56 protein-coding genes, 3 tRNA genes and 1 pseudogene (1 of these 60 cut by a window edge) are annotated in these 57,671 nt (G+C 45.1%); 6 read left to right on the forward strand and 54 right to left on the reverse strand.

Translation table 11 applies throughout. The features are described from left to right. Nucleotides 1–22 precede the first annotated feature (22 nt). From B6K08_RS01700 to B6K08_RS01785, 18 genes are all read right to left on the reverse strand, one after another. Nucleotides 23–1,426: an aminopeptidase gene (locus B6K08_RS01700; RefSeq protein ID WP_039208484.1), complete on the reverse strand. Its 1,404-nt coding sequence runs from the start codon at nucleotides 1,424–1,426 to the stop codon at nucleotides 23–25. A gap of 20 nt (nucleotides 1,427–1,446) precedes the next feature. Beyond that, nucleotides 1,447–2,403 (reverse strand): tRNA dihydrouridine synthase DusB, encoded by a 957-nt coding sequence (gene dusB / locus B6K08_RS01705; protein WP_039208483.1) that lies wholly within the window; start codon nucleotides 2,401–2,403, stop codon nucleotides 1,447–1,449. 3 nt (nucleotides 2,404–2,406) lie between these two features. Beyond that, on the reverse strand, nucleotides 2,407–3,171 hold the full coding sequence (locus tag B6K08_RS01710) for a type III pantothenate kinase (RefSeq protein WP_080325219.1): 765 nt from the start codon (nucleotides 3,169–3,171) through the stop codon (nucleotides 2,407–2,409). A gap of 29 nt (nucleotides 3,172–3,200) precedes the next feature. Then, nucleotides 3,201–4,172 (reverse strand): biotin--[acetyl-CoA-carboxylase] ligase, encoded by a 972-nt coding sequence (locus tag B6K08_RS01715; protein WP_039208478.1) that lies wholly within the window; start codon nucleotides 4,170–4,172, stop codon nucleotides 3,201–3,203. A gap of 91 nt (nucleotides 4,173–4,263) precedes the next feature. After that, the gene (gene ftsH / locus B6K08_RS01720; protein ID WP_039208475.1) at nucleotides 4,264–6,261 is read right to left on the reverse strand and encodes an ATP-dependent zinc metalloprotease FtsH; all 1,998 of its coding nucleotides are present in this window, start codon (nucleotides 6,259–6,261) and stop codon (nucleotides 4,264–4,266) included. Nucleotides 6,262–6,388: 127 nt separating this feature from the next. Continuing rightward, a complete protein-coding gene (gene hpt, locus B6K08_RS01725) occupies nucleotides 6,389–6,925 on the reverse strand; it encodes a hypoxanthine phosphoribosyltransferase (RefSeq protein ID WP_039208472.1) in 537 nt (178 codons plus the stop codon). Nucleotide 6,926: 1 nt separating this feature from the next. Continuing rightward, a complete protein-coding gene (gene tilS, locus B6K08_RS01730) occupies nucleotides 6,927–8,342 on the reverse strand; it encodes a tRNA lysidine(34) synthetase TilS (RefSeq protein WP_039208469.1) in 1,416 nt (471 codons plus the stop codon). Between the two features lie 59 nt (nucleotides 8,343–8,401). Continuing rightward, nucleotides 8,402–8,887, reverse strand: a complete 486-nt coding sequence (locus tag B6K08_RS01735) for a S1 domain-containing RNA-binding protein (RefSeq protein WP_027397465.1) — start codon at nucleotides 8,885–8,887, stop codon at nucleotides 8,402–8,404. Between the two features lie 91 nt (nucleotides 8,888–8,978). After that, nucleotides 8,979–9,284 (reverse strand): FtsB family cell division protein, encoded by a 306-nt coding sequence (locus tag B6K08_RS01740; RefSeq protein ID WP_052212157.1) that lies wholly within the window; start codon nucleotides 9,282–9,284, stop codon nucleotides 8,979–8,981. A gap of 32 nt (nucleotides 9,285–9,316) precedes the next feature. Further along, nucleotides 9,317–10,351 (reverse strand): hypothetical protein, encoded by a 1,035-nt coding sequence (locus B6K08_RS01745; protein WP_052212155.1) that lies wholly within the window; start codon nucleotides 10,349–10,351, stop codon nucleotides 9,317–9,319. A 147-nt stretch (nucleotides 10,352–10,498) separates the two neighbouring features. Next, on the reverse strand, nucleotides 10,499–11,614 hold the full coding sequence (locus B6K08_RS01750; protein WP_039208465.1) for an MGDG synthase family glycosyltransferase: 1,116 nt from the start codon (nucleotides 11,612–11,614) through the stop codon (nucleotides 10,499–10,501). Between the two features lie 119 nt (nucleotides 11,615–11,733). Further along, nucleotides 11,734–12,492 carry an SDR family NAD(P)-dependent oxidoreductase gene (locus tag B6K08_RS01755; protein WP_039208462.1) on the reverse strand — a complete coding sequence of 253 codons (759 nt, stop codon included), beginning with the start codon at nucleotides 12,490–12,492 and terminating at the stop codon, nucleotides 11,734–11,736. 101 nt (nucleotides 12,493–12,593) lie between these two features. Continuing rightward, nucleotides 12,594–12,926 (reverse strand): HU family DNA-binding protein, encoded by a 333-nt coding sequence (locus tag B6K08_RS01760; protein WP_052212153.1) that lies wholly within the window; start codon nucleotides 12,924–12,926, stop codon nucleotides 12,594–12,596. Between the two features lie 143 nt (nucleotides 12,927–13,069). Continuing rightward, complete coding sequence (yabN, locus tag B6K08_RS01765; protein ID WP_039208460.1) at nucleotides 13,070–14,506, reverse strand: bifunctional methyltransferase/pyrophosphohydrolase YabN; 1,437 nt, start codon at nucleotides 14,504–14,506, stop codon at nucleotides 13,070–13,072. Between the two features lie 47 nt (nucleotides 14,507–14,553). Further along, a complete protein-coding gene (gene mfd / locus B6K08_RS01770) occupies nucleotides 14,554–17,856 on the reverse strand; it encodes a transcription-repair coupling factor (RefSeq protein WP_080325220.1) in 3,303 nt (1,100 codons plus the stop codon). A 125-nt stretch (nucleotides 17,857–17,981) separates the two neighbouring features. Next, nucleotides 17,982–19,235: an ATP-binding protein gene (locus B6K08_RS01775; protein ID WP_039206257.1), complete on the reverse strand. Its 1,254-nt coding sequence runs from the start codon at nucleotides 19,233–19,235 to the stop codon at nucleotides 17,982–17,984. A 473-nt stretch (nucleotides 19,236–19,708) separates the two neighbouring features. After that, complete coding sequence (locus tag B6K08_RS01780; protein ID WP_039206259.1) at nucleotides 19,709–19,981, reverse strand: hypothetical protein; 273 nt, start codon at nucleotides 19,979–19,981, stop codon at nucleotides 19,709–19,711. Nucleotides 19,982–20,108: 127 nt separating this feature from the next. Beyond that, nucleotides 20,109–20,531: a YbjN domain-containing protein gene (locus tag B6K08_RS01785; protein ID WP_039206261.1), complete on the reverse strand. Its 423-nt coding sequence runs from the start codon at nucleotides 20,529–20,531 to the stop codon at nucleotides 20,109–20,111. Between the two features lie 647 nt (nucleotides 20,532–21,178). Here B6K08_RS01785 and B6K08_RS14030 point away from each other — a divergent pair. After that, nucleotides 21,179–21,307, forward strand: coding sequence for a DUF6290 family protein (locus B6K08_RS14030; protein ID WP_039206275.1), 129 nt, complete (start codon nucleotides 21,179–21,181; stop codon nucleotides 21,305–21,307). Nucleotides 21,308–21,389: 82 nt separating this feature from the next. Here B6K08_RS14030 and B6K08_RS01790 read toward each other — a convergent pair whose 3' ends face one another. Next, the gene (locus B6K08_RS01790; RefSeq protein ID WP_039206263.1) at nucleotides 21,390–22,052 is read right to left on the reverse strand and encodes a hypothetical protein; all 663 of its coding nucleotides are present in this window, start codon (nucleotides 22,050–22,052) and stop codon (nucleotides 21,390–21,392) included. A 206-nt stretch (nucleotides 22,053–22,258) separates the two neighbouring features. On the opposite strand from B6K08_RS01790, the gene B6K08_RS01795 reads away from it, so the two are divergent. Then, complete coding sequence (locus B6K08_RS01795) at nucleotides 22,259–22,912, forward strand: hypothetical protein (protein WP_052211839.1); 654 nt, start codon at nucleotides 22,259–22,261, stop codon at nucleotides 22,910–22,912. 66 nt (nucleotides 22,913–22,978) lie between these two features. On the opposite strand, the gene B6K08_RS01800 is transcribed toward B6K08_RS01795, so the two are convergent. From B6K08_RS01800 to B6K08_RS01825, 6 genes are all read right to left on the reverse strand, one after another. Next, nucleotides 22,979–24,586, reverse strand: coding sequence for a CTP synthase (locus tag B6K08_RS01800; protein ID WP_039206264.1), 1,608 nt, complete (start codon nucleotides 24,584–24,586; stop codon nucleotides 22,979–22,981). 27 nt (nucleotides 24,587–24,613) lie between these two features. Further along, nucleotides 24,614–24,991, reverse strand: a complete 378-nt coding sequence (rpoE, locus tag B6K08_RS01805; protein WP_039206266.1) for a DNA-directed RNA polymerase subunit delta — start codon at nucleotides 24,989–24,991, stop codon at nucleotides 24,614–24,616. Between the two features lie 45 nt (nucleotides 24,992–25,036). Continuing rightward, nucleotides 25,037–26,698 carry an arginine--tRNA ligase gene (gene argS / locus B6K08_RS01810; RefSeq protein WP_039206279.1) on the reverse strand — a complete coding sequence of 554 codons (1,662 nt, stop codon included), beginning with the start codon at nucleotides 26,696–26,698 and terminating at the stop codon, nucleotides 25,037–25,039. A gap of 48 nt (nucleotides 26,699–26,746) precedes the next feature. Continuing rightward, a complete protein-coding gene (locus tag B6K08_RS01815) occupies nucleotides 26,747–27,178 on the reverse strand; it encodes a YwiB family protein (RefSeq protein ID WP_039206268.1) in 432 nt (143 codons plus the stop codon). A gap of 166 nt (nucleotides 27,179–27,344) precedes the next feature. Next, a complete protein-coding gene (locus B6K08_RS01820; RefSeq protein ID WP_039206269.1) occupies nucleotides 27,345–27,806 on the reverse strand; it encodes a chemotaxis protein CheX in 462 nt (153 codons plus the stop codon). A gap of 3 nt (nucleotides 27,807–27,809) precedes the next feature. Beyond that, on the reverse strand, nucleotides 27,810–28,673 hold the full coding sequence (locus B6K08_RS01825) for a response regulator (protein ID WP_039206272.1): 864 nt from the start codon (nucleotides 28,671–28,673) through the stop codon (nucleotides 27,810–27,812). Between the two features lie 363 nt (nucleotides 28,674–29,036). Between B6K08_RS01825 and putP the strand changes: the two genes are divergently transcribed. Beyond that, nucleotides 29,037–30,464 (forward strand): sodium/proline symporter PutP, encoded by a 1,428-nt coding sequence (putP, locus tag B6K08_RS01830; RefSeq protein ID WP_080325255.1) that lies wholly within the window; start codon nucleotides 29,037–29,039, stop codon nucleotides 30,462–30,464. 359 nt (nucleotides 30,465–30,823) lie between these two features. Here the strand turns inward: putP and B6K08_RS01835 are convergent, their stop codons facing one another. After that, complete coding sequence (locus B6K08_RS01835; RefSeq protein ID WP_080325221.1) at nucleotides 30,824–31,768, reverse strand: glycosyltransferase family 2 protein; 945 nt, start codon at nucleotides 31,766–31,768, stop codon at nucleotides 30,824–30,826. A gap of 99 nt (nucleotides 31,769–31,867) precedes the next feature. On the opposite strand from B6K08_RS01835, the gene B6K08_RS01840 reads away from it, so the two are divergent. After that, nucleotides 31,868–32,269, forward strand: a complete 402-nt coding sequence (locus tag B6K08_RS01840) for a GtrA family protein (protein WP_027397356.1) — start codon at nucleotides 31,868–31,870, stop codon at nucleotides 32,267–32,269. A 57-nt stretch (nucleotides 32,270–32,326) separates the two neighbouring features. Here the strand turns inward: B6K08_RS01840 and B6K08_RS01845 are convergent, their stop codons facing one another. From B6K08_RS01845 to B6K08_RS01900, 12 genes and pseudogenes are all read right to left on the reverse strand, one after another. After that, nucleotides 32,327–32,695, reverse strand: a complete 369-nt coding sequence (locus tag B6K08_RS01845; RefSeq protein WP_039206292.1) for a hypothetical protein — start codon at nucleotides 32,693–32,695, stop codon at nucleotides 32,327–32,329. Nucleotides 32,696–32,710: 15 nt separating this feature from the next. After that, the gene (gene floA / locus B6K08_RS01850) at nucleotides 32,711–33,697 is read right to left on the reverse strand and encodes a flotillin-like protein FloA (RefSeq protein ID WP_027397358.1); all 987 of its coding nucleotides are present in this window, start codon (nucleotides 33,695–33,697) and stop codon (nucleotides 32,711–32,713) included. A gap of 47 nt (nucleotides 33,698–33,744) precedes the next feature. After that, entirely contained in the window at nucleotides 33,745–33,999 is a 255-nt protein-coding gene (locus tag B6K08_RS01855; protein ID WP_027397359.1) for an NfeD family protein, read from the reverse strand. An 80-nt stretch (nucleotides 34,000–34,079) separates the two neighbouring features. After that, a complete protein-coding gene (locus B6K08_RS01860; RefSeq protein WP_039206294.1) occupies nucleotides 34,080–34,616 on the reverse strand; it encodes a transcription repressor NadR in 537 nt (178 codons plus the stop codon). A gap of 102 nt (nucleotides 34,617–34,718) precedes the next feature. Next, nucleotides 34,719–34,794 (reverse strand) — tRNA-Val (locus B6K08_RS01865). Between the two features lie 38 nt (nucleotides 34,795–34,832). Continuing rightward, nucleotides 34,833–34,907: transfer RNA gene (locus B6K08_RS01870), tRNA-Glu, on the reverse strand. A 2-nt stretch (nucleotides 34,908–34,909) separates the two neighbouring features. Beyond that, nucleotides 34,910–34,985: transfer RNA gene (locus B6K08_RS01875), tRNA-Asn, on the reverse strand. A gap of 77 nt (nucleotides 34,986–35,062) precedes the next feature. Next, nucleotides 35,063–35,146: pseudogene (locus tag B6K08_RS14365) on the reverse strand (SEC-C metal-binding domain-containing protein); the annotation flags it as partial. Between the two features lie 1,143 nt (nucleotides 35,147–36,289). Next, nucleotides 36,290–37,504 (reverse strand): N-acetylmuramoyl-L-alanine amidase, encoded by a 1,215-nt coding sequence (locus tag B6K08_RS01885; RefSeq protein ID WP_080325222.1) that lies wholly within the window; start codon nucleotides 37,502–37,504, stop codon nucleotides 36,290–36,292. Between the two features lie 123 nt (nucleotides 37,505–37,627). After that, complete coding sequence (locus tag B6K08_RS01890; protein WP_039206298.1) at nucleotides 37,628–38,407, reverse strand: amino acid ABC transporter ATP-binding protein; 780 nt, start codon at nucleotides 38,405–38,407, stop codon at nucleotides 37,628–37,630. Then, a complete protein-coding gene (locus tag B6K08_RS01895) occupies nucleotides 38,388–39,032 on the reverse strand; it encodes an amino acid ABC transporter permease (RefSeq protein ID WP_027397363.1) in 645 nt (214 codons plus the stop codon). Before B6K08_RS01895 ends, B6K08_RS01890 begins: the two co-directional genes overlap by 20 nt. A gap of 324 nt (nucleotides 39,033–39,356) precedes the next feature. Beyond that, a complete protein-coding gene (locus B6K08_RS01900; RefSeq protein ID WP_052211849.1) occupies nucleotides 39,357–40,151 on the reverse strand; it encodes an amino acid ABC transporter substrate-binding protein in 795 nt (264 codons plus the stop codon). A gap of 232 nt (nucleotides 40,152–40,383) precedes the next feature. On the opposite strand from B6K08_RS01900, the gene B6K08_RS01905 reads away from it, so the two are divergent. Further along, nucleotides 40,384–41,448: an HD-GYP domain-containing protein gene (locus B6K08_RS01905; protein WP_027397365.1), complete on the forward strand. Its 1,065-nt coding sequence runs from the start codon at nucleotides 40,384–40,386 to the stop codon at nucleotides 41,446–41,448. 89 nt (nucleotides 41,449–41,537) lie between these two features. On the opposite strand, the gene B6K08_RS01910 is transcribed toward B6K08_RS01905, so the two are convergent. The 11 genes from B6K08_RS01910 to B6K08_RS01960 all read right to left on the reverse strand — a co-directional run bounded on the left by B6K08_RS01910 (nucleotide 41,538) and on the right by B6K08_RS01960 (nucleotide 53,150). After that, entirely contained in the window at nucleotides 41,538–42,755 is a 1,218-nt protein-coding gene (locus B6K08_RS01910) for an ABC transporter permease (RefSeq protein WP_039206301.1), read from the reverse strand. Beyond that, nucleotides 42,745–43,461 (reverse strand): ABC transporter ATP-binding protein, encoded by a 717-nt coding sequence (locus B6K08_RS01915; protein WP_039206303.1) that lies wholly within the window; start codon nucleotides 43,459–43,461, stop codon nucleotides 42,745–42,747. The genes B6K08_RS01910 and B6K08_RS01915 overlap by 11 nt, the downstream gene beginning before the upstream one ends. Before the next feature lie 19 nt (nucleotides 43,462–43,480). Further along, the gene (locus B6K08_RS01920) at nucleotides 43,481–44,569 is read right to left on the reverse strand and encodes an efflux RND transporter periplasmic adaptor subunit (RefSeq protein WP_407639831.1); all 1,089 of its coding nucleotides are present in this window, start codon (nucleotides 44,567–44,569) and stop codon (nucleotides 43,481–43,483) included. An 81-nt stretch (nucleotides 44,570–44,650) separates the two neighbouring features. Beyond that, nucleotides 44,651–45,958 (reverse strand): TolC family protein, encoded by a 1,308-nt coding sequence (locus B6K08_RS01925; protein ID WP_234985146.1) that lies wholly within the window; start codon nucleotides 45,956–45,958, stop codon nucleotides 44,651–44,653. 147 nt (nucleotides 45,959–46,105) lie between these two features. After that, entirely contained in the window at nucleotides 46,106–47,257 is a 1,152-nt protein-coding gene (locus tag B6K08_RS01930) for a S41 family peptidase (protein WP_143254804.1), read from the reverse strand. Nucleotides 47,258–47,353: 96 nt separating this feature from the next. Beyond that, on the reverse strand, nucleotides 47,354–48,487 hold the full coding sequence (locus B6K08_RS01935) for a murein hydrolase activator EnvC family protein (protein WP_039206305.1): 1,134 nt from the start codon (nucleotides 48,485–48,487) through the stop codon (nucleotides 47,354–47,356). 9 nt (nucleotides 48,488–48,496) lie between these two features. Then, nucleotides 48,497–49,384, reverse strand: a complete 888-nt coding sequence (gene ftsX / locus B6K08_RS01940) for a permease-like cell division protein FtsX (protein ID WP_039206306.1) — start codon at nucleotides 49,382–49,384, stop codon at nucleotides 48,497–48,499. Further along, nucleotides 49,374–50,060, reverse strand: coding sequence for a cell division ATP-binding protein FtsE (ftsE, locus tag B6K08_RS01945; protein ID WP_027397372.1), 687 nt, complete (start codon nucleotides 50,058–50,060; stop codon nucleotides 49,374–49,376). Before ftsE ends, ftsX begins: the two co-directional genes overlap by 11 nt. Before the next feature lie 197 nt (nucleotides 50,061–50,257). Continuing rightward, nucleotides 50,258–50,992: an ATP-binding protein gene (locus B6K08_RS01950; protein ID WP_039206307.1), complete on the reverse strand. Its 735-nt coding sequence runs from the start codon at nucleotides 50,990–50,992 to the stop codon at nucleotides 50,258–50,260. A 135-nt stretch (nucleotides 50,993–51,127) separates the two neighbouring features. Beyond that, entirely contained in the window at nucleotides 51,128–52,054 is a 927-nt protein-coding gene (locus tag B6K08_RS01955) for a ketopantoate reductase family protein (RefSeq protein ID WP_039206308.1), read from the reverse strand. 184 nt (nucleotides 52,055–52,238) lie between these two features. After that, nucleotides 52,239–53,150, reverse strand: coding sequence for a DMT family transporter (locus tag B6K08_RS01960; protein ID WP_200810370.1), 912 nt, complete (start codon nucleotides 53,148–53,150; stop codon nucleotides 52,239–52,241). A gap of 173 nt (nucleotides 53,151–53,323) precedes the next feature. Between B6K08_RS01960 and B6K08_RS01965 the strand changes: the two genes are divergently transcribed. Then, nucleotides 53,324–53,842 carry a helix-turn-helix domain-containing protein gene (locus B6K08_RS01965; RefSeq protein ID WP_268761925.1) on the forward strand — a complete coding sequence of 173 codons (519 nt, stop codon included), beginning with the start codon at nucleotides 53,324–53,326 and terminating at the stop codon, nucleotides 53,840–53,842. A 133-nt stretch (nucleotides 53,843–53,975) separates the two neighbouring features. On the opposite strand, the gene B6K08_RS01970 is transcribed toward B6K08_RS01965, so the two are convergent. The 5 genes from B6K08_RS01970 to B6K08_RS01990 all read right to left on the reverse strand — a co-directional run. Then, nucleotides 53,976–54,545 (reverse strand): DUF1847 domain-containing protein, encoded by a 570-nt coding sequence (locus B6K08_RS01970; protein ID WP_234985148.1) that lies wholly within the window; start codon nucleotides 54,543–54,545, stop codon nucleotides 53,976–53,978. A gap of 68 nt (nucleotides 54,546–54,613) precedes the next feature. After that, the gene (locus tag B6K08_RS01975; protein ID WP_039208173.1) at nucleotides 54,614–55,492 is read right to left on the reverse strand and encodes a uroporphyrinogen decarboxylase family protein; all 879 of its coding nucleotides are present in this window, start codon (nucleotides 55,490–55,492) and stop codon (nucleotides 54,614–54,616) included. Nucleotides 55,493–55,528: 36 nt separating this feature from the next. Next, on the reverse strand, nucleotides 55,529–56,299 hold the full coding sequence (locus B6K08_RS01980; RefSeq protein ID WP_200810372.1) for an ABC transporter ATP-binding protein: 771 nt from the start codon (nucleotides 56,297–56,299) through the stop codon (nucleotides 55,529–55,531). Between the two features lie 13 nt (nucleotides 56,300–56,312). Continuing rightward, on the reverse strand, nucleotides 56,313–57,104 hold the full coding sequence (locus tag B6K08_RS01985) for an ABC transporter permease (RefSeq protein ID WP_052212099.1): 792 nt from the start codon (nucleotides 57,102–57,104) through the stop codon (nucleotides 56,313–56,315). After that, nucleotides 57,094–57,671: the 3' portion of an ABC transporter substrate-binding protein gene (locus B6K08_RS01990; RefSeq protein ID WP_039208171.1), read on the reverse strand. Its footprint extends 472 nt past the window's final position; only the last 578 of its 1,050 coding nucleotides appear in the window; the start codon falls outside the window, past its right edge — the gene reads right to left on this strand; it ends in the stop codon at nucleotides 57,094–57,096. Before B6K08_RS01990 ends, B6K08_RS01985 begins: the two co-directional genes overlap by 11 nt.

The following is a 57,671-nucleotide window of genomic DNA, read 5'->3' on the forward strand; positions in this document are numbered from 1 at the left end:
CATTCACCTGGAAAATCCGATTTTAAATTTCCTGCAAGAAGGCCTTATATCCCTTCATGGTTTCGTAAACATCGACCTTGCTTACGGCCTCCCAAGGAGCATGCATACTAAGAACCGCCACACCGCTGTCAATTACATTCATGCCGTAAAGAGCCATAATGTAAGCGATGGTGCCGCCGCCACCCAGGTCAACACGACCCAGTTCGGCAGTCTGGAAGGCAACCTTGTGCTTTTCCATAATGGCACGGATTCTGCCAAGGTATTCTGCACTGGCATCATTGGAGCCGGACTTGCCACCACGGCCGGTGAACTTATTGAATACCATTCCCTTTCCCAGATATGCCACATTCTTCTTGTCAAAGGCAGAGGCATAAAGGGAGTCGTATGCGGAGCTTACATCAGAGGACAGCATCCAGGAGTTGGCCAGACAGCGGCGCAGGGAAATGGCATTATATCCCCCTAAAGCATGAAGCAGCTCTGCCACGGTGTTTTCAAAGAAACGGGACTGCATTCCAGTGGCACCTACAGAGCCAATTTCCTCCTTATCTACCAGCAGACAGCAGGAGGTACGCTTAACCTTCTTGGTTTCAAGCATGGCTACCAAGGAGGTATAGGCACATACTCTGTCATCATGGCCATAGGCCAGTACCATACTGCGATCGAGGCCCAAATCCCTTGCCTTGCCGGCAGGAACCATGGTAAGCTCAGCGGAAATAAAATCATCTTCATCAATATTGTACTTATCCTTAAGGAGCTTAAGAATACCAGCCTTCACTGCATCCTTTTCCTCACCCTTTAATGGATAGCTGCCAATAAGAATGTCCAGATTTTCACCAGTTACCACCTTGCTGGCCTTCTTTTCCATCTGCTCCTGGGATAAGTGAATGAGAAGATCAGTTACGCAGAATACAGGATCCCCCTCATCCTCGCCGATGACGATTTCCTGTACACTGCCATCAAGACGTGCCACCACACCATGAAGGGCCAATGGCAGGGTTACCCACTGGTATTTCTTGATACCGCCGTAATAATGGGTATCAAAATAAGCCATGCCATCGGATTCATATAATGGATGCTGCTTTAAATCAAGGCGGCAGGTGTCAATATGGGCACCCAAAATGGCCATACCCTCCTCCAGAGATTCAGTCCCGATATTAAACATGGCAATAGCCTTGCCCATGCAGACTGCATAAACCTTATCCCCTGCAGAGAGCTTCTTCCCGGATTTAATGATGTCATCAAGATTTTTGTAGCCTGCCTTTTCAGCCTGCCTTACAGCCTCAACCACGCTTTCCCTCTCGGTTTTGCACTGGCTCAAAAAGTTTTTGTAGCCTTCGTTGAGCTTATGCAGGGCTTTTTTTTCTGCTTCAGTATATTTGTTCCAAATCGGAGTCTTCTTTTCGTCTTTTTGCTTATCTTTAGCCATGATTATCCTCCTTATATAATTTATTTCATTTTGGCGAGAATACGCAAGAAGTCTTCTCTGGTTTCGGCCTTGTTGAAAAGTACTCTGAGCTCAGCATTACCCTTTATGCCTCTGGTGTACCAGGTGGCATGCTTGCGCATTTCCCTTGGGCCTACATAATCTCCCTTGAATTTCAGCAGCATATCCAGGTGGCGGAGAATAATTTCCTTACGCTCCTCCATGGTTGGTCCCGGAAGCCGTTCCCCGGTCTTTAAATACTGGGTAAGCTGACGGAAAATCCAAGGATTGCCCTGGGCTGCCCTACCTACCATAACCGCCTCACAGCCAGTTATTTCTCTTATTTTTATAAGGTCATCCACCGTTCTGATATCGCCATTGGCAATTACAGGAATGTTCAGATGCTCCTTAACCTTGCGGATAATTCTCCAGTTGGCATGGTCGCGATAGAACTGCTCACGGGTACGGCCATGTACTGCCACAGCCTTTACTCCCGCTTCCTCTGCCAGCTTGGCCATTTCCAACACATTTATGCGATTCTCATCCCAGCCAATACGCATTTTTACGGTAACGGGCATACTTACTGCTCCCACAAGGGCTTTCAGCACCTTAAAGGCCCGCTCCGGATCCAGCATCATGGCTGAACCCTCATGGTTCTTGACGATTTTAGGAGCCGGACAGCCCATATTAAAGTCAAGAATATCGGCACAACCAAGAGATTCTATATATTCAGCCGCCCGAGCCACACTGTCAGGCTCCGCACCAAAAAGCTGCATGGCCATAGGCCGCTCAGCCTCCTCGGTGTGAAGCATTTTCAATGTATGCTCGTTGCGGTAGTTAATTCCCTTGTCACTGACCATCTCGGAATATACCAAAGGACAGCCCATTTCCCGAGCCAATATTCTGTACGGAGTATCCGTTACTCCTGCCATAGGAGCCAAAAATACAGGGATAGGGAATTCAAAGTTTCCAATTTTCATTAATTACTGATTCCTTTCATAGAGAACCCGCAGACCCGTCAGCGTAAGGAAATGGTCGATTGCATCAATTGTCTGGGATTCCTTGGCAATCATTTTGGCATAACCGCCGGTGGCAATGACCTTCATAGGCTTGCCATACTCCTGCTTAATGCGGCGCACAATTTCATCTATCTGGCCCACAAAGCCGAAAATAATACCGGCCTGCATGCCAGTAATCGTGTTACGGCAAATTACATTCTTTGGGGTTACCAGCTCAATTCTTGGAAGCTTGGTTGCCTTCTGGAAAAGGCCTTCTGCAGAGGTACCAAGGCCAGTGGAAATTACACCGCCCAAAAAGTCGCCGTTTTCATCCACCACATCAAAGGTGGTGGCAGTACCAATATCAATAACAATAAGTGGTCCGCCGTACTGCTCGTAGGCACCCACCACATTTACAATACGGTCCGCACCGATATCACGAGGATTTTCATATTTCAGGCGAATGCCAGTTTTAATGCCAGGACCCACAATAAGAGGCTTTAAATGGAAGTAGCGCTCGCACATTTTCTCCATAGGCACCACCAATGGAGGTACTACTAAGGAAATAATGACGGCTGTGATATTCTCCATCTTGATACCGTGATACAAAAAGAGGTTGTTGATTTCCATACCGTACTCATCACTGGTTTTCTGACGCTCTGTAGATACACGCCAATGACGATACAGCTTCTTGCCATCGTAGGTTCCCAATACCACATTACTGTTGCCAATATCTATTACTAAAAGCATACTTGCCTCCACACTTTCATTTAACTAACTTACTTTCTTGGACGAATGGATACATCTCCGGCGTAAACCTTGCGGATTTCCTCACTGCCCTCAGGCTTCACCAGCAGAGCCCCGTCCTCATCAATATCCACTGCTTCCCCGGCAAAGGTTTCATTGATGCCCAAAACATTGATTTGTTCCCCCAAGGTTATGGACAGGCGTCGCCAACTGTCAAGAACGCCCGCAAAGCCCCTTCTTCTCACATCCAGATAGTGCACTTCCAGACGTCTGAGTACCTCCTGGAAAAAGGCCACCCTGTCAAAATCTCCCAAAAACATGGACATGGAACCGGCTTTATCCTTTATATCCTCGGGGAATATTTTGGGATCAATAATAGCGTTAATCCCCATGCCAATTACCACGTAATTTATACGGTCGATTTCTGCGCTCATCTCAGTGAGAATCCCCACCAGCTTCCGACCTTGATATAATATATCATTTGGCCATTTTATTCCAGCCCTTAACCCCACTTTTTCCATGGCCTCAGCGATGGCCACCGCTGCCATAAGGGTACACTTTGGTGCCTCCTGGGGAAGAAAATCCGGCTTTAATATAACAGAAAACCAGATGCCCCCCTTAGGACAGAAAAAGCTACGGTCCAGTCGGCCCTTTCCCGTATTCTGGCTTTCCGCCACCACTATGGTCCCATCCGGGGACCCCTGAGCTGCCAATCTCTTGGCCTCTGTATTTGTTGAAGCTATATCCTCAAAGGCCACTATATTGCTTCCAATTATTTTATTGCCCAGACCATGGCTTATAACCTCCGGAAGAAGCCTGTCAGGGGCTCCCACCAGCTTGTAGCCGTTTCTGGCCTGGCTTTCAATATTATAACCAGCAGCCTTTAATTCATTTATATGCTTCCATACAGCCGTGCGGGACACTCCCAGCTTCTCTGCGATTTCCTCACCAGAGAGATATGAGTCACCGGCAGCCCGCAAAAGCCCCAAAATCCCCTGTCGCATAAAATTAAACCTCACTTTTCCATAAAACCATCAAAAGGGGCTGCTGCATTAATGATTTCATGCTTCAGCCCCCTATGGATAATAAACCTCGTTATTTTTCAGTGGTACTATTCAGTTTTGGTTCCGGTTCTGTATAAGGAACCTCCACCTCGTCCTCATCCTTTTCAGTAGAAGCATCGCCCTGAACAGGGGTCTGCTCCACTGGCTCCAAAGGAATCAGCTTTGGCTCATCGTCGTCATCCTTAGGCTCTTCCGTTTTCTTTTCAGCCTCTTCCTTTTCGGTGACATTACCAAAGCCAACCAGCTCCTTCAGCTCGGCAGCCTCCAAGGTTTCCTTCTCAATGAGTGCCTCAGCAATGACATGGAGCTTGTCGATATTTTCAGTAAGAAGTACGCGACAGGCTTCATAAGCCTCCTCAATATACTTACGAACTTCCTTATCAATATCGCTGGCCACATTCTCAGAATAATTTCTCTGATTGTTTATGTCACGGCCCAAGAACACCTGATGGTCACGGCTTTCGCCGTAAGCCACCGGACCAAGGGTGGGACTCATACCATACTGGGTAATCATGCTTCTTACAAGCTGGGATGCTCTCTGAATATCATTCTGGGCACCAGTGCTGATTTCCTTCAACACTACTTCTTCAGCCACACGGCCTGCCAGCAGGGTTTTAAGCTGATCCAGAAGCTCGCTTCTGGTAGCATAGGAGCGATCCTCCTTAGGAAGCATAAGGGTATAGCCACCAGCTCTGCCTCTAGGAATAATGGTAACCTTGTGGACAGGGTCAGCATTTGGAAGGAGCATACCTACCAAAGTATGACCACCCTCATGATAAGCGGTAAGCTTTTTTTCCTTGTCGCTCATCACCTTGGATTTACGCTCAGGGCCAGCCATTACACGCTCAATGGATTCCTCCATTTCCTGCATGGCAATGGTCTTCTTGTCACGGCGGGCAGAAAGAAGTGCCGCCTCATTTACAAGATTGGAAAGATCTGCTCCAGTAAAGCCCGGAGTCCGTCTTGCCAATACATTAAGATCAACATCCTTGTCCACCGGCTTATCCTTGGTATGAACCTTCAGAATAGCCTCACGGCCCTTAACATCCGGCTTGTCCACCACAATCTGGCGGTCGAAACGGCCTGGACGCAACAGGGCAGGGTCCAGAATATCAGGACGGTTGGTAGCCGCAATAATGATAATGCCCTCATTGGCAGCGAAGCCATCCATCTCAACCAGCATCTGGTTAAGGGTCTGCTCACGCTCATCGTGGCCACCACCCAGGCCCGCACCACGCTGACGGCCTACGGCATCAATCTCATCAATAAATACGATACAAGGTGAGTTCTTCTTGGCCTGATCAAAAAGATCGCGAACACGGGAAGCACCAACACCTACGAACATTTCCACAAAATCGGAACCACTGATGGAGAAGAAAGGTACTCCCGCCTCACCGGCAACAGCCTTGGCCAGCAAGGTTTTACCAGTACCCGGAGGACCAAAGAGAAGTACGCCCTTTGGAATCTTGGCTCCCAGCTGATTAAACTTGCCCGGATGCTTCAGAAATTCTACGACTTCCTCCAGCTCCTGCTTCGCCTCATCAGCACCAGCCACGTCATCAAAGCGAACCTTAACCTTGTCGCCACCGCTCATTTTTGCACGGCTCTTACCAAAGGACATAACCTTGCCGCCGCCCCCCTGGCTCTGCTGCATGATAAAGAACCATACACCCACCAAGAGAAGGATAGGCAATACAGAGGACAACAGGGTGGACCACCATGGTGGTTCTGGCGGATTTTCCGCCTTAATATCTACATTTTTATCGGAGAGCAGCTTGATAATATCACTGTTCTCACTAGGATAAGTAGGCAACACGGTAGTAAATTCGGTACCATCACTTAAGGTACCCTTAATGATATTTTCAACAATAACTACCTTTGCTACCTTGCCATCATTGGTCTCCTGTACAAAGGATGAATAATTCATCTCCATCTTGGAAGGACCCTTGGCAGAGAAATAATCAATTAATGATATAGCAACCAGAATGATAAGTAGGTAAAAACCCACATTACGGATAAACTTATTCAAACCTCAACCCCCTAAAAAGGCAATAACCTGGTGAAATAAAAATTCAACCAATGGTAAATGGTATTACAATCTTCACAACTCATAATTATATCACATTGAAAGATTATCTTACAGTATCATGAAAATATCATGAATAAATTTCTCTCTTAAGAACACCGACTACAGGCAAGTTTCTGTATTTCTCAGCATAATCCAGGCCATAGCCCACCAGGAACTCATCTGGAACCTCAAAGCCGCAATAGTCGATCTTTACATCCACCTGACGACGGGATGGCTTGGAAAGGAGAGCACACAGCTTAACGCTGGCTGGCTTGCGTTCACGAAGGAGAGCCATAAGATTGTTCATGGTAATGCCGGAATCAATAATATCCTCCACCAAAAGCACATGACGACCGGCAATATCCTTGTTCAAATCCTTCTTAATATTAACCTTGCCGCTGGACACAGCAGCATCGCCATAACTGGAGGCCGCGATAAAATCAATGTTGATTGGCAGTTTAATCTGTCTGATAAGGTCAGTAAAGAATACTGCTGCACCATTTAAGATACCTACCACAACAACATCCTTGCCCTCATAATCCTTGGCAATCTGCTGACCAAGCTCAGCAACCTTTGCTGCAATAGTTTCTTCATCAAACATTACACTTTCCAAATCTTTTTCCATTTTATTCTTCTCCTTTGTCATAAGAAAGTATTATATACTGCTTTGTATCCTTATCAGCCAGGGCCACAGTTGTTTGCCTTAGTCCAGCCACCCAGATGATATCACCTGTACAGCTATTGACCACCAAAGGCACCCTGTCCCGACTGCTCCGTTCCACCTTTGCATCTACAAAAAAATCCTTCAGCTTTTTGTTGCCATTCTCAAATCTGATTCTGTCACCATCATGACGGTAACGCACTATAAGCTCTGTACCGCACTTTGCGGCATCACAATATATTTTATTTTTGGAAAAGGATTTCTCTCCTTCCAGAGAATCAGCTGCATAAGCAGAAATAGTATCACCATAGGGCAAGACTACAGAACTCCCCAGCTTAAGAATTTTATATGGTGTACCTTCTATTGTACCATGACTTGTCAAAATTTTTTCAGTTTTTTTTGATAAATAAAAAAAATCATAACTGATTTTGGCAGTACATCTGTCTGGAAGATTCAGTGAGCTTCCGGTAGCATTTCTGTCAATAAGCTCCAGCACTGCTTCGATATGCTGAAATGAAAGGGCCGTGCCGTGACTTATCTTGCTGACCATCTGCTGAATTAGCCTCCGTCTGATAGCCAGCGGCTCCTTTATAAAATCAGAAATTTTAATTTTATAGCTATTTTCTCCCCGCCCATCAAGCTGACACAGCCTCTCCTCTGCCTTGATGGTAAGCTCATGCAGCAGCTCCTCCTCAGCCGAGGCAGTTTCCGCAAGATTGCACAAGCTACGGGTAATATTTTTGTTATATTCCTTCTTTAATAAAGGCAGCAATTGAAGACGCAGCCTGTTACGGGTGCAGTCAGTCTCCTCGTTGGTGGCGTCATGCCGCGGCGAAAGGCCCTGATGATGACAATATTCCACCAGCTCTGCCTTGGTAAAGTCCAATAATGGGCGAATAATATTTCCCCGCTTTGGCAAAATTCCCGTAAGCCCGTTAAGTCCAGTCCCACGTAATAGATGCATCAATACGGTTTCCGCCTGATCATCACCATGATGGGCTGTGGCAATAAGGGCTCCCCCCAATTCAACGGCCAGTCTGTTCAAAAATGCATATCGCATTTGTCTGGCACAGGTCTCAAGAGACTCTCCCCTTGCCCTGCTAAGCTCTGGGATGTTAGCTGACTCTGAATAAAAGGAGATTTCCCTTTCAAGGCAGTAATTCTTCACAAAGGACTCATCGTCCTTGGAAGCCTGTCCTCTTATACCATGCTCAAAATGTGCAGCTACCACCTTAATAGCCAGCTTTTCCTTCAAGCTCCATAAAATATCCAATAAGGCCAAAGAATCCGGTCCGCCGGAGCAGGCCACTATTACAGTGCTTCCTGGCTCTGTAAGGGAATTAGACTGCCAGTATTCTGTTAGGCGTTTTTCCAATGTCATAATTACCCTCCATAAAGCAAAAAAGCACCTTATTAAAGGTGCTTTTAAAAAGTCTGTTTTTATCTTCTGCGGCCACCGCCACGGCCACCGCGTTTTGAATCTGTCTTACGGCTAAGATCAGTGAGTCGTTCGTCACTGTCCTTAAGGAAGCGGGACAGCTTGTCCTCAAAGGATGCATTTGCATTATTGAAACGACTGCCACCGGCATTACGGCCAAATCCACCAGCAGGCTTGCTGGATACAGGACGAGATTCAAAATTCTTCTTTTCAAAAGGCTTCTTTTCGAAACTCTGCTGCTCTTCTGGTTTCTTTTCCTGAGCGCGTTTTATGGAAAGTGCAATCTTTCCCTTTTCATCAACGGAAAGTACTTTGACCTTTACATTATCCTGCTCTTTCAGGAATTCCTTAACATCACTTACATAAACATCTGCTACTTCAGATATGTGCACAAGGCCAACCTTACCCTCTGGAAGGTTAACAAAAGCACCAAAATTAGTAATGCCGGAGACAACGCCTTCAACAATACTACCAACTTCAATGGACAAAATACTTCCTCCTTAGATAATATAACACTAACACAAGTTATTATACTATCCTGTTTCTTACAGTGTCAAGAATTTCAAGGCCTGGGAGTACCTACTTTTTTTGATAAATATAAGGAATTTCCCCGTCCTTGGTCATGCCCAAATCCTCTCTGGCCAGCTTCTCAACATAAGAAGGATCAACCAGCTGCTCCTTTTCCTGCTGCAGCTGTTCATTTTCCTCCTGAGCCGCCTTAAGCCTTGCCTCCGCCTGAACCTTGTCCTGGCTCAGATCATGATAGGTAAAAGCCTGTTCACCCAGTTTAAAGGCTGCCAGCAAAAACATAAGGGCCATTATAATAACGAACCAGTTAATCTGACGCCTCTGAGGCCTTGCACTATGTAATCTTGTCCTGCTCACAAACGTCCTCCTTTCTGGTTCTTAATCATCAATTAATTTTCACTCCACTGATAATAATCCGTTGTGGCAATGCGCCTATAGATGGAGCTGCACTCATCACAGGCAAATCGGGCCACAGTATCTCTCATGTCAGCACGCCCATTAATAATCTTAACGGCCTCCGGCTCCAGATACCTCATATTGGCACCGCAGCGAGGGCAGGAGCAATTGCCATTTTCGTCCCTTTTGAGCTGCATAGGCTCCAAATCACCGGTTCCGATAATCTTCTTTCTTTCCGGTGGCAGAGTCAGCTCCTCCAAATCAAATCTCTCATAAAGGCCTGAGCTTAACAGCTCACGGTAAAAGGTCTCACATCGACGACATATATAACGTGGCTTAACATTTTCATAGTCCACCTTGCCATTGACTACCCGCACCTGGCCCCCATCAGAAAATTCCAGCTCCTGATTGCAAGCAGGACAGAGATAATGGCCGGAGCCATTCTTGGCAAGGGCCACCACCGGATTAATATCCGTAACGGTGTTCTTCTGTGGCTGTTCCTGCTGGTCCTCTTCCTCCAATGGAAAGGTATCATACATACCAGAGGTAAGAAGCTCACGATAAAACACCTTACAACTATCACATATAAACTTCGGCTTAATGCTTTCGTAATCCACCTTATCCCCTATGACTCTTATGGCACCACCTTCGGTGCAGCGCAGGGTATTTTTGCAACGGGGACAATTATAGCTGCCACCCCGCCCCTTAATAAGACGAACAACATTTTCAACATCCTTAGATGATTTTTCCCCAGACTCCTCGTCAGTCCCCGGAATATCCAGATGCAAGGTCTTTGCTTCTTCCTTCAGTTCATCGTCCAAATCAAAGACATCATAATATCCGGAATGAAGCATTTCTCTGTAGAACTTTTGACAATAAAAGCACACATGGCGAGGCTTAATATTCTCATAATCCACCTTGCCATCCACTACCCGTACCTGGCCACCATCTTTATACACTAAGGGTCTTTTGCACTCTGGGCACAAAAGAGCACCGTTTTCTCCACTTTCTAATGCGGTAACTGCCAAATTAACCACCACACACTTTCTATAGTGTAACTAAATGAAAACAGCAAAAAGAGAAAAATAGAAACTATCCAGATTTTTCCAGACAGCTTTTCACACTTATTATAGCATGAAAAATAAATCTAAAATACTGAAAATTTTGATTTTATCTTAGCCCATGCGCTGGGCAATTTCTTTGGCAGCATCAGTACGCCTGTATTTCAAGGAATTTTGGCTCATTTGCTCCAGCTTTTCAGGATGGGCCAACAAATCACCAATTATCTTGGAAAGGCTGTCCCCGGAATGAAGCCACACAGCCATGCCCCCCTCGGACATGAAACGGGCATTATCCGTCTCCGGTCCTGGTATCGGCTCATGAAGCACCATTGGCAATCCCAAGGACATAGCCTCTGTTAAGGTCAGGGCGCCAGGCTTGGTTATGAGGATATCAGAGGCAGCCATCATAACCGGCACCCTATCAGTATATCCCCAGGTTATAATATTGTGGTGGGATTTTGCAGCAAAGACGTCCACCTTTTTCTTTAGGTCTTCATTACGGCCGGCTATGACGAGCAGCTGTAATTTCATTTTGATTTTTTCCAGCTGGTCCATGGCGGCGTCCATCCCACCAAGGCCCAGACCGCCTCCCATCATTAGGACCACAGGCATATCCGTATCAAGGCCCAGCTCCTGACGGCACAATACCTTGTCATAGCTGTGGCAAAATGGCTCTGAAACGGGAATGCCACTGACGTGAATAATATCCTTGCTGATACCAAATTCCACCAGCTGCTCCCGCATGGAATCAATGGCCACAAAATAGTGGTTCAGCTTTGGGCAAACCCACATCTGATGAACAGAATAATCTGTAATTATGGCACAGGAATCAAAGTCAGCCCTTTTATGTTCCAAGAGATGGGACACTGCATCTGCAGGGAATGGATGGGTACAGATAATGGTATCCGGCCTGTATTTTTTTATAAGTGTCTTCATGGAATACACAATAACGGAGCTCATGGCCCATTTTACAAAGCCGCCCTTCTTTTTGCCGGCGGTAAACTGGTACATAAACTCGTAAAGATTCGGCACAAAGTACAGCATATTAAGGTAGCAGCTCTTCATAAAAGCATTTACCCAGGAGGTCTTTACGGACATGAAATCAATAATATTTATGACAGCATCAGGATGCTGTTTTTTTATGCCTTCAGCCACTGCCGCTGCCGCCTTTTCGTGGCCTGAGCCCACAGACGCCGTTACAATGAGAAAGGACTTAGCCTTTGGCTTCATGCACCAGTACCTCCTTAAATATGTGCAAAAAAATTCGACTAAATTAAGCGGAAGTTAAATAACTCCCGCTTAATAAGGCTCATTGTATCACACCGCCAAAAAAGTATCAACATTTTGCACTAAGCTGTAATTCCTCCGTCAACACTCCAGATGGCACCGTTAACAAAGGCTGCATCATCAGAGCAGAGGAATTCAATAACCCCGGCGATTTCCTCAGGGGTGCCGATTTTCCCCAAAGGATAAACGGACTTCATTTCCTTCAGAGCAGTTTCCCTGTCAGGATATTGCTCCAACTGTTTCTCTGTAAGAGGGGTCATAACATCTCCAGGACACACGCTGTTGACCCTAATATTCCATGGGGCCAGCTCCAAAGCCATGGCCTTGGTGAACAAATTAACAGCCCCCTTGGATGCACAGTAGGCACTGCACAGCATATTACCATGGACCCCCGCATCAGATGAAATATTCACTATCACCCCGGAGCTCTTTTTCTTCATCTCCGCAACCACCTGCTGAGTCATAAAATATGTTCCCTTAACATTGATGTCCATAATGAGGTCAAAATCATCCTCACTCATGTCCTCAATGGCCTGTTCGAAGTAAACCCCTGCAGAATTAACCAGCACATCAATGGAGCCGTAAAGCTCTGCTGCCTTTTCCACAGCATTTTTACAGTCATTTATTTTTCTTACATCACAGGGAATATAATTGCATTTTGCACCACTGACCTTTTCCATAACAGACTTTACAGCCCGCAGCCCCCGGTCAGTATCCCGTCCCAGCAAAACCACATTATATCCTTTTCCCGCAAATCTAATGGCGGTGGCCAAACCGATTCCCGATGTACCGCCAGTAATCAAAACTGTTTTATTATTCATAACTATAGGATTCCTTTATCCAGTCCCTCCCAACGGAAGGCAACAAAAAGGCTGCCTCAGAAATTTGCGGCAGCCAGATTGTATTACTTTAAAAAGATTTATTATCTTTTCTTGCCCTTCTTAGCCTTCTTGTCCTTTTTAGCTGGAGCTGCGCCCTTCTTAGGGTTTACAGCATCCTTCAAAGCCTTACCAGCTTTGAATGCAGGGTTCTTAGAAGCTGCAATCTTGATTTCCTCACCAGTCTGAGGGTTACGGCCGGTACGAGCGGCACGAGCTTTAACCTCGAAAGTACCAAAACCAATCATCTGAACCTTGTCGCCAGCTACCAGAGCTTCCTGTACGCTTGCAAACAGGCCATTTACTGCCTTTTCAGCATCCTTCTTGGTAAGGCCAGCCTTTTCTGCAACCTTTGCAACCAACTGAGACTTATTCATATACATCCTCCTCTTATTTAGGTATAACTGAAAACCCGCATAATTACTAGGTTTTCACCCCTTCATTGTCATCAATATACCATAAACACTGGGTTTCTGCAAGAAAAGTATAAAAAATTATTGAATTTTTTTGAATTTTAGCACTATTTTGCCGCATTCCACAGCTCATCCAACTCATTTAAGGTGAAATCTGACCACTTTTTGCCGGATTCTTTTACCTTTTCCTCCACATAATGGAAGCGTTTGGTAAATTTTCTGTTTGTGTTCATAAGGGCCAGCTCGGAATCTACCTTTAAGAAGCGGGCAAGATTTACCACTGTAAAGAGTACATCTCCCAGCTCCTCCTCAATATGCTTTGGATCCCCTTCTGCCTGGGCCTCCTTCAGCTCCTCCACTTCTTCCTTTATCTTGTCCCAAACCGGTGCAATTTCATCCCAATCAAAGCCCACCTTTGCGGCCTTGTGCTGGAGCTTTTGGGCGCTCATCAGCGCTGGCAGTCCCATTGGTACCCCATCCAATACAGACTCCCTGTCCTTCTTTTCCTTTTTCTTAATGGACTCCCATGCCATTACTGCCGCCCCGGCATCTGAAGCCTGCACATCACCGAAAATATGTGGATGACGACGAACCAGCTTCTCCGTGGCTTCATCAATGACCTCCTGCATAGAAAAGGCCCCTGTTTCCTCTGCCATGCGGGCATGGAATACGACCTGCAAAAGCAAGTCCCCCAATTCCTCACACAGCAGATGAGGGTCCTGAAGTTCAATGGCCTCAAGCACTTCATAGGTCTCCTCTATAAGATTGGTGCGAATGCTTTCGTGAGTCTGGGCAATATCCCAAGGGCATCCCCCAGGGGAACGGAGAGTATGCACAATATCCTTTAACGGAGTAATATCGAATTCTTCCTTATTCTTAAATGGAGGCACATATAAGCTGGTGAGATAATCAATATCCGGTTGACGGTCCAGCTCAAAAAGCTCTATTGTGCGGATGCTTTCATCTGGCATTCCCAGCTTATGAATGTATGTAATAGGATATTCATCGGGGAATACCTCCATAAGACTCAATTTGGTATCCGATGCAATCTGAGGGCTGTAAACCTGGGTAATAACCAGTCCTGTCGGCATATCCACCGGCAGCTGATCAAAATCCTCTGCATCAATTATGGTCATGCCATCAATAGGGTCAATGCCCAGCTTGCTGTACAGCACCTCCACAAAGCTCATCCCCGGCTGGATATCCAGCTTAATATTTTCCTGCTGACAGTATTCACGCAAAAGGACCACGGTTTTTTCAGCCACCATAGGGCTCCCCGGCACTGCATATACCAAATCCTCTGTTGCAGCCTTTTTCACCAGATCTTTGGCAATGGCCTCATAAAGGGCCTCAAAGCTCTCCGCCCCCTCATAGAAGCTGTCATAGGAAGTAAAGCCAATACCCCTTTCCTTTATCATTGGTACCGTCGGGTGCTTTTCTGTGCGGAAATACAAGTGCTGGGCATTTTTCATACGCTCCCAGCTATCTATGGTTATAAGGCCGAAATCCCCGGGACCAAGGCCAATAACAGTAATACTGCCCATTTATACAAATCCTCCTACATATATTTCATTTATCCGTTGCCAACAAATTATTTTGAAGCGGCACCGGCCACAGCCTTGCCGTTTAATATTTCCATAATTGCCAGCACAAAGTCGTGAATAGTCGCCCTTGGCACAATACTTAAATCAATGAGCATAGCCTTGGCCTGATTGTCAAATTTCACATGGTTGCCGTACATCCCGGAAACCTCCAGAAGATTCTCCACAGGACATTTGGGCTCCCCGACAAAATAGATTTCCAGATACTGGCTTCCCTCTGTGATACGCTGAACCCCTGCCAGCCGAGCCTCATTTCTGATACGGGCCACTGTAAAGAGGTTCATCACGGACTGTGGTGGGTCACCAAAACGGTCCACCAGCTCATCCATGAGTTTATCAAGGGTCTCATTATTTCTAAGGGCTGCCAGCCGCTGATAAATCTCAATCTTGTGCATGGCATCCCCCACATATTCATTGTCGATATAGGCCTGAACCTTTATCTCTACCAATGGGTCTGTCTGACGCTCCACTGGCTTGCCTGTTTTAAGCTCCTGCACCGCATCATCCAGCATGCGGCAATACATTTCAAAACCCACACTGGCAATATGACCATGCTGCTGGGAGCCAAGAAGATTTCCCGCCCCGCGGATTTCCAAATCACGCATGGCAATCTTAAAGCCGGCGCCTAATTCTGCAAATTCCTTAATGGCCTGAAGTCGCTTTTCTGCCACTTCCGACAGCACCTTATCCTGCTTGTACAGAAGATAGGCGTAAGCAATATTCCGTGAACGACCTACTCTGCCCCGCATCTGATAGAGCTGGGCCAGACCAAATTTATCCGCGTCATACACAATAATTGTATTGGCATTGGACACATCCAGCCCACTTTCAATAATGGTGGTGGAAAGGAGTATATCAAACTGTCCCTCGTAAAATTCCACCATAACCCGCTCCAGCTGGGCCTCCGGCATCTGACCATGGCCCACCCGGATATTGGCATCAGGCACCAGCTTTTCCAATCGGGCCAGCATTGAGTAGATACTATCCACCCGATTATAAACGAAATAAATCTGTCCCCCACGCTTCAGCTCCCTATTAATAGCGTTACGGATAATATTATCGTTTTCCTCCACCACATAGGTCTGAACCGGGAACCTCTCCTGAGGCGGCGTTTCAATAACGCTCATATCCCTAGCTCCTGCCAATGACATGTGGAGAGTTCTTGGAATAGGGGTGGCACTTAGGGTAAGCACATCAATGCCTATGGCCATCTGCTTTATCTTTTCCTTTTGGGAAACGCCAAAGCGCTGCTCCTCATCCACTATGAGAAGTCCCAAATCCTTGAATTTGACCTTCTTGGCATTTAAAATAGCATGGGTCCCAATGAGAATGTCCACCTGACCGGCCTCCACCTTGGCCACCACTGCCTTTTGCTCCTTTTGACTTCTGAAGCGGTTAATAACCTCCACAGTGGGACCGAAATTGTGAAATCTTTCCGCAAAGGTCTGGTAATGCTGCTGGGCCAAAACAGTGGTAGGCACCAGCACCGCCACCTGCTTGCCATCCATAACTGCCTTGAAGGCAGCACGTATGGCCACCTCGGTTTTGCCAAAGCCCACATCACCGCAAAGGAGGCGATCCATAGGCTGCTGACGCTCCATGTCCGCCTTTATCTCAGCTATGGCCGTCAACTGGTCATGGGTTTCCTCATAAGGGAAAGCATCCTCAAATTCACGCTGCCATACAGTATCCGGAGAAAAGGCATATCCCTCATCCCGCTTTCTCTTGGCATAAAGGTTGATGAGCTCCTTGGCAATATCCTTAACAGAGGAACGAACCTTATTCTTTGTCTTGGTCCAGCTGGAGCTGCCAATCTTATGGAGTCGTGGCACCTCACCTTCCTTGCCGATGTATTTTTGCAGCATGCTTACCTGATCAGTAGGCACGAAAAGACGGTCCTCACCGCCATATTGTATATAGAGATAATCCCTTTTTATTCCGTCGATTTCCTCGGTTTTTACCCCACAGTATTTACCAATACCATACTGGGAATGAACCACATAATCCCCCACGTTGATTTCACGGAAATGATGTATGCGGTCTTCCTTGCTAATGCGGGAAAGCCGCTTTTTCTGACGTCCAAAAATATCCTTTTCCGTAATTACAACCAGCTTGGCCCCCGGCAGCTCAAAGCCATTTAAAAGACTTCCCTTAACTACCGTTGCCACACCCGGTCTGAGGGCAGTATCCACATCCCCTTCAACGGAGGCCAGACGGTTACGGCCCAATATCTCCCGCACAGAGGACACCTTGGCCATATCCCCCAGAGTAACAATAACCTGATTTTTATCTCCCAGCCAGCTTTCCATATCGTTGGTAAACATATCAAACTGGCGCTGGTAGGAAGCCACCCCCTGTACGGATACACCGATAAGGTGGTCGAGATTTATACTGTGAAGGCTATGAAGCATCATGGCCATGTAAATTACATTATAGGAATTAATTTTCCCCAGAAAATCCTCCCAGGAAAAAAGACGGCCCTTGATATCCGGATTTTCCTTGGCCAGCTTTATGATTTCTTCACGAACTTTCAGTGGATCATCAACAATTACTGCCGCCTCATTGGTAATAAATTCCGTAAACATGGCCTTGCGATGCTTGTCATCAAATACATCGAAGGGCAGGATTTCTGCCTTGTCAACCTTGGATATGGAGGTCTGGTTTTCCACATCAAAAAAGCGTATGGAATCCACCTCATCATCAAAGAATTCCATACGATATGGAGCATGACTATTTACGGGGAATACGTCCACAATACCACCACGGACACAGAATTCCCCCTGCATATCCACCTGGTCCACCCGTTCATAGCCCATCTTTACCAGCTGATCCAGCAAATCATCACGCTCGATGACAGTGCCCACACTCAGCTTCAGACTCAGGGCCTTAAACTGTTTTGGTGATATACCCTTCTGGGCTGCTGCCTGGGCAGTGGCCAATATAATTCTGGTATCCCCCTTAAGGAGGCTTCCCAATATTTCCATACGGCGGGAATTTCTGGCAATACCCTTGGCCGCCGCATTAAAATCCACCATATCAAGAACAGGCAGCTCCACCACCTCAGTATCAGGCAGCAACGACGTGAGATTTTCCTTCCATGCCCCCAGCTCGTCCTGATCATAGGTGATGATTATACTGGTTCTTGGATTTTCCGCATAACAAGCACAAAAGGAGGCATGCTTTTGGGTACCGGATAAACCGTACACAAAGGCCTGCCCCTTTCCTCTGTTATAGCAGGTGCTCATTTGCTCTATTGAACTGTCCTTTAACATGACAGATAACAAATTCTGCATTACTTCACCTTACACTTTTCTATTTGTATATAAAATTCAACTATTGTAAAACACCGCATATATCATATCACAAAACAGTTGGTTAGGGTACTGAATATATACCATGTCACCAACAATCTATACTTTCAGTTTATAGAATATGTTGTTCCCCGACCATTTCCTTTTCGTTTAATGTACCCGCTAGTATGGAGGGTATTCAGAGCCCGAATGGTTTTTGACTTACTCCAATCCAGTTTATCGGCGATTTCACTGCTGGAAAGCCTCATGCCATCTTCCAACACCTCCATTACCTTTTTATTGTCCGTGGTTATCTCGTAGGTAGTGGTGAAAGCCGGCAACACCACAAATACTGCATTGTCAGTCACTTCAAAGGATGGCTGTCTGGTTGCACCATTATAAGCCTCTTTTATCCGCTTAATGCCTGTTCCAAACATTTCAATAAGATGCAATCTAAAAAAGACATTGGCAACTATTGGATTTCTCAGGTCGGAAATAAAACCATTGATATATTCTTCCTTGGTAAGTCCCTTTGGCAATCCCCCTGGAGAAGCGATTTCTATTCTGTCAGGAAACATGGATATTCTGATATAAGGGTTATTATCCCAAGTTCGATGAACCAAAGCATTGGCCACAGCCTCCCTAAATGCCTTCTCAGGAATAATGTCAACCTTTCTTCGCTCTATCCCATCAATTTTATCGTATTGATAATAACGCTCATACATGGCCACAGCCATATCGTATTGTTTTAGCACAGATATCCCCGAATAGGTTTCTCTGTCCATTATTTCACTGATACTATTGCCGAATCTGGCCATATCAATACCACTATTTTTATTTTCGTCTGCAAATAATGCCGCTGCAATATTATATTGTTTTTCCCCATTGTAAAAGCCAAAGGTCCGTAAAATATCATCCGTGAGCTTTGATACTCCCAATATTTCCTTCAGCTTTTTCTCCAAATAATCAAAGGTGAGCTGATTGCTTCCACAAGCCAGTTCTTCAAAATGCAAATTTGAACCTTCCAAAACCAAACGCTTTAGTTCAACGTGGTCTGTTTCAATAGTAGCTGTATCACTACGACGATATGCCTTCCCCTTGTAGAAATAAGGCTTATCTTTACCTTCAAAAACATCAAGAGTAATAATTTTTGTTTTATTATTTATTGAAATAGAATATTCTGGCTTAGGCCTAATACTATCATTAATTTTGTTCTCTATCACCAAACAAGCATTGTCCACATCGTCAATACCAACACTATTTCCGTTATCATCCACACCAAATAATATTTTCCCCATTCCAAAATTGGCAAAGGCACTTACCGTCTTTAGAAAAGTATTAGTCACTTCCTGCTTAAATTCCAGGTTCCGTCCTTCTTTCATCTTTCTCCCCCCTCGTTTATGTTGCAATAATCATATAATAAGCAAAACAAAAAAGCAACGAAAATATTATCGTTGCATTTTTGTACCAAAATAATACTCAAAATTGATTATCGACTCTATGTATTATATAATATCAATGGGTGTTGTTTGGCGGAATATTTGCCCTCACAAGGGGTGATGCCCATGAGCGATAGTATTATAGTAGTTTTACTGCTAATATTGCTAATAATCGTGGAAACAAAGAAATAAACCGCCCTAGCCGTTCAAACTTAGGCGGTTTATAAAGTAAAACTTATAACAATCTGAGGGCGACCGCTAGACGGCACCCTTTTCTTGTGTCCATTATAACTCATGTATATATTTTTTGCCATAAAAAATATTGTATTTACCAGTTAGAATTCACAAATTGAACATGGACTGGTTCTGTAGGCAACCCTTCATCTGACCAGAAGAACAACCAATAACTACCAATTTTAAATAGCTGCGGCATGATCAAAGCCACCTTCCTGTGAGAATTCAATAATCAGATTTGCCGCCTCTTTAATAAATGCTAAATAGTAGTCTACTTCTTCCTTGGTGTATCCTTTTATATTTTCAACCTTATATGATGGCAAAAAGCACTCCATACTATGAAAACAATCCTGCTCATCAGGAGTTTCGATATAAACTTTCACAGTACCATCATCCCGCATTTCAGTGTGGGTAATCACAGTATCATCTTCTAAAGTCATAAATGGGTAAATCATGGCATCCCCCAAACTACAAATACATTGTTTCCTTCTCTTAGTTAGTTTGATTTTATCATTTTGGTTTCTTACCTACAATTGCTGTTTGTAGCGGGAAAAATTATGCAAGAACCTCTTACACATTTGGTCAAGCCCATTGAAGTTTCATAAATTTACTTATATGATCCTCTTTTAAACCTGTTAGTAAAGCTCCCAAAAGTGCCATAAAATGATCATAATTCAATCTATCGGGATCAATCATGCTATATCGCAATATGACGTCACCATCTTCAGTTACAATATATTTTCCAAATATAGTGCTTCCATTAAGTGTATTTATCAATCTTAATAATTCATCTCTTTTCAAGGGACTTGTTATTTTAGCAATATTATATATATCTACTAGAATATATTTTTCCTCTACATCCAAACGACAATATATAGCTATCCTACCTACATTACGAATTTCATCAGTCAGAATGATACGGTTATAATCTTCATCGCTTGGACCCACTTCATAGTTATAGTTATTATTATCTAGAAATTCCTTAAAATTTTCAAACAATCCCATTTTAATTCTCCTTTACAATTTACAACATACTCTTATTTTGGTAATAGCTAAATATTAATACCTTAGTCTACTTCGCAATCTCTTTGGCTTGTGGGAACACATCTTCCACTTGATTCAAGTTTATTGGCATAGGAAATACACTACAATTACTACACTTTACTGCAGCTGTATCTTCTTTAGCAGAAAATAAAAGGTACGCATTATTGTCACCACATCTCGGGCAACTAATAATAAATTTTCTTCTCACATTCATCACCTAACTTGTTATCATTTTCCGTGGTCAAGTATAGCACATTTGTCCCCCCCGTAAAGACAAGTGTGCATTATTTCATTAAACAACTTTTATTTTCTACATGTAGGTGAATAATAATGTTAAAAGTGAGTATCTTTGTAAAACACTCAACTTTACCTGCATAAATACTGAAATAATACCTGGTAGACCTACTCTGGCTGGCAATCCATTTTTTTACTTTGCTTTTAATGTTTTCCGTATTCTAAGTTCCATAGCCATTGATGGTTTTCATGAAAAGGTTCATAAGTGACCGATGTCATCTGACATTTCCATATCATGTACATCATCACAGATTGCAAAGAATAAGCCACCATAAGTTTTGGGGTCATACACATACAATTCAAAGGAAGTGTATATGGCAACCATCAAAATACATATACCAGATTATGAATTAAATATTATTAAAGACTTCGCTAGAGCCAATAACAGCAACTTATCTGAAATCATACGCCGAACCATGATTGAACGAATTGAAGACGAATAAAAAAACCGTGGACTTTATTGCAACCTTCTTGCAGTAAAAAATCCACGGTTTCCTTTTTTATTCAACTATAAACATTCACCATTTAGTCCATAAATCCTGCCACTTTGCCGTTTTGCAGGTAAATGATGATATCATGGCCTGGGGCGTAGTATACAAACTGCTTTGTTTCAGTGTCTCCCACCACGGCGCGGCCTACATGGTCAGGGGTACCGAAAAGTCTCCGTACCTTTTCCTCAGAGTCGCCTATATATACATTATTGGCCCGTTCTGCTTCCTCTGCCGCTTTTTTGGCAGCCTTGGCAGCCTCCTCCTGACGTTTTGCCTCAGCCTGGCGGGCCTTCACTTTTTCATAATCAGCATTGACCCGTTCACGGTCACGACGGACATTATCCGCCAAATCCCCACAATAATCTTCACCAATCTCTTCAAAGCTGTTATGGGCAGTAGTAATACCGCCGTCACTTGCTTTACCATCTTTGTATTTCATCATTGCATAAGAATAAGTCAACAATGTCTCACAGTCATCACAACGATCATCACCCAACCCATTTAAGGTGTCCATGGCATTTCCCCATTTTCCTGCCTTAAGATACTCCACAGCACTACTATGCCCGGATTGATGAATCTCAGCATGACGCTTTTCTTCCATTTTAGCCTTGTAACCCTGATAGCCGAAAAAGGCCACTATCACAGCTACAACCACCCCTATTGAAATCAGAAATATTTTCTTTCCATGATCCTGCATTATTTCCACTCCTTGTAATATTCAGCACATAGATTAGTGTAGCACCTACCAGGCTGGCATGCAACTTTTGTACTATTAAAATATATTGTATACATTTTATTTTATTTAATCTGGCATACCGGATTTTACGATATATGGTTAGATAGGATTAGGTGTTCTGTCTTTGTATTTAATTTTTCTTTTAAGGATGAAGGAGGAAGATGAACATGGATGTTAATATGATTTCTTCTTTGTCGCAACAAACAGCAACGGTGAAGGCCAGTATGACAAAAACTACCACCACCAATGAAGCGACAAATGAAACCACCACCACTGAGGCTTTTTCCCTGGATATTTCCACGGAAGTAAAAAAAGCCTCCACTGCACTTGGTAAGCTCACACCTGAACAGGTTGACGCCTTACAGGAGGGTATTGACAGAAGCTATATGTTAATGATTAAGACCCTGACTGAGCAAAACGCCACTTTGCAGGGCTACCTTGACCAGGGTCTTTTCAAATTTGACTTTGACGGCGTAGAAATCGGTCTTGACAAATTTGTGCTACCGGAAGTGGCAACCACCCCTGAGGAAGCAGCCAAGGCTGTAGGCGAGGGTGGCGAGTATTCCGTTGATGCGGTGGCAACACGTATCATGGATATGGCAACCTCCATCGCAGGCAATGACCCGGAAAAATTAAAGATGATGCAGGAAGCTGTGGAAGAAGGATTCCGCCAGGCTGGAATCACCTGGAAGGAAGCCATCGGACAGGATGAAATGCCACAGATTACCCATGATACCCATGATGAAATCACAAAGCGCTTTAACGAGCTCTTTGAGAAATTGGGCATCAATGTACAACAGCCTGCCGATACAGAGGAGTAACACAACTAATCAAAAAAGGATGCAGTCATATTGGCTGCATCCAATTTTTTTGCTTAAAATAAATAATTATTTTACTTCCAAAGCTGCGGTTACGAAATCGCGGAACAATGGATGTGGGTTGTTTGGTCTGGACTTAAGCTCTGGGTGGAACTGAGAAGCTACGAACCAAGGGTGATCCTTAACTTCAACAATTTCAACAAGGCTGTCATCAGGGAGAGTACCGGCAATTACAAGGCCAGCATCCTGAAGCTCCTGACGATATTTGTTGTTGAACTCATAACGATGACGATGACGCTCGCTGATTTCCAGAGTGCCATAAGCAGCCTCAGTCCTGGTACCAGGCTGAACCTTGCAAGGATATGCACCAAGACGCATAGTGCCTCCCTTATCCTCCACATCAACCTGGGATTCCATAAGGTCGATTACAGGATGGGTGGTTTCCTGACAGAACTCGGAGCTATGAGCATCGCTCATGCCGCAAACGTGACGGGCAAACTCAATAACTGCACACTGCATACCAAGGCACAGGCCAAGGAATGGCAGCTTCTTCTCACGGGCATACTGAATGGCCATAATCTTGCCTTCTACGCCACGATCACCGAAGCCGCCTGGTACGAGAATGCCCTTGCAGCCAGCAAATACCTCATCAAGGTCCGGGTTCTTGGTGTTCTCCAGAGTCTCAGCATTTACCCAATTAATCTTGACATCGGCCTCATTGTAGATGCCTGCATGGTGGAGAGCCTCAGTAACGGAAATATATGCATCAGGAAGCTCAACATACTTACCAACAACGGCAATCTTAACACGCTTCTTAGGGTTGTTGATTCTATGAACCATCTGCTCCCAGCTTTCCATGTTTACAGGAACATAATCCATGTTCAGCTTTTCCATGGCAATGCGGTCAAGACCCTCAGACTTCATCATAAGAGGCACTTCATAAATGGTGGATGCAGTTCTGTTTTCAATAACAGCTTCCTTGTCCACGTCGCAGAACATAGCCAGCTTTGCCTTCATATCATCAGTGAGAGGCTTCTCAGTGCGGCATACCAGAATATCTGGCTGGATACCAATGCTGCGGAGCTCCTTAACACTGTGCTGGGTAGGCTTGGTCTTAAGCTCGCCGGCTGCGGAGATATAAGGAACCAGGGTTACGTGGATGTAAAGCACATCGTTCTTGCCCACTTCCTTCTTCACCTGGCGGATGGCCTCCATAAATGGAAGGGACTCGATATCGCCCACAGTACCGCCGATTTCAGTGATAACAACGTCAGCATTGCTTTCAGCAGCCACATCATATACGCGCTGCTTAATTTCGTTAGTGATATGAGGAATAACCTGAACGGTCTTGCCAAGGTAATCACCACGACGCTCCTTGTTAAGAACGTTCCAATAAACCTTACCAGCGGTAATGTTAGAGCCCTTGGTCAGATTAATATCAATAAAACGCTCATAATGACCAAGATCCAGGTCAGTCTCAGCACCATCGTCAGTTACGAATACCTCACCATGCTGATAAGGGCTCATGGTACCAGGGTCAATATTAATATATGGGTCAAACTTCTGAATGGTAATGTTATAACCGCGGTTCTTCAACAGACGGCCCAGTGAAGCTGCAGTGATACCTTTACCAAGGGAAGAAACAACGCCGCCGGTGACAAAAATGTACTTTGCCATGTCTTAATCCTCCTATACACTAAATAATTACATATTTTCCTGAATGCTCTCGAACTTATGGGTATCGTTGGCCTTTTTCTTTTCAGAAGCAGCAGCTTCCTTGGATACGGTACGAACGCTGCGAGAAGTCTTTTTCTTCTCTACAGGGTACCACTCAGTAAGGCCCCACATACCATCATTTCTATAGGTGAAGCGGCTGTCCATGTTAATCTGGGTGTAAATCTCAGAAATAGCCTCTGGCAAGGACTGAACAGGCTTCTTCTTTCTCTTGATAACCTCAAGAATCAGATCCTTGAAATACATTGGCTCATAAGCGGAGGAATCCACCACATTGCCAAGATCAGCATTGTGCTCTGCAAGAATATAAGCGGCAACTTCTACATCAGTACTCTTTAAATAATCCACGCTAAAGTCTCCTTAATTAATATTATAGTATAAAAAATTGTTTCATTACATCTTTTCCGGAGCAGAAACTCCTAAAATTCCCAAAGCATGACGAATGGTATGAGCTGTAACGGTTACCAGCGCCAAACGGGCCTCTGCCAGCTTATCATCAACACCCAAGATACGGCACTGATTATAGAAGCTGTGGAACTTGCCTGCCAGCTCATAAGCATAACGGGCAATACGCTGTGGTGCATACTCTGCCGCTGCGCGCTCGATTTCTTCCTCATACTCCTGGAGCTTGTTAATAATATCAATCTCAGTCTCATCCTTAAGGAGAGAAAGCTCAACCCCATCGGTAACCTTAAGTCCAGTCTCCTCCGCCTGACGGAAAATACTGCAAATACGGGCATGGGCATACTGAATATAATAAACAGGATTCTCATTACTCTTGGATTTTGCCAAATCCAAGTCAAAGTCCAGCTGGCTGTCCATGGAGCGCATAATGAAGAAATAGCGGGCAGCATCGGTGCCAACCTCCTCAATAAGCTCTGCCAGGGTTACAGTCTGGCCAGTACGCTTGCTGAGCTTAACCAGCTCGCCACCACGGAGAAGGCGAACCATCTGGAGAAGCAATACATCCAAATCATCAGCATTATATCCCAGAGCACTCATGGCTGCCTTTACACGACAAATATAACCATGGTGGTCTGCACCCCAAATATTAATCAGCTTACCGAAGCCACGCTCAAACTTATCCTTGTGATAAGCAATGTCTGCAGCTAAATAGGTAGGAACACCATTATCGCGAATTACAACACGGTCCTTGTCATCGCCATAATCGGTAGACTTCAGCCAGAGAGCACCGCCCTCCTCGTAAATCTTGCCGTTCTTCTGCAATGCCTCAATAGCTGCCTTAACCTTGTCAGGATGAAGGGTACGCTCGCTGTACCACACATCAAATTCACAATTAAAGGCCGCCAAATCTTCCTTCAGGGCAGCCAGCTTTTCCTTCAGGGCCAGCTCCTTAAAAATATTCAGGCGCTCCTCCTCGGACATATTAAGGTACTTGTCGCCATCCTTCTTAATGATACGCTGAGCAGTATCAATAATATCAGCACCATGATAGCCATTTTCAGGGAAGGTATCCTCTGTGGCCTTGCCCAAAAGCTCAAGATAGCGATGATCAACGGAAAGGGCCAGATTATTAATCTGATTACCCGCATCATTGATATAATACTCGGAGGTAACAGGATATCCCGCAGCTCTCATTACATTAACCAGAGCACTGCCTGCTGCAGCACCACGGCCATGGCCAACATGAAGGGGACCAGTAGGATTGGCACTTACATATTCCACCTGAACTGGCTTCATATCCTTCTTTGGAAGCTGACCGAAGCTCTCACCACGGTCCATAATAGCCTTGAGACCATCATAGAGGACATTAGCCTTCAAAAAGAAGTTAATAAAGCCTGGGCCGGCTATCTCAACATGCTCCAGCCAATCGCCATTGATACGGCCAGTGACCTCTTCGGCAATCTTTCTTGGATTCATGCGAAATGCCTTGGCAGACTGCATTGCGAAGTTAGTGGCGAAATCGCCCATTTCCTTCTTTGGCGGAACCTCGAGAATAATATTTGGCAACTGCGCCTCAGGAAAAACACCATCGGCAATGGCAGCTTTGGCAGCCTCCTCAATAGCGGCCAATAACGTATCCTTAATATCCAAATTCATAGCCTCCCAAACTTTTTAATATATATACATATATAACAATATCTATTTCCCAGCATTGCTGATTTTTATATGAAGCTCATACTCACCCACAGGAGATCCATTAACGGCCAAATCGTAAAATAGATCAATTTCCCCCTGGCCCCCGACTTCATCCATATTTATTTCCAGCTGTCTGGTATTTATTTCCAGCTCCATAGGCCCATAAGGAGTATGATAGCTGGTATGGGTCATTTCCCCATGCAAAAAAATCATTTCCGTATCAACGGCTCCACGACGGAAAATTGTCAGCTTCCCTCCGTCGGTTTTGATGGTGGTAGCAATAACATTTTCCTTGTCTAGGTCACTGTCATTATATTTTACATAATGCTTGTTATTACGGAAATGATACTGGCCCTCAGCCAAATGGGCAACCTTTTCACGCTTGCCCTTCAGATCCTTCTGAAAGCCTGAAGTAACCACTTTAACCTTGTACATAATGGTCCTTTTCTTCCCTATTTTTTATCGAACATTTATTTGGTTCTGTATTTAAACAAAACTGTGTATAGTATAACCCAAAAATAGATTATTGCCAACAAAATAATTAATAAAAATTGAAAAGGGACTGCCGAGGCAATCCCTTAAATCACTTTATTTGATGAAGTTACTGCTGAACTGCAATATCAATCTCCACCTGATGACCGCTGATATCCATAACAACGCACAGATACTGCTCGTTGCTGATCTTAATCTGGAAGTCGGATCCCACAGTCAGCGATGGGGTGGAAATATCCACCTCCAGCCCAAGAGCTGTGAGATTGGTGGCGGCATTAGCAGTCAGCATATTGGACATCTCAGAAATAGCACTCTGGGCCATTTCATCAAAATTCTCCACCGGCATCCCCATCATCATGGTGGATGCAATGAACTTTGCGGTGTCTTCACTCATATTATAAACGACGTTTCCCCTTATCTCCTTGGTAAAACCAACGATAACAGCTACGCCCTGACTTACTGCATTTTGATTATTTACAGTCATACCTGTACGCTGTGGTGTTGGAAAGCCCATCTGGGGAAGTACAGTCGTAAATGCATCTATAAACGGATTAACCAGTTTTACATCCATAAGTTATACTCCCCTCGCAAACCCTACATTCATGAATACATTCCCGTAAGAGGTCTTGGCTACAACATTAAAAGAAATTAGCTCAGGATTGGACAAAATTATATCTGAACCAATAACTGTCCCCGGAGGCGTAATACGCATTTCCTTGTCCTTGAACACATCATTGATACGGGAAACAGCACGACCAGTAATAATATTACCTGCCTCCTCTATGGCAGCCTCCGCCTCATCAGCAGACAAATCATCCTGTGGATCCATTCCCAGCATGGCCTTACTGAGACTATACATGGTTTCAGAATCCATATAAAGCGCAACGCGCCCCTTAGGCTCACCGACGATACCAATCACAGCTGCCACGCCGTCAACATGAAGAACAGACTCCTCGTTTTGAGAAATCTCAATTTCACTCTGGATACCAAAAATGGACACCAGACTCTGCTGGAGTACCTTGGCAAAGGTAGTCACATAGGACTCCCTGTAAACAGCTACTGCACCAACATTTTCATTGCACATAATCATCAGCGTATCAATAAGCTCATTGGTGCTGACAGGCTTCTGCAAGAAGGAGCCAATACCGGCCATACGGCCCTGCATAATCAGCTTGGCATCCTTCATGGCACTGATCATAACAATCTTTGCCTTTGGATCTATCGCATGAATACGACGGGTGCACTCAATACCATCTGCATCCGGCAAATTCATGTCCATGGTTACAACATCCGGTTTAGTCTTAGCATAAAGAGCCACTGCCTCAGCAGAATTCTCAGCCATTGCGCAAACTTCAAAATTAGTCTTGGCCAGCATGGAGCTAACCATCATACGGCTAATTCTCGAATCATCAACCACCATAACCTTGACTTTTTCCACAAACAATCACCTGCGCTTTTCGTGTATTTTTCCTTCACTATAAATATTCGCCAAAAAAGTGAAAATCCTTCTAAAAATACGAAAAAACTATATGTGTTTCTTCTAGTATACAAAAATCGGTAGAGCAATTCAAGGAAAAACGTCCCAGACGCCCTATCCTTCGAAGGGTTACTAACTAATAAAGTTCTTTAAAAATGACAAAAATCCTTCTTAATTTTAATTTTATTTTACGGGATTCAATTTCCCATTTGCCAAAATTCCATCCTTCTTTGTATAATGTTTAAGTATTATGCTTTGATATAGGAGGAATAACATTTGGATAATATATTGATTATTTCGGCCTTTGTTATTTATTTGGGCCTGATGATGTTTATCGGACTGTATTATTATAGGAAGACAAACAACATGGATGATTACATCATTGGCAACAGAAAGCTGGGGGCCTGGGTTACCTCCCTCAGTGCTGAGGCCTCTGATATGAGTGGCTGGATGCTGATGGGACTTCCAGGGGCTGCTTATCTGGCCGGACTGAACGCTGGCTGGATTGCAGTGGGGCTTGCCTTGGGTACCTATGCCAACTGGAAGTTTATTGCGGCAAGACTGAGAAAATTTACGGAAATTGCCAACAATTCCCTTACCCTGCCGGATTTTTTACAGAACCGTTACAATGACGGCAGCAACATTTTACGGGTTGCTCCGGCCATTTTCATCATCATTTTCTTCGTAATTTATACCTCCTCCGGCTTTGTCAGCGGTGGCAAGCTGTTCAGTACCCTCTTTGGGCTGGACTATACCACAGCTGTTCTTTTGGGAGCCTTCGTGGTGGTATTCTATACCCTTACCGGTGGTTTTATGGCTGTATGCTGGACTGATTTTATTCAGGGTGTCATGATGTTCTTTGCCATTATTATGGTGCCTGCTGTAGCTGTTTATGCCCTCGGCGGTGTTTCCAACACTGTCACTGCTGTGGATATTGTGAATCCTACCTTCTTTAATCCATTCTTAGGACCTGATGGCTCCACCATTTCCGCTATTGAGTTCATTTCCCTTATGGGCTGGGGCCTGGGCTACTTTGGTCAGCCTCACATTCTGATTCGCTTCATGGCCATCAAATCCTCCAAGGAGCTGAGCCATGCCATGCACATTGCCATGGTATGGGTTGCCATTTCCCTGGCTGCTGCAGTTGCTGTTGGTATTGTGGGCAGCGTTTACCTCACCGAAACTCTTATGGGGCCAAAGGTGGAAACCGTATTTTTGGTGATGACCGGGGAGCTATTCACTCCATTTGTAAGCGGTCTTATAATGTCAGCTGTATTGGCTGCAATAATGAGTACCGCATCAGCCCAGCTGTTGGTGGCTGCTTCTGCCTTCTCCCAGGATTTTTACCACTCTGTTTTCCGCAAGAATGCGGGGCAGAATGAGCTGATATGGGTAAGCCGAACTGCAGTATTGGTTATTTCCGCTATGGCCATCGGCTTGGCCATGAATCCTAACAGCTTTATTCTTGATATGGTTTCCTACGCCTGGGCTGGCTTTGGTGCTGCCTTTGGTCCTGCCCTTATTATGTCCTTATTCTGGAGAAGGGCCACCAGAAATGGTGCGCTGGCAGGTATTGTGGTGGGAGGTCTTACAGTTCTTATCTGGAAGCAGTTTGCTTTCTTTGGTCTTTATGAAATCATTCCGGGCTTCCTGTTCTCCCTGCTGGCAATTTATGTTGTGAGCCTTTTGGACAAGGAACCAGATAAGGAAATTACAGATATGTTTGATTCCGTACAGAACTCTGATATTTAATAGCCTTCTCCTCTGGAGAAGGTGGCGAGCTTTGCTCGTCGGATGAGGTCAAAAAAAATTGAAAATTTTTCTCATTTAGGTATTGAAAATCATTTTCAGTTATGCTATATTATATTCAAGCTTTGAAAAAAGCGTAACTCTCCTAAATATAATACACACACACTAGAAAAGGGATTCCCGGAGGACAGGGAATCCCTTTTCTAGTGCAAATAACAAAGCAAAACAGAGCAGGAACAGTTGCCTTTCGCTCGGTTCCGGTGCTAAAACAATTTTTTGATCTGTAATTAGCAGCGAGAAAAACTTTAGCGACGTGTGACGTGCTACAGGGGACTGCCCCCGACATCATATTATAATAAAATTTAATTGTTCTCAGGCTCATCCTTAGGGCGGCCACGGCCTATGAGATATAGCGGCCTATTTTTAACCTCCTCATAAATACGGGAAATATATTCTCCCATGATACCCAGCACCGTGAGCTGCACACCACCAAAAAACAGTATACAGGCGGTTATGGTAGCCCAGCCGGCCACTGCATCATTGAACACATACTTAGAAACCAGCACATGGAGGAATAACAGAAAGCTCAGGAAGCCACAGCATACACCGATGTATAATCCCATGCGGAGAGGCAAGGTTGAGAAGGCCATTACCCCATCTACTGCCAGATGAAGCATCTTCCGCGGAGAGAATTTTGAAACTCCTGCGAACCGCTTTGGCGCCACAAACTCAATGTAGGTCTGCTTAAAGCCCATGGAACCTATCATACCACGAATAAACCGGGCATGTTCACGATACCGACGGAAGGCCTTTACCACCTTCTGATCCATCAGCCGGAAATCAGCTCCACCCTCCTGAATATGAACGGTGGACAATGTATTTAAGATCTTATAATAATAGGCTGAAGTGAGCTTCTTAAAGGCCGAAACGCCTTCAGTGTTCTTGCGTATGGTATGAACCACCTCATAGCCTTCCTCCCATTTGGAAATGAGGGTAGGAATCAGCTCCGGTGGATGCTGCATATCCCCGTCCATCATTATTACCGCATCTCCATCTGCATGGTCAAGACCACAGGTGAGAGCCAGCTGATGGCCAGAATTTTTTGCAAGAAAAATAGACTGAACCCTGGAATCCTTTTCCTCCAGTTCCCGCAGTATTTCACGGCTGCGGTCCTTGGAGCCGTCATCCACAAAATCCAGCTCAAACTCATAGTCCAGCTTGTCAAAAACTTCAACGATGGACTTATAAAAATGCTCTATATTTTCTTCTTCATTGTATACAGGAACAACAACTGATATAATCTTCATGGTTATCTCTTTTCTCAAAATTTTATCCAATGTAAAATACTATAATATTATACGCGTTGGGGAATTTTTTCTCAATACTAAATTCCAAAGGGGAACATAATGAATTTAATAGAAAAAACTAAACATCACTTCTTAACTAAGGAATTCTTCCTATTTTTGGTTATTGGCTGTATCAACACCTTTAACTGCACCTTTATGGCCTGGCTCTGTTCCTTCTTTATAGCAGATGCCAATCTCACCTTCAACATTGGCTACATTCTGGCAAATCTCTGCGCCTGCTGGATGAACAGCCGCTTTGTATTCCACGATACATTGTCTGTGAGCCGCTTTATAAAATTCTTTGTATCATATATTCCAAACTATATCATTCAAAATATTATCGTTATTATATTCTACAACTGGCTGGGGTATCCTCCAATAGTAAGCTACCTGATAGCAGCGATTTTAGGTATTCCGGTAACTTTTCTTTTGGTAAAGCTATTCGCCTTTGGCAAAAAATAAAAACGGGCGCAAAAATACGGGACTGCGTTTGCAGTCCCGCTTTTAATTTTCCTTTATTTACCGCAGTCTGTTGCGTCTTGCCTTTGGCTTGCCCAAAATCTCTGCCCAGATGACAGCCTGGGCCAGACCACTCAAGGGCTTTCTTTTATGCTCAGTGGTATAGGACGGATCCTGTGGCGGCTCCTCATGCTTTTCCTCATAATCATCCGTATGACGGGTAAGATACTCCTGATAGGGATTATGAACCTGTGCATACTCATCTGGATGATGAGGCCTGTGCTGAGGAGGTGATGGTTCCTGTGGCCCCCTAATATCCGGCGGTGTCCAGTCCTTTGGAATAGGCTGAGCTGGTGGCTTCTTTTTGTCCAGCACATTGCCCAGTATCACCATCAAAGCAAATACCACTATTGGAATAACATAATCCATAGCTTTTCACCTGCCTTACTTAATAGGCGGTGGAGTGAGAGGGCTGTCATCAGCACTGCGGCTGATGCTGTCACGCATATCAGTATCAGCCTTTACATTGTTCAGGTTGTAATAATCCATTACCCCTAAATTACCATTCTTCAGGGCTTCAGCCATAGCATGAGGCACCTCGGCCTGTGCCTCAACTACCTTAGCCTCCATCTCCTGAGTATATGCCTTCATCTCCTGCTCCTTGGCAACGGCCATAGCACGGCGTTCCTCAGCCTTGGCCTGGGCAATACGCTTATCTGCCTCGGCCTGGTCGGTTAAGAGCTCGGCACCGATGTTTCTGCCTACATCAACGTCTGCAATATCAATGGAGAGGATTTCAAAGGCTGTACCTGCATCCAGGCCCTTACCCAATACTGTTTTGGAAATGTCATCCGGATTTGCCAGCACATCGGTGTGGCTTACAGAGGAACCTACAGTGGTAACAATACCCTCACCTACACGGGCAATAATTGTTGGCTCACCGGCACCACCCACCAGACGGTCAATGTTGGCACGAACAGTTACTCTGGCCTTAATACGCAGCTCAATACCATTCTTGGCCACAGCGGAAACCACAGGAGTCTCAATAACCTTTGGATTAACGCTCATCTGTACAGCTTCCAGTACATCACGGCCTGCCAAATCAATGGCGGCAGAGCGCTCAAAAGGAAGTGGAATCTGGGCTCTGTGGGCAGCGATAAGTGCATCTACTACCTTATCCACATTACCTCCAGCCAGAAAATGGGCCTCCAGCTGATTAACCTCCACGCTAAGACCAGCCTTGTTTGCCTTAATAAGCGGATATACGATACGGGAAGGAATAACCTGGCGAAGGCGCATACCTACCAGAGTAAATATTCCCACTGGCACATTGGCGGCCTTGGCTGCAATCCACAGGCGAAGGGGCACAAAGTGCAAAAATACAAAGAGAAATACTATGGCCAAAAATATCCATAGGCCACTGAAATCCATAAAAAACTCTAAAATTTCATCCATCAAATACACCCTTTCAACATTTATTATCTAACAACCACATGGTTGCCATTGACAGCAATAACTTTAACCTCCTGTCCCTTGGGGATGTAATCCCCCTCGGATACCACATCCACAGGCTCACCGTTGATAATGACAGTACCTGCCGGCCTAAGCTCGCGGGACACAATGCCCTTACAGCCCACCAGCTCCGGCTTTTCAACGGCACTGACATAGCCCTTTTCTGTTGAGGTCTGGTCCTTCAGCACAAAGCTGTGCCATAAGTCGCTCCAAAAGGACATTTTTATCCCTCCTTATCTATCAGGGTGACAAGGGCTGGTGTCTTTCACGCCGTCCCATTCCCCCTTGCATATTGTAGCAATCACTTCTGATTATTAGCTGAAAGGTTGGCACAGATGCCTTCTTCCCGCAGCTTTTTTTTGATTCGGTCCAGAGAATCTTGATCCGGCACCTCAATGGTGTGGAGATGTACCCCCTGGGTCACAATGGAAAGAGGCATTCCGTCACATTCCTTCATGCGGTTGTCAAAAACCTCAACGTCATGGCGGTTCCTCAGCATCAGATCAGCTCTTATTTCACCATAAAGGGGATGCTCAACAATTACATCCCGGACATAGCCACCATTGTCTACGATGATTTCCAGCTCACGGCGCATCATATCCGAACCATGCTTGCAGGCAATTATCCCCACAATACCGTGAATCTCCTCATCCTCCGGCAGCACATAGCCCCTTGGGGTAGCATATACAGTAACACCACCGGCTCTAATTACGCTTATGTCCCCAACGATAATCTGGCGACTTACATTAAATTTTTTTGAAAGATATCCTCCCGTAAGAGGACACTTGGACCGCTTTAGTGCTTCCAGCAGCAGGTCCCGACGTTCCTGAGTGTCCATAAAAACTCCCCCCTCCTTCCTTCATTGTATTAGAGCTGTAGAAAAAAAGCAAATGAACAAACAAAAAAGACTACTAAAAACTTAGTAGTCTCAAATTTCATATGGTGGGCGCTAACGGAATCGAACCGCTGACATTCTGCTTGTAAGGCAGACGCTCTCCCAGCTGAGCTAAGCGCCCGTATAAAAGGGAATTTGTTAATTCCCTATTTTTCTAAATGGTGACGCGTACGGGATTCGAACCCGTGAAGCCGCCGTGAAAGGGCGGTGTCTTAACCACTTGACCAACGCGCCATTGGCTCCTCGAGCAGGACTCGAACCTGCGACATACGGATTAACAGTCCGTCGTTCTACCGGCTGAACTATCGAGGAATCATTTGTGTCGGTGATGTCGACAAGTAATATAATACTGCATTTCAAAATAAAATGCAAGCATTTTTTAAAATTTTTTAGTAATTTTTATCGAGGCAGCAATTCTTGTACTTTTTGCCACTGCCACAAGGGCATGGATCATTACGGCCAATCTTCTTGCCAACCCTTACTACGGACTGACGAGGCATATTAGCCAGCTCATCCTCGGTGTGGCCCTTTAATACCCATTTAGGCAGGGTATTGTTGTAGCGTCCAATAAGACCGTACAGCTCCTGGGTCTCCTCCATCTTAGGCAGTACCAGCTTCTGGTCCTTCAAGAAACCCACGATTTCCTTCATACCATAGCCATTCTGGATAATAATATTAATGGAACGAACAGCTTCTGCCGCCTGAAGAACATCCAGATTGCACTTGTTCATCAGGAACTGGGCCAATGCCCTGTAGGCACCGGTTGACTCCACATAGGATTCCTGTCCAGCGTCCCACACCTTATCATATGGCAAATCAGCGTAATCAATAGAGGTATTCTTCATCTGCTCTGCCTGAAGAGCATCAACATTCATAAGCTCAGAATACATCAGCTCATGCTTGCCGGCCTGAATATTGTCATACCAGCAGCCACCATTAAGAATAATGCCGATAAAATCAGCAAATTCCAGTTCATCGTCAATATATTCACTGACCTTGGCATAGAGCTGGTCATAATCCATTACACCATAATAGAATACCAGACCGGAGGCCAGACGGATAACCTCAGTATTTAGTGCAGTGGCCTGCTGGAAGGCAGCATTGTTAATTTTGCCGTATTCCTTCTGAATTTCCTTTGGCATATACCAAACCAGCTTGCCATCAGAAAGGCCGCAATACATGATACCAATACCACGGAGATAGTCCAGACGGCCATCATCAAGCTGCAAATCACCGGCCATGCCCTTGTGCTTGCAAGCATAGTCAAAGATGTCCTTCTGATCCTCAAAGGCACTGACAAACCAGCGCTGGGAGAATTTAATAACCTCCGGCAACACTGCCTCCACCATTTCCGCCTTCTTGACACGATTAATGTTAGTGGCAACAGGAAGATTCAGATTGTACTGAATATCCTCCAGCTCTGTCTTTGTAAGGGCATTAAGTGCCTCCTCCAAGGTGAGCTTTTCCGGCAGCTTATGACGACGAAGGCTCTTCATGCGCTCCGCCTTTTGCTCTGCAATTACTTTATTAAACTGTTCATCAGAAAAACTAAATTCCAAATCACTCAACCTCACATATTTTCATATTCAATTTATTGTCAAAATACTATTTTTCCATCAACCAAAGAATTTCTTTATTCCCTTCAAAATACCAGAAGCCGCCTTTTTGATGCCAGCTTCAGAATTCAGCAGCCGCTCCTCCTTCTCGTTGGAAATAAAGGCCGTTTCCAAAAGAATTGCCGGCATATTTGTATGTCTGACAACATAGAAATTACAGCTCTTAACGCCTCTATGGCCTGTAGACAGGGCCGATACAACCCCATCAGAAACATACTGGGCCAAACGGACAGAAGCCTTGGTACCCTTTCCGTAGTAATAGCCCGTGGTACCGCTTGGACTGCTGCTGGTGAAGGAATCCATGTGAATAGAAATAAAGATATCCGAATCATTTCTATTGGCTATATCACAACGGGCCTGAAGCTCCTCAATATCTGTTGCATTGGCCTTCTTTGGAGAAACCTCAGTATCCTTGTTGCGGGTCATAATGACCTCAGCCCCTTCAGCAGTCAGAAGACGCTGCAGCTCCATGGCTATACGAAGGGTTATGCTTTTCTCCGTAACACCTGTTGGGCCAATGGCACCCACATCGCTGCCACCATGACCGGCATCAATGGTAATCTTTTTCCCCTTAATGCCAGGAGTAAATTCAGGCTCAACCACTGGGGTAGCCTCATCCTTCTTATCAGAATCACCCTCAGAGGTGGTGACAGGGGTGCTGGTCTGTTCATCAGTGGATGGCTGTGGCTTTTCAGTATTGCCAGAGCTGGAGCCAGTCTTGCCAAAATCTATAGCTGCTCCCCCGGAGCCCTGACCCACATTACCAAAATCCAAAACCAGACGATGACCAGTATTACCACCGGCCAATGTGAAAAAATAACGGTTACTCTCATTCATGGTGCTTTCAATAACTACACGCACCGTATTCGGGTCAAACTGAGCCAGACGCACGGATTTGGCAAACTGGCTGCCTATGTTAATTGTCTTTTTGGCCTCAGGACTTATCCAGGCCCCCTGAATATCCACCACAACCCGTGATGGATTACTTAAAACACTGGTTTTAATTGCAACATCCTTGGTGGTATCCAATACGATACGGGCCTTGTCCTTATCAGAGCTCACCCTTACGGCGGTAATCTCCGCCATATTTGCCATACGCTGGGCAAAGGTAGCTGCCTGAGCCTCCTGGGTGGACCAAAACATAAGAAAACCAGCCAAAAGCAGCATTATACCCGCAAAATGCAAATAAATGGCCTTAGCTTTATGAAAGTACATATATATATTCCCCCAAAAAACGGGCTTTTAACCCCATAGAAATAGCTTTAAAAATTCAATTTCTACCAAATTATGTAAAGAATAAATTTCTAAGTAGAAATTCTATCATATAATTATGAAAAATTAAAGCATGTTCTTGAGGAAGGCCTGGGTTCGCTCTTCCTGTGGATGATCAATAACCTGCTGGGCAGGCCCCTGTTCCACAATAACCCCATCAGCCATAAATACCACCTGATTGGCAGCCTCCCTGGCAAAGGCCATTTCATGGGTAACCACCAGCATGGTCATGTGCTCCGCAGCCAGCTCCCGCATGGTTTTCAATACCTCGCCGGTAAGCTCTGGATCCAAGGCAGACGTTGGCTCATCAAAAAGCATAATATCCGGCTTCATGCAAAGAGCTCTGGCAATAGCTACCCGCTGCTGCTGACCACCGGAAAGACGGGAGGGATAATTATCCCTTTTCTCAAAAAGGCCTACCTTGCGCAACAGCTCCTCTGCCTCTGGAATTACATCCTCCTTTTTGCGCTTCTGCACCTGAACCGGGGCCTCCAGCAAATTCTGCATCACAGTCATGTGGGGAAAAAGATTAAACTGCTGAAACACCATACCAGTGCAGGATAAAATATCTCTGGCCTCCTTTTCCGAAACGTATTCTGCCACATTTTCACTATTATTTTGGGCCAAGGCACGCCCCTTAATTTCTATTTTTCCGGAATCGATTATTTCCAAACGATTAATACAACGGAGCAGGGTACTCTTGCCGGAACCGGATGGGCCAATAATTGCCTTGGTCTCACCTTTTTTCAAATCCAGGTCAATGCCCCGCAAAACCTCAAGCTCATCGAATTTTTTATGAATCTGCGTCAAACGCAGCATTACTTGATTATTGGTCATATTTTCCATAATATGCCTCCAGCTTCTTGAAGCCCCATGTAAGTACGGCTGTCATAATTAAGTAAAAAACGGCTGCCACCACAAATGGTGTCATATCAAACTCACGCTGTACGATGGTACGGGCCACTCTCAGCAGGTCATTCATGGCAAGTATATAAATAAGGGAAGTATCCTTTACAAGATTAATAGTCTCATTACTTACCGGTGGCAAAACGTAGCGAATCATCTGAGGTATAATAATGCGGCGCATGGTCTGCTTGTGGGTCATGCCAAGGGTTTTGGCGGCCTCATACTGACCACGGGAAATTGACTGAATGCCCGCACGGAAAATCTCGGCGAAATATGCAGCATAGTTTAATGTAAATGCCAACAGGGCCGCCACCAGATCAGGCAGCATAATACCCACCATTGGCAGGGCAAAATAAACGAAGAGCAGCTGCAGCATCAAAGGCGTGCCACGCATAAGCCAGATGTAAAATTCCATGAAACGGCTTACCAGCTTCAGGGAAGACAGGCGGCCAAAGGCAGCCAGCAGACCCAATGGCAATGAAAAAATCAACGTAATAAAGAATATCTGCAATGTGACCTGGGTGCCTTCCAGCATCAGGACAACTGTATGCAATAAGCTATCCATATAAGTAGTAATCCCCTTCTGTAAACATTTTATCATTTTTCTGCTTTACCATAGCAAAGCACTAAGCCTATATATTTTACATCAAAAAAAGGACTATTGCAAACGATGCAACAGTCCATAAAGTAACTTAGGTGAGGTGCAGTTAGCTTTCGCGACAGTCCCGGTTCTAAAACTTTTTCTTGCATTTATATAGTGTAAAAAATCATAACTCGCTTCGCTCAAACAAATGATTTTTTCCACTAATATTAAAGTACGCAACAAAAAGTTTCTTAACGAACCGTGCCCTAATTGCTCAATCTAACTGCACCTCACCTCATAACTATTTTACTTTTTAAGGGTGATATCCTTTGCGAACCACTTTTCGGAAATCTTTGCTACAGTGCCATCCTTGATCATTTCATCAAATACCTTCTGTACCTTGTCACGGAGAGCCTGATCTTCCTTGCGGAAGGCAAAGCCGAACTGGCTTACATCACCGATTACAGTGTCAATAGCAGTAATCTTTTCAGGGTGCTTGCTGATGTAGTAACGGCCAATAATCTCATCGCCTACAACTGCATCAATACGGCCATTTTCCAGATCCATAAATGCATTAATGAAATCAGGATAATACTTTACTTCCTTCATGGAAGCCTTCAGATCCTTCTTGCTCTCAAAATATTCCTCGGAGGTGCCACCGCTCTGGGTACCGATTACCTTACCGGCAAGATCAGCCTCGGAGGCGATTTTCACACCCTTATCGGAAGCAACAAATACAATCTGGCGATTGTTCATATATGGATCAGAGAACAGCATATTCTCCTTACGCTTTTCGGTAATATCCAGACCATTCCAGAGAACGTCTACGCGGCCGCTCTTCAGCTCAGCCTCCTTGGAGTTCCAGTCGATTGCTTTAAACTCCACCTCACAGCCTAAACGCTTGGAGGCCTCCTTGGCCAAATCAATATCAAAGCCTACGATTTCATTCTTTTCATCCTTAAAGCCCATAGGTGGGAAATTATCATCCAGACCTACCACTATTTTCTGTGCAGCATCCTTCTTCGCTGTATCATTGCCACAGCCAGCCAGAGCTGCCACAGCCAAAACCAGCATCATACAAACAGCCAAAATCTTCTTCATAGAACTATACACTCCTTTTGAATAAGTTATTGCAATTTCAATACGCATATTATACTTTAGTTAGTTAATGTATTGCAAGAGAAAAATGGTAAAATATTAAAATTTACATTTTTCTTATCAGACTTTTGTCCTTTTTCTATATTTTTTCCATATTTTTTTTACTTAATGGTAGGATTTTTACAGTATCATATAGAATGTTACAATGGTAAATAGTGAATTGGAGGGGCTATGTATGAAAGAATTAACAATAGATGAGTTAGAACCGGGGATGGAGCTTGCTCGTACAATACTCAACGACGATATGGTGGTGGTACTGTCAGAAAATACCTTGCTGACAAAGGCCCACATCACCAGACTGGAATTCCTTAATGTTCCTTATGTATATGTTAAAGATGAATATGAACTTAGTCCAAACTACCAGAATGTCATGGCCATGTTTAACCGCAGCAATGCGTTTGCGGCCCAATACCGTGAGGTAGTGCACGAGGTAAATGACATTTTTACATCCACTCTGAAGGATGACAAGGTGCCAGCGGAAAAGACAAAGGAACTGGTAAAGGAAGACCTGATGCCCATGTCCAAGCAAAGCGGTGCCATCGATTACCTTTACGAGCTCAACCATATGGCTGACGACGTATATAACCACTCCATCCGTGTTTCCATTTTGGCAGGTGTAATTGGGAAATGGCTGCTTATGCCATCAAGACAGGTTACTGACCTTATCACTGCCGGTTTCCTCCATGATATTGGTAAGGTTCATTTCCCAGAACGATTGCAGAATCGTCAGGTGGAGACTTTAAAGGGTGAGGATTTCGAAACATATTTACAGCATACCTATGATGGCTACAAGATTCTGGCCACCAGTCCGGAGCTGTCTGAGGGAATAAAGCTGGCTGCCCTGCAGCATCACGAAGCATTGGACGGCAGTGGTATTCCTGATGGTCTTAGTGGTGACAAGATTCATCAGTTCTCCCGTATTATTGCCATTGCAGATCTTTATGATAACATCACAACAGAACGTGAGGGCTTTGTACGTCAGACTCCGTTTGCGGCCATTGCCAAAATTACTGAGCTGATGTACAGCAAGCTGGATCCTGAAATCTGCGTTGTAATCCTCAAGAGAATCAAGGATGCCTTCCTGGGCTCCACTGTAGTTCTCAACAATGGTCTCACCGGTACTATTCTCCGCTATCCTGATGACCTGGCTATTCATCCGCTCATTAAGATTGACCAGGATAATATCATTGACTTGAATGAGCACCGTGGTATTAAGATAGTAGAATACAACGCAAAATAAAGCTTTAATCATGACGTAAAAAAACCTGTTGCAGCAACGCAACAGGTTTTTTGATGTCATTCTCTCCCTCTGGGGAAGGTGTTCCTATTTTATTCATAACGTAATGCTTCAATAGGGTCCAGCTTGGCAGCCTTTCTGGCTGGATAAATTCCAAAGAACAGGCCAATGCCCACAGAGAAGCTGAAGGACACAAGCACTGGCAAAGGTGTAATAACCGTGGTGAAATTGCCAAACTTGCCCACCAGCATGGACAAACCGCAGCCCATGCCAATGCCTATAATACCGCCAATAACACCGATGACTACAGACTCTATCAGAAACTGCATCATGATATTCTGGAAGGTGGCCCCCAGTGCTTTGCGGATACCTATCTCGCGGGTACGCTCCGTAACTGACACCATCATTATATTCATAATGCCGATGCCACCTACCACCAAAGATATACCAGCGATACTTCCCAAAAGTATGGTGAGCATGGTAGTGGTCTGACTCATTGTTTCCATAAGACTGGTCATATTACGAACATTAAAGTCGTCCTCCTTGCCACCGATTATCTTATGACGCTGACGCAGCAGCACCTCAATATCCTCCTGAACCTGATCCATCTTATTGGCATCAGATACCTGAATATTAACAGAGGATACATAATCCATGGCCATAAGGCGTTCCATGGCTGTAGTGAGCGGCACAATAACCACATCATCCTGATCCTGTCCCATGGAGGACTGCCCCTTGCTTTCCAGTACGCCAATAACCTTGAAGGGCTGATTATTAACGCGGATATTCTGCCCCACAGGATTAGTTGTACCAAAAAGGTTTGTGGCTACAGTGCTTCCAATAACGGCCACACGATTTCTCTTATTATTGTCACTCTCACTGACAAAGGAGCCGGTGCTGACCTCCAGGGAACGGATGGACATATACTCAGGAGTCACACCCATTACCGAGGAATTCCAGTTCTGGTTGCCGTAAACAATCTGGTAAGACCGGGATACAGATGGTGATACGAAATCAATATTCTTTATTTTTTCCTTAATGGCCTTAGCATCATCGTATTTCAGATTGGTACGGGAGCCAGCTGCTCCACGGACACCGCCCCTGTTGGTGGAGCCAGGAGATACAATTAGCATATTACTTCCCAGGGAAGAAATGCTGTTTACTACATCGCTTTTTACACCCATACCCACAGAAACCATGGCAATAACGGCACCAACGCCGATGATTATGCCCAGCATTGTGAGAAGGGACCGCATTTTATTGGCCAAAAGGGCAGTAAAGGCCATGGAAAAGCTTTCCTTAAACAACATCCAAAACCACGCCCTTCCCTTCATCTCTGGTAATAACACCATCACGGACCAGCAGCTGACGGCTGGCACAAACCGCTATATCCGGCTCATGGGTTACCAAAATAATGGTACGCCCCTTTTCGTGCATGGACTGGAATATTTCCATTATTTCCTTGGTGGACTTGGTATCAAGGTTGCCTGTTGGCTCATCCGCCATAATAATCTGGGGATCATTTACCAAGGCCCGGGCAATGGCCACACGCTGCCGCTGACCACCTGACAGCTCATTGGGCTGATGGTCTGCCCTGTCTGCCAGCCCCACCTGCTCCAGAAAATACATGGCCCGTTCCTCACGCTCATCAGAGTCGACTCCGGCATAAACCAAGGGCAATGCCACATTCTCCAGAGCAGAAATTCTGGACAAAAGATTAAAGTTCTGAAAAACAAAGCCGATTTTCTGATTTCTGGTTCTGGCCAGCATATCATCGCTAAGGTGAGCCACCTCCTGGCCATCCAGCTTGTAGGAACCCACGCTTGGGCGATCAAGACATCCTAAAATATTCATAAGGGTGGACTTACCAGAGCCAGACGGCCCCATAAGAGCGGCAAATTCTCCCTCTTTAATATCCAGATCTATGCCATTGAGAGCCGCCACCTCCTGATCCCCCACCTTGTACAGCTTTTTTATCCCCCTAAGGCTAATAGTAATTTTTTCGATATTACTCATTAGTTATCAACCTCCGCTCTTAAATTGGAGGTCCGCCTGGGCCGCCGCCTCTGGAGTTTTTGGAAGTGGTTGCAGTGCTGCTCTTGGCCTTGTAGGTAATGGCTACAGTATCACCATCGGAGAGGCCATCCTCAATTTCCACATATTCATCGCTATATATTCCGGTGGATACATAGCGCTTTTCAGTAGTGCCATCCGGCAGACTAAGTTGAACATAGGAGCCCTTGGTATCCGTCTTCAGGGCAGAGATTGGAACCACCAGGGCATTCTCCTTCTCAGAGGTAACAATGTCCACGCGAGCTGTCATAGCCGGCAGCAACAGATTATCAGGATCATCCACATCCAGCACCACATAATAGTAAATAACACTGGCTGTGGAAGATGTGGAAGCTGAGCTGTTGCTGGAATTGGTGTTCCAGCTATTGGTAACGTCTGTCTGGGAAATCTTGGAAACCTTTGCTGTAAAGGTCTTTCCCGTATAGGTATCAACGGTAAAGGTGGCGTTCTGCCCCACCTTCACGCTGCCAATATCGGTTTCATCCACCTTGGCCAGAATCTGCTTTGTACTCATATTCGCAATGGTCATAATAACGGTAGGATTGCTATTGCCCTGTACCGCCATGGTTCCGGCACTCTTAGGCTCACCCACCACAATGCCATCCATAGGAGCCACAATAACAGTCTCGCTTAAATCAGACTGGGTTTTCTCCAGATTACTGGCAGCTGTATCATAGGTGAGCTGGGCGTCCTCCATCTCCTCCTGGGACTTGGCACCAATAGAATTAAGGTAGGACACACGATTGTACTTGGACTTGGCATTAATCAGCTTATATTCTGCCTGATCATTGGAGGCCTCATAGTCCTTGCCATCCAAAATAGCCACAGTCTGCCCTGCTGTTACATGGTCATTTTCCTTTACCAGCACCGACTTTATACGGGCTGTAATCTTGGAGCTAACCTCTACGGAATCCACTGGGCGAATTGTTCCCGTGGCAGACACAGTGGATTTTATCTTCATACGCTGAACCTGGGCCATTTCAGTGGAGGCAGCGTTTTTTTCTGCATTGGAGCTGCTGAAATACATGTACCCGCCAAATATTACCACCAAAATTGCGATTAGGATGACAGCTATAGTGAAAGTTTTTTCTTTCTCATATCTTTGCCTCTTTTCTCACTTCAGAATAGCCCATCACTTTTCTGATGGCGCATTGGAAACTGTGGAGGTGGAAGGATGAACATCCAGCCCCATATCGCTTTCCACCGCTGCCCTATGTCTTGCATAGTCGTACTGGGCACTTAAGAAATTATGCTGGGCCGTTTCCAGAGCATTCTGGGCATCAATAATATCCAGCATGATACCCTCGCCAGCCTTGTATTTCTCATTGGCAATAAAGTAATCCTCCTGGGCCTCTCTCACGGCTTCCTTGGTGGATTCAAAGCGCTTTTCTGCTTCGCGCATACTGTTATAATCTGTGCGGACATTCATATCCACAGTGCTTTTATCCTTATTAAGGGTCAGCTTTGCCGTCTCCAGCTCCACCTTGGCGGCATTCACCTTTCCCTTGGTAACACCGCTGTCCCAAATGTTCCAGTTTACACCAATGGTTCCCGAAACGCTGTGATTCTCACGGCTTGGCGTCACCTGCTTATTCCAGCCGGTGCTTACACTAAGATCCACCGTTGGCATATATCCAGCCAAGGCATTTTTCAGTGCCAGCTCCTTTTGCTTCACCTGATAGGTATCCACTATTAAATCCTTGCGATTTTCCAAAGCATAGGAGACGCAGGTATTAACATCATCATTGAAGGGTTCGTATACGAAATCATCCGTAAGCTCCACCGGCTCATTCTGATCCATATACAGAAGATTTTTCAAAATACTTTTACTGTTCTCATAAGCATTTTGCCCCTTAATCAGGCTCTGACGGGCATTAGCCAGCTCCACCTGAGAACGGAGCACATCAATTTTGGCCTTGCTGCCGGCGTTGTACAGCTGCTCCACATTAGTCAGATGCAGCTGATACTTGTCAACGGCATCCTGATAAACTGCCGTCTGCTTCTTGGCCTGTAATACGTCATAGTAGGCCTTGATAACTGACAGCTTGGTGGTTTCCCACTTGCGCTGGGTCTGTAGCTTGGCAATATCCACTCCTATTTCCGCACTTTCAATATTTCGGCCAGTTATGTTTCCGTTAAACAATGGCATTGAAGCAGAAATAGTTGTGGCGTTATTATTGTCCCACCCCATGTCATTCTTTTCGGACTTACCGAAATTAGTGCCAGCCTTTACAGAGATGCTGTTACTTCCCCGGGCCTGGCTCAGCTTGGCCTGGGCAGTATCTTCAGCCAATCTGGTTATATTCACGTCAGGATTATTAACCAGAGCCGTCTGTATAGCTTCCTCCAATGACAGCGATGCACACTGACCAGCCGTGGGCCCTGTCAAAAAGCCACTGGCAGCCAGCAATATGGCTCCTATTAAAAATCTCTTTCTCATAACAAACATCCTTTCAAAGGTCCTGCCCTTCAGCAGGAGGAAATCATCTAAATGCACATAGCTGTGCCTTAATTTCTTGTAACATTGTATGACCTGAATATAAACATTCTATAAACTAATCATTAAAATACCATTAGTTTGGTAGGGTTACTGGATTTTTCCCTTCATTACCTCTATTGCTTTCAAAAGCTGAACGTCCTCAACAGGATTTTCCGGCATGGCTATTTCCACATCGGGCTGAATTCCGATGCCGTCAATGCTGGTACCTGATGGAGTATAATACTTGGCCACAGTAAGCTTTATACCATCTCCACGGAACAACGGCAAAATAGTCTGTACAGAGCCCTTGCCGTAGGATTTCATCCCCACCAGTGTAGCCGCCCCTCTGTCCTTTAATGCTCCCGCCAAAATCTCAGAAGCGCTGGCACTATTGCCGTCTATAAGTACCACAATAGGCATGCTTGCACCTGTCAGACTGGAAGTAAACACCTGCTTATCACCGGACTTGTCAATGAGAGACACCACTTCTCCCTCCGGCACCACCATATTGGCGATTTCCATACAAGAAGTAACCAGTCCACCTGGATTTGCCCTCAAATCGATGATAAGCCCCTTGGCATTCTGTGACCTTTCCTTTTCCAGGGCATCCTTAAATTCCCTTCCAGTGTTTTCGCTGAAGGAAGCAATGCGAATATATCCAATGTCAGTATCCGGAATCATATCTCCCGCTGCTGTGGTCATGGCAATAACGGAGCGGGTAAGAGTATAGTCCTTGTCCGCTTCCCCCTGGCGACGAATGGTGATTACCACCTGAGTTCCCTCAACGCCACGAATTTTTCCCACCACTTCCTCTGGCTGAAGCTCGGAAACTGGAGTCCCCTCTACGGCGATTACTTCATCACCGGCCTGAAGCCCGGCATCCTGGCCAGGAGTATTTTCCATTACTGACATAATCTTGCAGTGGCCCGGCTCAGCAAAGCTCATAACCACACCGATGCCACCAAAGGTACCATTGTTTATATTATTAAGCTGGCGAAATTTATCCTCATCAAGATAAATGGAATACTTATCTCCCAAGGATTTCATCATGCCATCGATGGAGCCATTAATAAGTGCTGTCTGATCCACCTCACCGTCAAAGTGATTTTCCACAAAGCGCACCGTGGCAATAAAGCGGATCATATCTCCTGCCTTCGACAAATTTCCACCCATAAGATAAAGGGCGGCACAGCCTGTCACTACCAAAGTAACCAGTACGGTGCTGATTACAAGAAGAATATTTTTCTTAGTCTGACTCATGAACATTCTCCAATCATTTCCAAAATAACCCCAAATCAAATTAGAGCCCTTTCACCTGCCACTACGGGCAGGCAAAAGAGCACGTGTTTAAGCAACTTACAAATAACTATATGGACTTACCGGCTCACCGTTTTCACGAACCTCGAAATGGCAATGAGGACCGGTGGAATTACCAGTAGAACCGCACATGGCAATAGTCTGTCCCTGGGATACGGACTCACCCTCACCCACCAAAAGCGACTCATTATGGCCATACAGGGTAGTGATTCCGCCACCATGGTCAATAATGACAGTGTAGCCATAACCACTAATCCAGCCTGCATGAATAACAGTTCCGCTGGCCGCTGCAACAATAGGCAGACCGTAATCACCGCCAATATCAAGGCCACTGTGATAACGCTGGGTGCCAAAAATAGGATGGGTACGCCAACCAAACTCAGAGGTGATAGGACCATTCAGTGGCCATATCATGGCACCAGAACCGCCGGCCACATAGCTGCCGCCAACCATCTGACTGCGCTGAATCATGCGGGTAATCTCCTGGGATGCCGCCATAATTTCCTCATAGGCCTGCTGGGAAACATCTCTGTCATACTCCGCCTTATCCAAAAGCACCTGCTGGGCCTGCTTCTTATCAAGCATATTTTTCTGCTTGATTTCTGCATCAGCCACCAGAAGCTCCACATCCGCCTTATCCTTTTCCAGCTTGGCCTTGGTGTTCATAACAATCTCGCGATCAGCCTTCACCTTCATAATAAGGTCGTAATCATGCTTGATAATTCGCTTCAGAATGTCCATACGGGTAAGGAAATCCGAGAAATCCTTGGCCCCGAAAAGCACATCCACATAGCTGATCTGACCATTAATGTAAATATCCCTTACACGCTTGGCCAGCTTCTTGTTCTTTACCTGCAGCTCCTTCTCTGTTTTATTGAGGAGCTCGGTATTCTCGTATATATCAGACTGAACCTTATCCAATCTGCCCTTTACATCATTGTACTCGGAAGTGGCAGCATCCACCTCTTCCTGCAAAACCCGCAGCTTTTCGGACAAATTCTCCACCCGGGCCTGGGCCTCGTTGGTAATCTCCTGCTGCTGGGCCGCCTTTTCCTGCAGATCCTGAAGCTGTTCCTCAAGGTCATCAGCCAAAGCAGTTCCTGCCACAGAAAGGGACATGAGAGCCGCCATTATAAGACTAGCCGTCTTGTGCTTGGTAGTAAAAAAACTCATAACAGCACCTCAGACCTTCAGGAAACGCTTAATGGAAACTGTACTGCCAATGGCACCCATAATCATGCCGCCAATAACCACAATCATTGTAACATAATTGAGGAAAGGCTCCTCCGGAATCAGTGGGAAGAAGGCCAAGGTGTCATAAATCTTGGCAGTAATACCGGAATAGGTGAGTCGCAGGACAACGGAAGCAATCAGACTTCCCAAAAAGCCCATCACTATACCCTCCAGCACAAATGGCCAGCGAATAAACCAGTCAGTGGCACCAACGTATTTCATAATGGCAATCTCCTTGCGGCGGGCAAACACCGTAAGGCGAATGGTATTGGAAATAATAAAGAGAGTGGCCAAGGCCAGCACCATCATCAAGGCAAAGCCGAAAATACGAATCAGTCGGGTAATATCAAAGAGATGCTCCATAACATCCTGACCGTACTTGGCACTGTCCACGCCCTCGAACTTTTCGATGTTTTCAGCGGCGGTTTTAACCATTTCCGGCTGTAGCACCATAACCTCAAAGGAATCCGGCAAAGGATTGGTTTCGTCCAAAGCATCCAGCAGAGTCTTTTGGTCCCCCAAACGCTCCTTGAATTTCTCCATGGCCTCTTCCTTTGGCACGAAGGTAACCTTTTCTACCCCCTGCATTTTCTTCAAATCCACCTCCAGATCACGGGCATCATCACGGGAAAAATCATCCTCCAGATAAACCTTGATCTGCACCTGGGATTCCATGGCATCCACCATTTTGTTCATATTCATAACCAGCATAAGAAACATACCGAAAATGAACAGTGATACCGCAACTGTACCGATGGAAGCGACTGACATCCAGTTGTTACGCCTTAAGGAGTGAATAACCTCCCGAATAAAATACTCCACAGTATTAATGCTCATAGCCGTAACCTCCTCGTGCCTCATCACGGACTATTTCTCCATGCTCAATGGCAATAACCCGCTTCTGCATGGCATCCACAATGGTTTTGTCATGGGTTGCCATTACGATGGTGGTGCCGGAGGCGTTAATGTTTTTGAAAATATCCATAATCCCCCATGAAGTCTCCGGGTCAAGATTACCTGTAGGCTCGTCAGCAATAACGATGGCAGGATTGTTTACAATAGCACGGGCAATGGCCACACGCTGCTGCTCACCACCAGAGAGCTGATTTGGGAAGCATTTGTACTTATCACGAAGTCCTACAATATCCAGCACATTATTAACATTGCGCTGCATCATGCGCCGTGGTGCTTCGATAACCTGCATGGCAAAGGCAATGTTTTCATACACTGTCTTGTCCGGCAGCAGACGGTAATCCTGGAATATAACCCCCAGGGAACGGCGCAAATAAGGCACATCCTTATTGGACATATGGATAATATCACGGCCGTTTACAGTGAGAATGCCAGAGGATGGCAACACTTCACGGAACAGCATCTTAATAAAGGTGGATTTGCCGGCGCCACTAGGGCCCACCAAAAACACAAACTCACCCTTCTTAATATCAACATTGATATGATTGAGGGCAATGGCACCGTTGTCATATACCTTCATAACATCATTCATATGAATCATCGAGAAACCTCCATTTCTACACTGTCTTTTATTCTATCACAAAAGCGGGCAAGCTAAAAGAAATATGTTATGGCTCATTCCCTCACATTTCACAATTTCATTCCCTTATATTTCATAATTTCATTCCCTCATTTTTCATGTACAAAAAATACCCTTAGTACACAACTGAGTGTACCAAGGGCATCTTACATCAATATTTATTCCAATATCCTGCCATCACGGGAGATGGTTATCACCTGCCAAGGGAGGAATTTGCCGCTGTTTTTCAGGGCTGTTTCTGCGGCTCTTTGGAGGCCACCGCAGCATGGCACCTCCATACGGAGAATAGTTACGCTCTTTATATCATTCTTACTGATGATTTCCGTCAGCTTCTCACTGTAATCTCCCTCATCCAGCTTTGGACAGCCAATCAGGGTTATTTTCCCTTTCATGAAATCCTCATGGACATTGGCATAGGCGTAGGCGGTACAATCCGCTGCAATCAGCAGCTTGGCCCCGTCATAAAATGGTGCCTGAGTTGGGAGCAGCTTTATCTGACATGGCCACTGATTAAGCTGGGACACTGAACGGGCAGAAGTCATTGGCTGATTATCCGCCTGTGACTCCGTCACCTCTGACTTTTTAAGCTGCATGGCCCTGGAGCCTGGGCATCCCATGCCCATTGGTGGCATCATGGTCGCAGAAGCCGCCTTCTTGGCACTTTGGGCCGCCTTTACCGCTGCCTCATCATAGGCAGGAGCTTCCCGCTTCTCAAAAGTAATAGCCCCTGTAGGACAGCCCGGCAAGCAGTCACCAAGCCCGTCACAAAAATGCTCCCGCATCAGCTTGGCCTTACCGTCTACAATATCTATGGCTCCCTCGTGACAAGCCTGGGCACACAGGCCACAGCCGTTACATTTTTCCTCATCAATATGAATAATCTGTCTAAGCATATTTATTGCCTCCTATTGTTCACACACCTTAACTTCATGGCATGATTATATAGGAATCATCCTAAATATTATGTTGTAAAAACAACATTTTAGAATTTTTTCACAGCGTATCAGGAAAAATATGCCAGTTTTTAATCATTTTATCCCATTAGCAGTTCCCCAGTCATTTATCTTCTCATAAAGTGGCACAGAAACACCATATTCCTTGCCCAGATTCACCACTCTGGTTACCAGACCGCTGAATTCTGACTGACGGCCCCGCTGAATATCCCGTTGCATGGACATGGTGGAATCTGGCTTTAAATTGTCCATCATCTTCAGCCCCACTTCCACCAAATCCTGCTCAAATTCCACTTCCATGGCCTTGCCAAGAGCCACTACTTCCTTTATAAGACCAGTGAAGGTATCCCGTTCCTCCCCTGGATGCTGGAATTTTTCACAGGTTACATCAAAATAGGACCCTGCTGCGGCCGCCGGGGAGACAAAGGCAAATTTCTGCAGGGCATCACGAATAATATTATCGCTGAAATGGGCTTTGATTTCTGCATCACGCAAAATCTGCTCCAGCTGCCCTGCCTTGTCTATAAGCTTTTTCTTCTGCTTTGGCCGATAGCCAAAAATAACCCGCAAAATTTTATTGGACTGGTATATTACGCCTGGAGCCTCAATTTCGCTCATAACATAAATACAGCCATCAAGACAGGTATTGTCCGGTAGCTGTTCCTGCATTACACCGCCAGTGCCAAAGACATTCAGAATCGGTACTATCAAAGTATCCTTTCCCGCCTTTTCACGGACAAATGCTACAGCGTCATCAAGGTTGTAATATTTCACGCAGACAAAGAGCACATCCGGTGTATCCATATACTCAGCTGCCGTAACGGCTCTTATATTGTCAACCGTAACAGTGCCACGATGATTGGTATGAAGCACCAGTCCTTTTTCCTGTATAGCCTCCAAATGCTTCCCACGGGCTATCAAGGTCACATCATTGCCAACCATGGCCAAATAGGCCGCCAATGTTCCGCCGGTTCCCCCGGCACCAAATATGCAAAATTTCATGTGAGGCCCTCCATCTCTCTACTTTCTTTCATTGTACATATCCCTGGTCAACTTCAATGTTTACCATACTAATATTTTATCTATTTTGCAGTATTTACACAATTTTTGGATAATATATTATCCAAGATTAATGACAATATGAACGTTAGAAAAGCAGTAAGCCAGCCCACACAACTATTGATAATTAACTACCTGCCGAATGGCTGACTTCATTCCATAGCGCAAAGCCCAAAATCATCACTCCGCCTATCCCTTGGGTAATGGTCAGACTCTCATGGAAAACGAAGTATGAGATTAACACAGCCACTAACGGATCAATATATCCCAAGATGGCCACTTCTTGCCCTGTGAGCTTCCCCAGGGATTCAAAATAGGCATAGTGCATGATAACCGTATGAACAAGACAGATTACTGCCAAGCTTAACCAACCGACACCATTTAAATCCAACAGATGAAAACCATCGACTGATGCGGTGTAAGGAAGCATTACCAGAGCTGCAATGCCAAACTGATAAAAGGACCGTTCCATACTGCCTACGCTTTTGATGTACTTATTGAGAATAATAAAGGTAGCATAAAAGACCGCTCCTAACAAACCATAGATTATACCAAGGGTATCATCACTTCCCAAGGATGAATCAAAAACATTCACGATAAGGGCCAAGCCCAGGGTGGACATTACAAAGCAAAAAATTTGCTGCTTGGTTAATTTCTCCTTGAAAAGGAAAGGTGATATGATAGTTACCAAAACCGGTGCAAAATAGTAGCTGATGGTGGCCAGCGCTATTGATGTATTGCGAAAGGCCTCAAACATAAATACCCAGTTTATGGCCAATGCTATACCAGATAGCAGCATCAATACCCCTTCGCCCTTCATTTTCTTCAAGGACAGCTTTTTCCTTTGAACCATAAACATAGCACCAATAATAACCACTGCACAAGCTGAGCGATACAGGGATAATTCCGCTGAAGTAATAGCCTCAGTATAACGGCTGAAAAAGCCCAAGGTACCAAAGATTGCCATGGAGAAAAGCATTTGCCAACGGGCAGCTTCCGTGGTCAGTTTGCCCATGGATGGTAAAGCTAACGATAACATATATATCAACCTCCCTAAAATATATTTTACAGAATGTAAGATTTAATGTAATGAGTATAAATAACCCGCCATGAAAAGTCAAGGATTATTTACAATATATTTTACATATAGTAAAATATATTGTATCAAGGGAGTGATTACAAGTGACTATAAATGAAATTATTGCTATAAATATGAGCAGGCTAAGGGAAGATAAAAATTTGAGTTTCGGACAATTGGCAGAACGGTCTGGAGTCAGCAAGGTCATGCTGTCCCAGATAGAAAAGGGGGAAGGCAATCCAACCATCAACACGATCTGGAAGGTGGCCAACGGATTGGGGGTAGACTATTCCCAGCTAATTGTACAGCCAGAGGCCAAGGTACAGGTAATACGCGGAGATGAGCTTCCTCCCCAGGAGGATGACGGTGGCGTTTTCCAGGCTCTTTGCTATTTTCCAGCCACCTCATCAAGGCGCTTTGACGTCTTTGTGGTAAAAATTGCCCCGGGAGGCGAGCATTTTTCCGATGGTCACTCCCCTAAAACCCAGGAATACGTATTGGCACAACAGGGCCCTTTAGAAGCCATATTAGATAATGAGACCTACTATCTGAAGCCAGGGGATGCTATATGCTTTGATTGCACCAAGCCCCATAAATTTAGAAACTCTAGTCAGGAGCCCATAGAATTTCTGGATATAATATATTATCAATAACATATTTTCCCCAAAGAAGGATAAAATAATATTACCTTTGACCTTCCATATATCGCTAAGACACGTAAGGCTGGATACCGATGATACGCACCATCGGCTCCAGCCTTTTTCACTACAATATATAATATGACTTTTACAAATCCTGTGCCGCCAGGCCCAGTTTTTTCTTCCAATAACCGGAATATACCACCGCCATTGGATTGTTCCCCAGCACCCGATCCTTAACCACCAAGGTAGTAACCGGACCATCACAGGCCTTGGAAAAGAGAGCATCATGTCCCACACATAGCCCAGCAGACACAAAAAGCTCCACACCATGCTCATTAAGGTACTTGGCCTGAGCCTTTGGATTACACATTGGCTCTACTGCACTCTTTGGATTTACCTTCTTTAACTTCAGCACATCCTTGGGAATACTGCAATTCTTACAGCAAACGGAAACTACTTCAAAGCCCTGATCAGTAAAAAACTTGGCAAATAGCTTTGCTTCATTCCGAATACCCATGCAAAACCCGATGCCAATGGTCTTATAGCCCATTTTTCTGGCAAACTCAGCAGTTTCCTGCAAACGGGTATATTTCATATAAAAGGTGCCTTCCACATAGGCGGCCGCCTTCATTATACGTCTTTCCTCTTTATCATATAGGGCCAATACCTCGCTCTGCTCCACAGGAACACAGCTTTTCCCCTTCATAAAACACATATGATTAGCATTGCAATTAGCGCAATCCCCCAACATTGTTCACACACTCCCTTCTATATCGTTCATCCTTAGCATAGCTTCAGTTCATATACCACTGGCTTGACCATTTTGCAGCAGGAATGCTGTAAGCAACCATGGCCCACCAGCTGGACACCCGCCTGATGACGGGCAAAGCACAGGGCCTCACCATAGCACATTTCCTTAGGCACAACGAAAGGACGACATTGACAAAAGCCAGCCCGTTGAAAGGCGGCTGAGGTGGCACTACATACATGAACTGTCACCTCTGGTACAGCAACCATAATCCGCTGCAGGGCCTCACGAATAATATCACCACACAGCGTTGTATAAACTTTTGGAGATACCATATTACAGGAAATCAGCGGATCGGCATAGGAAATCACATCCGCCCCCGCCTCAGCCACATAGGCAGCCTCCAGCACAATATTATCTATAAGTTGCTCGCACAGCCTTCTAAGAAGCTCTGGTTGAGCCCGCATCCCTTTGTAAATTTCCTTGGATGGTACCAATAAACTCAGCAGGGTAAAGGGTCCTTCAATATTAAAGCTGACCCGTTCTCCCTTGTGCTTCAGCAGGCGTATTGCCTGTAAATTCTCCTGCATAAGGCCATAGTCAAAGGAAAAGGTCGGTATTTTCACCTCAATCAGCTTCTCATAGGGCAAGGCTCCTGGCATCGGTTGTTGTGACTTATCTGAGATGAAATTCCACTTAGCTCCCAGCTGTTCGGCCTCAGCCATGGTTGCAAAGGGTAGCTTACACAGCATATCCCCTTCCAGCTGACAGATAGTATGGGCCATGGCAGCCATGGCCTCACTGTGGCAATATACATCACTGACCTCCACACCAGCCCGCTGACACAATTCAGTGGCAATATGCCGCTCCGGTTCACCACCGCATTTAAAATGTTCCATGAAGCCCTTCGCCATATTGCCACCACCTTTCCCAGTTTACTCTAAAACGATTTAAATATAGTATTCCACTTCCTGCTTACGCACCAGCTGGAAGGCCTGCATGATTTTATCCTCATACAGATGGAAATCCTCACTGGTACGATCCCGCACCAAGCCCTTATTAATATCCAAAATTGAATGAACCGTTCCAGGGTGGGCGTTCATTACCACCACCCGATCCCCCAGATAGATTGCTTCACTGATGTCATGGGTTACAAATACCACACTCAGCTTGTTTTTACTGTAAATATCCAGCAGCAGCTCCTGCAGCTCCATGCGGGTAAAGTTGTCCAAGGCCCCAAAGGGCTCATCCATGAATAATATTTCCGGCTCCAAGGCCAAGCTCCTGGCAATAGCTGTCCGCTGCCGCATACCACCGGACAATTCATGGATATATGAATTCTCATATTTTTCCAAATGCATTAGCTTCAAGTATTCCTTAGCCTTCTCTACCCGGGTTTTCTTATCATACATATCTTGAACATCCATGCCATAAACCACATTTTCCAATACGGTTTTCCAAGGAAACAGAGCATAGTCCTGAAATACAAAGGCGCACTTGGGCTGAGGCTCCTTCACCAGCTTGTCATCCAGATATACACCACCAGATTCAGCAATGTCCAGGCCGGCCATAATTCTAAGAAGGGTACTTTTACCACATCCAGATGGGCCCAAAAGGCAAACAAACTCTCTAGCCCCTACCTCCAGATTAAGATCTGACAGTACCAGCTGGGGCTGTCCATCCTTGGAGAAGGACTTACTAACATGTTTCACTTCCAGCATAATTGTCCCTCCCTTAATCCGCCGAATACTTGGCCTGCCACCGCAGCAGATGACGCTGTATCCTGTCAAAAACAGCCATTACAGCAGTTACCACCAGACCAATAAACAGAATACCCACAATAACCTTGCCATAATCGCCAAAATCTGAATAATACTTTACATACCAGCCTATACCTGAGGTGGCTCCAATCATTTCAGCCGATGCCAGCAGGATAAAGGAGAAAATCAATCCCACACTGCATCCAGTCAGTACCTGGGGCATAATAGCCGGCAGGATAATCTCAAAGAGCAAGCGCCGTTCCTTGATGCGGAGCATTCGGGCCGAATCAATCAAGGTTTTATCTATCTGCACCGTAGCATTTAGCGTACTCACGAATATTGGCCAAAAGGCCCCCACAAAAATTACCAAAACAGAAGCCAACTGAAAGGTTGGTAAAATAGCAATGGCGTAGGGTATATACACAATTGGTGGCACTGCACTCATAATCTTTGAAATGGGATGAACAGCATTAAACAATCTGCGTCGCCAGCCCACAAATAAGCCTAAAGGGATGGCCGTGGCCAGTGCCAGGGCATAGGCCGCTGACAATAATACCAGGGAGCTGCCCAAACCACGGAATATGGTTGGCAGGTCACCGATAAACAGCTCCAGTACCTGCTGAGGAGATGGGAACAAGAAGGCATCCAATACCTCCAGCTGCACTGTCAGCACTTCCCACACCACCAGAATCCCCAGAAAAATAGCTGTAACATCCACCACCTGTTGAGTCTTGGCCGACTTAGTAAAATTGAATTTATAAATCATTTTTCTCAAAATCTGCTTTAAGCTGCTTGTAAATGCTATCCTGCGGCTCAGCTTCAAGAAGCTTGTCCAGGGCCTTCTGATAGAGCTGGATATTGATGTGCTCTGCAATGTCAAAGTCCTTTTCAATATAACCCACTTCCTTCATGTACTTATAAAAGTCAATTACGGCATTACGATTTGGATCTGGATTGGATTCCACATATTTACCATAGGTCTCCTCATACAGTGTGTCCTTATCAATATTCACATATTTGGATAATATCTCTATGGATTCATCCTTATTCGTCTTGTAGAATCGATACGCCTTAATCATGGCCCGGAGAAACGCCTCATATTTTTCTGGATGCTTCTGGATATTGGCGGTAGAGGCAATTTGACGGCAGCATGGATGATTTTCAAAGCCAGGCACCTCCGGACTGTACTTAACAATCTTTAAGCCCTGCTGTTCTGCCATTTTACGGAATGGAGTCCATACAACAGAAGCATCTGCTGCACCATTCTTCACTGCCTCCATAGCCGCAGAAGCTGATTCCATTTCCTTAAAGGTTACATCCTCGCCAATTTTTA

Origin of the sequence: Anaerovibrio lipolyticus DSM 3074 (genome assembly GCF_900141865.1) — a bacterium.
In the GTDB taxonomy this organism is placed as follows: Bacteria; Bacillota; Negativicutes; order Selenomonadales; family Selenomonadaceae; genus Anaerovibrio; species Anaerovibrio lipolyticus.

Bases quoted from the DNA above. Each gene is read 5' to 3' on its own strand.
- B6K08_RS01700 (WP_039208484.1), bottom strand. From the start codon at position 1,426: ATGGCTAAAGATAAGCAAAAAGACGAAAAGAAGACTCCGATTTGGAAC.
- dusB (WP_039208483.1), bottom strand. From the start codon at position 2,403: ATGAAAATTGGAAACTTTGAATTCCCTATCCCTGTATTTTTGGCTCCT.
- B6K08_RS01710 (WP_080325219.1), bottom strand. From the start codon at position 3,171: ATGCTTTTAGTAATAGATATTGGCAACAGTAATGTGGTATTGGGAACC.
- B6K08_RS01715 (WP_039208478.1), bottom strand. From the start codon at position 4,172: ATGCGACAGGGGATTTTGGGGCTTTTGCGGGCTGCCGGTGACTCATAT.
- hpt (WP_039208472.1), bottom strand. From the start codon at position 6,925: ATGGAAAAAGATTTGGAAAGTGTAATGTTTGATGAAGAAACTATTGCA.
- tilS (WP_039208469.1), bottom strand. From the start codon at position 8,342: ATGACATTGGAAAAACGCCTAACAGAATACTGGCAGTCTAATTCCCTT.
- B6K08_RS01750 (WP_039208465.1), bottom strand. From the start codon at position 11,614: ATGAAGCCAAAGGCTAAGTCCTTTCTCATTGTAACGGCGTCTGTGGGC.
- B6K08_RS01755 (WP_039208462.1), bottom strand. From the start codon at position 12,492: ATGAATAATAAAACAGTTTTGATTACTGGCGGTACATCGGGAATCGGT.
- B6K08_RS01760 (WP_052212153.1), bottom strand. From the start codon at position 12,926: ATGAATAAGTCTCAGTTGGTTGCAAAGGTTGCAGAAAAGGCTGGCCTT.
- yabN (WP_039208460.1), bottom strand. From the start codon at position 14,506: ATGGGCAGTATTACTGTTATTGGCCTTGGTCCCGGGGATTTCGGCCTT.
- mfd (WP_080325220.1), bottom strand. From the start codon at position 17,856: ATGCAGAATTTGTTATCTGTCATGTTAAAGGACAGTTCAATAGAGCAA.
- B6K08_RS01775 (WP_039206257.1), bottom strand. From the start codon at position 19,235: ATGAAAGAAGGACGGAACCTGGAATTTAAGCAGGAAGTGACTAATACT.
- B6K08_RS01780 (WP_039206259.1), bottom strand. From the start codon at position 19,981: ATGATTTACCCATTTATGACTTTAGAAGATGATACTGTGATTACCCAC.
- B6K08_RS01785 (WP_039206261.1), bottom strand. From the start codon at position 20,531: ATGGGATTGTTTGAAAATTTTAAGGAATTTCTAGATAATAATAACTAT.
- B6K08_RS14030 (WP_039206275.1), top strand. From the start codon at position 21,179: ATGGCAACCATCAAAATACATATACCAGATTATGAATTAAATATTATT.
- B6K08_RS01790 (WP_039206263.1), bottom strand. From the start codon at position 22,052: ATGCAGGATCATGGAAAGAAAATATTTCTGATTTCAATAGGGGTGGTT.
- B6K08_RS01795 (WP_052211839.1), top strand. From the start codon at position 22,259: ATGGATGTTAATATGATTTCTTCTTTGTCGCAACAAACAGCAACGGTG.
- B6K08_RS01800 (WP_039206264.1), bottom strand. From the start codon at position 24,586: ATGGCAAAGTACATTTTTGTCACCGGCGGCGTTGTTTCTTCCCTTGGT.
- B6K08_RS01815 (WP_039206268.1), bottom strand. From the start codon at position 27,178: ATGTACAAGGTTAAAGTGGTTACTTCAGGCTTTCAGAAGGATCTGAAG.
- B6K08_RS01820 (WP_039206269.1), bottom strand. From the start codon at position 27,806: ATGGATGTAAAACTGGTTAATCCGTTTATAGATGCATTTACGACTGTA.
- putP (WP_080325255.1), top strand. From the start codon at position 29,037: ATGATGTTTATCGGACTGTATTATTATAGGAAGACAAACAACATGGAT.
- B6K08_RS01835 (WP_080325221.1), bottom strand. From the start codon at position 31,768: ATGAAGATTATATCAGTTGTTGTTCCTGTATACAATGAAGAAGAAAAT.
- B6K08_RS01840 (WP_027397356.1), top strand. From the start codon at position 31,868: ATGAATTTAATAGAAAAAACTAAACATCACTTCTTAACTAAGGAATTC.
- B6K08_RS01845 (WP_039206292.1), bottom strand. From the start codon at position 32,695: ATGGATTATGTTATTCCAATAGTGGTATTTGCTTTGATGGTGATACTG.
- floA (WP_027397358.1), bottom strand. From the start codon at position 33,697: ATGGATTTCAGTGGCCTATGGATATTTTTGGCCATAGTATTTCTCTTT.
- B6K08_RS01855 (WP_027397359.1), bottom strand. From the start codon at position 33,999: ATGTCCTTTTGGAGCGACTTATGGCACAGCTTTGTGCTGAAGGACCAG.
- B6K08_RS01860 (WP_039206294.1), bottom strand. From the start codon at position 34,616: ATGGACACTCAGGAACGTCGGGACCTGCTGCTGGAAGCACTAAAGCGG.
- B6K08_RS01885 (WP_080325222.1), bottom strand. From the start codon at position 37,504: ATGTACTTTCATAAAGCTAAGGCCATTTATTTGCATTTTGCGGGTATA.
- B6K08_RS01890 (WP_039206298.1), bottom strand. From the start codon at position 38,407: ATGGAAAATATGACCAATAATCAAGTAATGCTGCGTTTGACGCAGATT.
- B6K08_RS01895 (WP_027397363.1), bottom strand. From the start codon at position 39,032: ATGGATAGCTTATTGCATACAGTTGTCCTGATGCTGGAAGGCACCCAG.
- B6K08_RS01900 (WP_052211849.1), bottom strand. From the start codon at position 40,151: ATGAAGAAGATTTTGGCTGTTTGTATGATGCTGGTTTTGGCTGTGGCA.
- B6K08_RS01905 (WP_027397365.1), top strand. From the start codon at position 40,384: ATGAAAGAATTAACAATAGATGAGTTAGAACCGGGGATGGAGCTTGCT.
- B6K08_RS01910 (WP_039206301.1), bottom strand. From the start codon at position 42,755: ATGTTGTTTAAGGAAAGCTTTTCCATGGCCTTTACTGCCCTTTTGGCC.
- B6K08_RS01915 (WP_039206303.1), bottom strand. From the start codon at position 43,461: ATGAGTAATATCGAAAAAATTACTATTAGCCTTAGGGGGATAAAAAAG.
- B6K08_RS01925 (WP_234985146.1), bottom strand. From the start codon at position 45,958: ATGAGAAAGAGATTTTTAATAGGAGCCATATTGCTGGCTGCCAGTGGC.
- B6K08_RS01930 (WP_143254804.1), bottom strand. From the start codon at position 47,257: ATGAGTCAGACTAAGAAAAATATTCTTCTTGTAATCAGCACCGTACTG.
- B6K08_RS01935 (WP_039206305.1), bottom strand. From the start codon at position 48,487: ATGAGTTTTTTTACTACCAAGCACAAGACGGCTAGTCTTATAATGGCG.
- ftsX (WP_039206306.1), bottom strand. From the start codon at position 49,384: ATGAGCATTAATACTGTGGAGTATTTTATTCGGGAGGTTATTCACTCC.
- ftsE (WP_027397372.1), bottom strand. From the start codon at position 50,060: ATGATTCATATGAATGATGTTATGAAGGTATATGACAACGGTGCCATT.
- B6K08_RS01950 (WP_039206307.1), bottom strand. From the start codon at position 50,992: ATGCTTAGACAGATTATTCATATTGATGAGGAAAAATGTAACGGCTGT.
- B6K08_RS01955 (WP_039206308.1), bottom strand. From the start codon at position 52,054: ATGAAATTTTGCATATTTGGTGCCGGGGGAACCGGCGGAACATTGGCG.
- B6K08_RS01960 (WP_200810370.1), bottom strand. From the start codon at position 53,150: ATGTTATCGTTAGCTTTACCATCCATGGGCAAACTGACCACGGAAGCT.
- B6K08_RS01965 (WP_268761925.1), top strand. From the start codon at position 53,324: ATGAGCAGGCTAAGGGAAGATAAAAATTTGAGTTTCGGACAATTGGCA.
- B6K08_RS01970 (WP_234985148.1), bottom strand. From the start codon at position 54,545: ATGTGTTTTATGAAGGGGAAAAGCTGTGTTCCTGTGGAGCAGAGCGAG.
- B6K08_RS01975 (WP_039208173.1), bottom strand. From the start codon at position 55,492: ATGGCGAAGGGCTTCATGGAACATTTTAAATGCGGTGGTGAACCGGAG.
- B6K08_RS01980 (WP_200810372.1), bottom strand. From the start codon at position 56,299: ATGCTGGAAGTGAAACATGTTAGTAAGTCCTTCTCCAAGGATGGACAG.
- B6K08_RS01985 (WP_052212099.1), bottom strand. From the start codon at position 57,104: ATGATTTATAAATTCAATTTTACTAAGTCGGCCAAGACTCAACAGGTG.